Raw genomic sequence first — 42,450 nt, forward strand, 5'->3', positions numbered from 1 at the left:
CGTCGGCGTCCGGCTGGGCGAACATCCGGGCTTTGGCCGGATCGTCTTCGACTGGGCGGCCGCGCCCCGCTACAGCGTCGAGCAGCAGGGCGACCGCGTGCTGCTGCGCTTTCCGAACCAGGACGCGATCGACCTCGGCGGCGCGCGTCGCCTGACGCGCAATCTGCTCGCGGTCAGCAGGGTCGAGGGTGCGATCGAGCTGACCTTGCGGCAGGGGACGCGCATCCGGCACTTCCGCAACGGCCCGAAGGTCGCGCTGGACATCCTGGATCCGGCCGAGACTGCCGCGGCCCAGCCCCCCATCCGCCAGGCCACCACTCGGCAGCGCGACGACGCAACCTCGACGGATCGACGGACGGCATCGGACGGGGCAACCGCGACGCCGCCTCTCGCATTGCCCACGCCAGCTGTGGCGGAAGCGCCGCCCAGCCCCGTGATTCCGACCGAGACGCGACGCGGTCCGACGGCTGCCGCGCCCCCGGATGCATCCGAACCCATTGCCGCCCCCGGCCCCCGACCCTTGCTGGAGGCGATGCCGCCTGTCCCCGCGCCGCCCTCGCCGGCGACGGGCTCGCCCTCGCTGGCCAGTCTGGCCGGACCGCAGCCGGTCCGCGCGCGCCTCATCGACGAGCCGGGGCAGGGTCCAACCATGCGGCTGCCTTTGGGCGCTGGCATCGGCGCGGCAGCCCTGCGGCGCGGCGATCAACTCCTGCTCATCCTGGACACCGAGCGCCCGATCGAATTCGGCGCCCTGCTGCGCGATCCGAGCTTCCGCGGCATCCAGGCACAGCGGCTGGCCGGCGCGACGGTCGTCACCTGGAGCCTGCCGCCCGACCGCCAACTCGTCCTGCGCCAGGAGGGGACCGACTGGTTCGTGCGGCCCATTCCCCTGGCCAGTTCCGAAACACCCACCGCGCCGGCGCTGCGCGTGGAACTGGAGGGCGATCGCGCCAGCCTGGCCGTGGCCAGCCCCTCTCGCGTCGTGACGCTGGCCGATCCTCTAACGGGCCTGCCGCTCCTCATCGGTACCTTGACCGGGGCCCAGGCGCGCCAGGCCGCGGCGCGCAGCCTGGCCGAATTCGATCTGCTGGAGACCTTCCTCGGCGTGGCCGTACTGGCCCGGGCCGATCGGGTGGCGCTGCGGACGGGGACCGCGCGCTTTCTCCTCTCCATCGACGGTGGCGCCCTGGCCCTGGCCGGCCCGGCGCTCGAAGGCGGCTCCGTGGAGACCGGCCTGACGCGCAGCTTCGACCTTCCGCAACAGCCGGTTCCGGCGCTGCAGGAACGGCTGCGGTCGCAACAGGCCAGCATCGGGACGGTTGCGCCCTTGCTGCGCGCGGAACCACGGATCGCCGCCGCGCAGACACTTCTGGCCCTCGGTCTGCCGCAGGAGGCGCAGGCGATGCTCCGCCTCGCCGTTCAGGAAAGCCCCAAGGCCGGGGAGGAGGCCCGGCCGAACTTTCTGTCGGGCATGGCGGCCCTCCTGGCCGGGCGGTCCGCCGAGGCGAGCGGGCTGGACGCGGAGCTTCCCGCATCGGACGAGGTCCTCCTCTGGCGCGCGCTGCGCGTGGCGGTGCAGGGCGAGGCCGCCGCGGCCGCCCAGGGCCTGGCCGCGACCCTGCCGCTGCTCCTGTCCTATCCCGATGGCCTGCGGCGGCGGCTGCTGCCGATCGCGGCCGAGGCCCTGGCCGAGGGCGGCCAGCCGTCTGCCGCTCGCCGACTCATCGAGGCGGCGGGCGAGGAGCCCTCGCTGCTCCTGGCCCAGGCCTTGCTGGAGGAAGCCGAAGGGCAGTCCGACAGCGCCCTGAGATCCTATGAGGCGGCGGCCGCCAGCCGCGACCGGCTGATGCGGTCCCGCGCTCAGCGACGGGCCATCGAGCTTCGCCTGAGAACCGGCCGCCTGGACGCCTCCGGCGCGGCGCGGCATCTGGAACAGACGCTCTTCGCCTGGCGCGGCGATGCCCAGGAGATCCACACCCGCGAGCGCCTGGCCGCGCTTCGCCGCGAGGCGGGCGACCCCCGCGCGGCCCTGGCGCTCCTCCGCGAGACCGAGGCGCTCTTCCCCGAGCGCGCGCTCGCCTTGCGCGATCCGATCCAGCAGGCCTTCGTGCAGGCATTGGAGGCGGAGCCGCCGATCGGCGCCGTGGCCCTCTATGACGCCCATCCGGAGCTTCTGCCGGGCGGCGCGGCCGGCGAGGCTGTGGTCGCCCTGCTGGCCGATCGCCTGACCGCGCTCGACCTTCCCGATCGCGCCGGCGGGCTGTTGCACAGGGCCATGGAACGCCTGCCGGCCGGGGAGGACCGGGCGGCGCTCGGAGCCCGGCTGGCGGCCCAGCGCCTGCGGGAGCGCGATGCGGAAGGCGCGCTGGAGGCGCTGGCCATCAGTTCCGCGCCACGCCTGCCTTCCCCCTTGTCGGAACGCCGAAGCCTGATCGCCGCCCAGGCCGAAGCCCGCCGGGGCAACCGCGATCTGGCCATGGAGGCGCTCAGGACGCTGGGCCCGGCCGGCGACGAGGCGCTGTCGGACCTGCTCACCGAGGCCCGGGATTTTTCCGGCGCCGCCAGGGCCCTTTCGCAGCATCTGGCGGCCAGCGCGCCGGCTCAGCCTGCGCCATTGCCCGAAGCCCTCCAGCATCTGGTGCTCCGCAACGCCGCTCTTCTTGCCATGGCCGGCGACGAGTCAGGGCTGGCGGAGCTCAGGCGGCGCTACGCGACCCGACTGGTCCACCCCGAGCTTTCCTCGGCTTTCGACGCCCTGACGGCCGATCCCGTGAAGGGCCTCGCGGATCTGCCGCGTCTGGCACGCGAACTGAATCTCTTTCGGCGTTTTCCCCAAACGCTGGAGCCATTGCGGACCGCACAACGCACGGCAGGATGAGTCGTGCGTGAGGTGGGGGGGAGGTCCGCGATTTTTACGGGACCCAGGATGTATTTTCATTTGACCCTCCGCCCCCCAGGCCCCATATCCCCCGCCGCTGACCTGATCGAACCGACGGCCGCTGTGGCCGCACAGCCGATACACCTGGTCATCTACTGGTGGGAAAGGGGAACCCGATTTTGGACTCTCTCGTCCGACTGGGGATGGACTCGGATCTTCTTCCGAGCGACGCCCAGACGACTCATGCTTCGGCTGACAACGGTCCGGTGGAGCAAAAGGACTATTTCGTGGAGCGTAACGGGGTCCGTTACGCCGGCACGCATCTGATCATCGACCTCTGGGGCGCGACCAATCTGGACGACCCCGGCCATATCGATGCGGTGCTGCGCGAAGGGGCCCTGGCCTCCGGCGCGACCATCCTGCACGGGCACTTCCACCACTTCTCGCCCAATGGCGGCGTGTCGGGCGTGCTGGTGCTGGCTGAGAGCCATGTCTCCATTCACACCTGGCCCGAGCGGGACTACGCGGCGCTGGACATCTTCGTCTGCGGCGACTGCGATCCCTACAAGGCGATCCCGGTGCTGAAGCGCGGCTTCCTGCCCGCGAATGTTCAGCTCGCTGAGCACAAGCGCGGCCTGATCGGCTGACAGTTATCCAAACGGGATACGAACGGGGCCGGGCGGCAACGTCCGGCCCTTTTTCTTTCTGAAGAGGTGAGACCATGACCGATTCCTGGGTGAACGAGAGCCTTTACGCCGAATGGGGCCAGCGCTTCGCGGTGAAGCGCGAGCTGGCCCGCGTGAAGAGCGACTTTCAGGACATCATGATCTTCGAGAGCTTCACGCATGGCCGCGTGATGATGCTGGACGGCGTCGTGCAGATCACCGAGCGCGACGAGTTCGTCTATCAGGAGATGCTGACCCATTTGCCGCTGCTGGCGCATGGCGCGGCGAAGCGCGTGCTCATCATCGGCGCGGGTGACGGCGGCGTGCTGCGCCGCGTGCTCCAGCACAGCACCGTCGAGAAGGCCGTCATGGTCGAGATCGACGGCGAGGTGATCCGCCTGTGCAAGGAGTTCCTCCCCAACATCGCCGGCGACGCCTGGACCAATCCGCGCGCCGAGGTGATCGTGGGCGACGGCATCGACTACGTTCGCAAGGCCGAGGCCGGTTCCTTCGACGTCGTCATCGTCGACAGCACCGATCCGATCGGCGTGGGCGAGGTGCTCTTCACCGACGAGTTCTACCAGAACGCGGCCCGCCTGCTCTCGGCGAACGGCGTGATCGTGAACCAGTGCGGCGTGCCCTTCATGCAGGCCGACGAGCTGCGCGAGACCTCCGAGCGCCGTGGAAAGTTCTTCACGGACATCTCGGCCTATGTCGCGGCCGTCCCCACCTATGTGGGCGGCTACATGACGCTGGGCTGGGCGGCCAAGACCAAGGGCCTGCGCGCGGCGACGGCCGCCGAGATCCGCCAGCGCGCCGAGGCCGCGGGCATTCTCGGCAAGACCCGGTACTGGACGCCGGAGATCCACGTGGGCGCCTTCCAGCTCCCGCCCTATATCGCGGAAAACCTCCCCGCCTAAAGCATCACCCGATCAGACGGAATCGTCTGGTCGGGTAAAGATACTCGTAAAAACAAAGAGCTAGAGACTTCGAAGTGAGCCCTTGCGAACGAAGAAGACTCTAGAGCCGATCCCGATCAGGCCGCGTGTCTGATCGGGGCGAGTTCCGGCCGCCGCCGCGCATCGTGCGCGTGTCCGCGGCGAGGTCCCTGTCCGTGGCGCGATCCTGTCGCGCCACGGTCCCGCCACCCGATGGCGCGGCCTGCGAGCCGCACCCCCGGGGCGCTTCCCCTCGGTCGAGGGGCGTTGCGGAAAGATCTCGCCTGGGCGTCATGCCCGCTCACGTCACGGCCGGTGGCGGCCGGTAATGAATTCGGTTTCCGGCCGTCACCGGGTCTCGCGCGTGTTTGCGGCAACTTCCCTGTCCGGCTCAGGCCGGTCCCGCCACCATCCCCCACGACCCGCGGGCCGTTGAGGTTGGGTGCACCCCTCGATGGAGGGGCGTCGCGGACGGAAGTCGCCTGGGGGGACGCTCGTCCCACCCGTTCACGTCGGGGCCGGTGACGGCCGGTATTGCCCTTATTCCTCCTCGAGCACCGGCGGCCCGGCCAGCACGCCGCCGTCGATGACCATGCTCTGCCCGGTCATGAAGCCCGAGGCCGCGCTGGCCAGGAACACGGCCGCGCCCGCGATCTCGTCGGGCTCGCCGATGCGCAGCAGCGGCGTGTCGCGCGTGCGCTTCTTCAGGTTCACCGGATCCTCCCAGAGCGCGCGGGCGAAATCGGTCTTCACCAGGCCCGGCGCGATGGCGTTCACGCGCACGCCCTTCGGCCCCCATTCGACCGCGAGCGCGCGGGCGAGCTGCATGTCGGCGGCCTTGGACACGCCGTAGATGCCCAGGCGCGCCGAGCCCCGGAAGCCGCCGATCGAGCTCACGATGATCACCGAGCCCGCGCCGCGCCCGGCCATGGCGGGGATCGCCATCTGGCAGAGCCACAGATTCGAGCGGACGTTGGAATTCATGATCCGGTCGTAGGACTCGTCGGGGATGTCCTGCGTCGGGCCGAAATAGGGGTTCACCGCCGCGTTGCAGACCAGGATATCGACCTGGCCATACGCCGCGACCGTCTGGTCGACGAGCGCCTGGAGCTCCGGCTTGCGGCCGATGTTGCAGGCGATCGCCATCGCCGTGCCGCCCGCGCCCGTGATCGAATCGACCACCTCCTGGCAGGCGTCCAGCTTGCGCGAGGAGACGACGACCTTGGCGCCATGCTCCGCCAGCCGCTCGCAGATGGCGCGGCCGATGCCGCGGCTGCCGCCGGTGACGATGGCGACCTTGCCGGTCAGGTCGAAGAGATTCTTCAAGGGGCTTCCTCCAGGAGCAATTTCCGGAAGCCTAGACGCGTTATCCCGCGCGATGAAGGGGCGCGGGTGCGCCTCGGAGTCAGACCGGCGGGGGCAATTCTTCCCCGGCGGCCGTCAGGATTCGCGCCAGCGCCTCGTCCCGGCCCAGGGCGAAGAGCGTGAGGTCGATCGGCGGGCTCATCGTGCTGCCGGTCAGGGCCAAGCGCAGCGGCTGCGCGATGTCCTTCAGCTTCACTTCCTTCACATCGGCATAATCGCGCAGCCATTGCTCCAGATCGGCCCGCTCCCAGGGCGCGCCCGAGAGGAACTGCGCGAGATCCGACAGGCGCCCCTTGGCCTCGGGCGTCAGCATCGCGGCCGTCTTCTCGTCCATCTCCGGCGCGCCCTCGGCGACCACGAAGGCGGCGCTCTCGGCGAGATCGACAAGGCTCTTCGCCCGCTCCTGCAATGCGGGCAGGAGAAGCTTCAGCTTGGCGATCTTGTCCGCCCCGAAGCCCTCGCCATTGGCGGTGAGGCGGCGCAGCACCTCGGGCAGCAGCGAATCCGGCGAGGCCTGGCGCAGATAGACGCCGTTCACATGGCCGAGCTTCTTGTAGTCCATGCGCGAGGCGGCACGGCCCACATCGGAGATGTCGAAGATCTTCTCGGCGCGCTCGCGCGAGATGATCTCCTCGTCGCCATGGCCCCAGCCGAGCCGCAGCAGATAGTTGCACACCGCCTCGGGCAGCATGCCCTGATCGCGCAGGTCCAGCACCGAGACGGCGCCGTGGCGCTTGGACAGCTTGGCCCCGTCCGCGCCATGGATCAGCGGGATGTGGCCGAAGCGCGGGCGGGTCCAGCCCATCGCGTCGAAGACCATGCACTGGCGGAAGGTGTTGGTGAGGTGGTCGTCGCCACGGATGACGTGGGTGATCGCCATGTCATGGTCGTCCACCACCACCGCATGCAGATAGGTCGGCGTGCCGTCCGAGCGCAGGATGATCATGTCGTCCAGCTCGGTATTGGCGACGCGGACGGTGCCCTGAACCTCGTCGTTGATGACCGTCTCGCCCTCGCGCGGGGCGCGCAGGCGGATGGCGAAGGGCTTGCCCTCCTGCTCGGGGCCGGGCTCCCGGTCGCGCCAGACGCCCTCGTAGCGGGGCGGGCGCTTCTCGGCCATGGCGCGCTCGCGCATGGCGGCGAGCTCCTCGGGCGTCTCATAGGCGCGATAGGCCTTGCCCTGGGCCAGCAGCTCGCGCGCGACCTCCGCATGACGGGCCTCGCGCGAGGACTGGAAGACCGGCTCCTCATCGGGGCTGAGGCCGAGCCAGGCGAGGCTTTCCAGGATCTGGTCGACCGCCGCCTGGGTGCTCCGGGCCTTGTCGGTGTCCTCGATGCGCAGGAGATACGCGCCGCCATGCCGGCGGGCGAAGAGCGCGTTGAACAGCGCCGTGCGGGCGCCGCCGATATGGAGGAAGCCGGTGGGCGAGGGGGCGAAGCGGGTGCGGACGGTCATGGTTCACCCTAACACGAAGCTTGCCCGCGGTTGAGGGGTGCGGCACGTCTGACTGCAAATGCAGCCAACCGCGCAGCCCTGGATGTGGTTCCGTACCGTCGCCCCGGCGCATGCGGTCGGCTCTTCGGCATCCGGACCGCTCGCAGGCCTCCTCGCCGCCGAGCATGGACGGCTCGCGCTGTGGATACCGGTTGCGATGGCGGTGGGGATTCTCCTTTATTTTCAGCTGCGTTTCGAGCCGCCGGCCGAATGGCGGCCCCTCGCGCTCGCCCCCTTCGCCCTGGCGCTGTGGGTGCGAACCCGCGCCCCGCTGAGGGCCTGGGGCCTGGCCCTGCTCGGCATGGCCGGGCTGGGCTTCGCCCTTGCCTCCTGGCATGCCTCGCGCGCCGCCCCGCCGCTCGATCTGCCGCGCGGCGCGATCATGCTGACGGGCACCGTGGCCGAGACGGACCTGCTGCCCGGGGGGCTGCGCATCGCGCTCACCGAGGCGCGCTGGACCCCCGACGCCGCGCCGGCCGGCCGCCTGATCCGCGTCCGGCTTCGCGCCGACGATCGCGCCCGGCCCGCGCCTGGCGACCGTGTCACCCTGCGCGCCCTGGTCCGCCCGCCCTCGCCCCCCGCCTATCCCGGCGCCTGGGACTTCCAGCGCGCCGCCTATTTCGAGGTCCTCGGCGGCTCGGGCTTCGCGCTCGGCCCGCTGGAGGTGCTGGCGCGCGGCGGTGCGGCGCCGCCCTTGTCGGGCCTGCGGTCCCGCGTCGAGGCCAGGGTGGCGGAATTGCTGCCGGGCGCCGTCGGCGCGGTGGGCGCGGCCCTGCTGACGGGAGGCCAGAGCGCGATCCCGGCGGCCGAGATGCAGGCGATGCGCGATTCCGGCCTGGCGCATCTGCTCTCGGTCTCCGGCCTGCACATCGCGATCGTGATGGGGCTGGCCTTCGCCGTGGTGCGCGCCCTCCTCGCCCTCTGGCCCGGCTTTGCCTTGCGCTGGGGCACGCGGCCCGTCGCGGCCATCGCCGCGCTGGGCATGGGGTTCTTCTTCATGCTGCTCACCGGCAGCCAGGTGCCGATGCAGCGCAGCTTCCTCATGGCCCTGCTGGTGACGCTGGCCCTGCTGGCGGGACGCCGCGCACTGAGCCCGCGCGTGCTGGCCTTCGCCGCGCTGGGCGTCCTGGCCCTGCAGCCCGCGGCGCTGCTCGGACCTTCCTTCCAGATGAGCTTCGCCGCGGTCATGGCGCTGATCGCGGGCTACGAGGCGGCGCGGCCCTGGCTCGCCCGGCGCGGATCGCCACGGCCCTGGTGGTGGCGGCCGATGCTGCTGCTGGCCGGCAGCATCGCGACCTCCGTGATCGCGGGGGCCGCCACGACGCCCTTCGGGCTGCATCACTTCGGGCGTCTGCAGCTCTATGGCGTCGTCGCCAATGCTCTCGCCGTGCCCCTGACCTCGCTGCTGGTCATGCCCGCGGGGATGGCCGCGCTGGTCCTGCTGCCGCTGGGCCTGGAGGACTGGCCGCTCCGCGTGATGGGCTGGGGAATCGAGGGCATCCTGGCCGTGGCGCGCGCGGTTGCCTCCTGGCCCGGCGCGGCGGTCTCCACGGCGCCGCTGCCGGCCATGGGCCTGGCGGTCCTGAGCCTCGGCCTGTGCTGGCTCTGCCTGTGGCGGAGGCACTGGCGCTGGCTCGGCCTCGTGGCGATCGGCGGAGCCCTTGCCCTCTGGCCCTTCACGCGGCTGCCCGACGCCATGGCCTCGGCGGACGGACGGCTCTTCGCGCTGCAGGTGGAAGGGCGGGCCTTCCTGGAGCGCCGGGCGGGCGCCTCGCGCTTCATTGGCGACGCCTGGCTGCGCGGCTTCGGCGAAGCACAGGCCACGCCGCTCCCGACCGAGGGCGACGTGGCGAGCGGGCGCATCCATTGCTCGGCGGACGCCTGCGCGATGGCCGGGCTGGATGGCGCGCCGGGCCTGATCCTGCTCCGCCCGCCCGTGCCGCCGCGCGGGCAGCGCGCGCCCTTCGAACGCGGTCCCCATCCGGCCTGCGGGCGCGCGTCTGTGATCGTCTCGCCCGAACCGCTGCGTGGCGGCTGCGCGGGCAGCGCCGTGGTGGACCGCTTCGCCGTCTGGCGTGACGGTGCGCATGCCGTCTGGCTCGATCGGTCCGGCGCGCGCGTCGTCTCGGATCGCGCCTGGCGCGGCGATCGCCCCTGGGTGCCGCCTCGTCCCTTGCCGCGCTCGCGCACGGAGGAGCCGCCGGCCGAGATGGAGTGACCTCATGGCAAGGCGAAGCCCTGCACGAGGCTCGAGGAGAGCAGTGCCCAGCCATCCACCAGCACGAAGAAGATCAGCTTGAAGGGCAGGGCCACGATCGAGGGCGGCAGCATCATCATGCCCAGCGACATGAGGATCGAGGCCACCACCATGTCGATCACCAGGAACGGCAGGAACAGCAGGAAGCCGATCTCGAAGGCGCGCTTCAGCTCGGTGACGAGGAAGGCCGGCATCAGGCCGCGGAACGGGGCCTGCTCGGGCGTGCTCGCCGGCAAGCGCGCGAGGTCGAGGAAGAGATTGAGGTCGGCCTCGCGCACATTGGCCGCCATGAATTTCCGGAACGGCTCGGCGATCGCGACGAGCCCGTCCAGGTCGCCGAGGCGGCCCTCGTTCATGGGCACGACACCCAGCCTCCAGGCCTCCTCCAGCACCGGCTGCATCACGAAGAGCGAGAGGAACAGCGCGAGTCCGATCAGCACGGGATTGGGCGGCACGCCCTGCGCGCCGATGGCCGAGCGCAGCAAAGCCAGCACGATCACGATGCGCGTGAAGGCCGTCGTCATGATGAGCAGGGAGGGCGCCAGCGAGAGCAGCCCGATCAGCGCCGTCAGCTGTACGAGGCGCGACGTGGCGCCCGCCTGGCCGGCGGCGCCGAGATCGATCGAGACGGACTGCGCGGCCGCGTGCCCCGCCAGCAGCAGGAAGGCCGGGAGGAGAAGCGCGACCCTCATGCGCCGGGCAGCCAGCCGAGGAATTGATCGCCCGCCGGGCCGGTGAGCAGCAGGCCCTCGCGTCCGTCGCAGGCGATGAGGACGAGCCGGCGGCGTGGATCCACGGCGCAGACGGAGCTGACGCCGAGCCGGCCGCCCGTCCTCGCCGATGGATGGCGGCGGGCCAGGCGCGAGGCGCCCCAGATCAGCAGCAGCACGACGCCGAGCGCGGCGACCATCTGGGTCAGCGAGGATGGGTCGAGGAAGGACATGGCGCGGCCTCCTGCCGGCGCTGGGGGTGGGCTTTCAGGGGTGGGGCATGACCACCGTCAGCAGGTCGATTTCACGCGTCAGCGCGTGGAGGGAAGCGAGCAGGACCTGGCCGGAATCCTCCGGCAGGCAGGCGACCGCCGCGCAAAGCCGCGCGGCTTCGCGATCGAGCCCCGCGAGGTCGATATCGCGGCCTGAAACGACCAGAGCGCGCGCCATGGAGAGCGTGCCATGCAGACTCTCGACGGCCGCCAGCGTGGCGGCGACCTCGAAGGTTGAATGCGGTTGGTTCTCGAACATAGTCGGAACATTGAGGGGCGAAGTCTTAACGAATCCTCAACGCGGTGCTTCACGCATTCTTAACCTGCGCCGGTGTCTACGGGGTCCATGGACCTGACCCGCAATGGCCCCATCGCCCTCGCCGAAAACCGGCTCGCCTGGCTGGATACACGGCAGCGCATCCTGGCGCGCAACGTCGCCAATGCCGACACGCCCGGCTTCCGCCCGAGCGATGCCGTCCCCTTCCAGGAGGTCCTGCAGCGCCGCGGCACGGCAGCCCCGATGGCGACGACGAATGCGCGCCACATCGCGCTCCAGGCCAGCGCGGCCCTTGCGGTTCAGGATCGCGCCGTGGCGGAGCGCAGCCGCAACGGCAATGCCGTCTCGCTGGATGACGAAGCGGTGCGCATCGCCGAGACGGACCAGGCGCATGCGCTCGCGATGGGGCTGCACCGGAAATATCTCGGCCTGTTCCGCTCGGCCCTCGGCCGCAACTGAAGCAAGGAAACCGCCCATGGATCTCGATCGCGCGCTTTCGATCTCCGCCGCCGGCATGGCCGCGCAATCCACGCGCCTGCGCGTGGTGGCGGAAAACATCGCCAATCGCGACAGCACCGGCCAGTTGCCCGGCGCGGAGCCCTATCGCCGCAAGACCGTGACCTTCGCGAGCCGGATGGACCGGGCGCTGGGCGCGGAAACCGTGCGCGTCGCGCGGGTCGGGCGCGATGCGCGCGATTTTCCCGAACGCTTCGAGCCTGGACATCCCGCGGCCGATGCGCGCGGCTATGTGCGGACCCCCAATGTCGACAGCATGGTCGAGAACATGGACATGCGCGAGGCGAACCGCAGCTACGCCGCCAATCTCGCGGTGCTCGAGACCACGCGCGGCATGCTTTTGCGCGCGATCGAGACGCTGCGCTGATGGCTCTTCCGGCGCTTGGCGCCGCCGGCGCGGCCGCGGCCTATCGCGCGGTGCAGGGCGCGGGCGAGGCGATTTCGCAGGGCGCGGGCTTCGGCGAGACGCTGCAGCGGGCCGTGCAGGGGGCGATCGATATCGGCCGCAGCGCCGACGCAGCCTCGACCCACGCGCTGACCGGCCAGGGCAGCGTGACGGATGTGGTGCTCGCCGTCTCGCGCGCGGAGCTCGCGCTGCAGACGGCGACCGCCGTGCGGGACCGCGTGGTGACGGCCTATCAGGATGTGATGCGCATGCCGATCTGACCGATCGGTGGCGCTGCCGCAGGAGGCGGATGGCATGGTGGAACAACCCGTCGCGATGGCGATGCGCGAGGCGCTCTGGGTGTGCCTGCAACTGGCGGGGCCGGCGCTGGTCGTCGTGCTGGCCATCGGCCTCGTCGTCTCGCTGATGCAGGCGCTGACGCAGATCCAGGAGGTGACGCTCGCCTTCCTGCCCAAGGTCGCCGCGATCGGCGGGCTCCTCCTGCTGACCGGGCCCTCGATGGCGGGTGTGCTCCAGGCCTGGGCGGGGCGGCTTTTCGACCAGGTCGTCGCGGTCGGCGGAATGCCGTGATGGCGGCGGCGGATGCCGCGCTGCTGGCGGCCTTGCCGGGCCTGGCCTTTCACGCCGCGCTGATCCTCTGTCGCATGGGCGCGGCCGTCATGCTGCTGCCTGGCATTGGCGAGGCGGAGATCCCGCCGATGCTGCGCATGGCCCTGGCCGTGGGATTGGTCTTCGCGCTGTTGCCGGCCCTTTCGCCCAGCCTCCCGGAACTCCCCCCGGAGGTGTCGGGCCTGCTGGCCCTCGTCGCCGGCGAGGTGCTGACCGGTGCCTGGATCGGGCTGCTGGCGCGGATCCTGACCCTGGCGCTGGCGCTGGCGGGGCAGGTGGTGTCGCTGATGGTGGGCCTGGCCTCGCCGCTTCAGGGCGACCTCGTGCTCGGCAGCAGCGCGACGGCGCTCGCGCGCATGCTCTCCCTCGCCACCGCCGCGCTTATGCTCGCGACCGGGCTCTACGAGGTCCCGTTGCGCGCTTTGGCCGACAGCTATGGCGTTCTGCCGCCGGGTGGCGCCTGGCCCGGCGGGGCGGTGGCCGAGGCCGTGGCCCGCAAGGCCTCCGACAGCCTGATGCTGGCGATGCAGCTCGCGGCGCCCTTTCTTCTGGCGGCGATCTTCTTCAATGCCGCGCTCGGCCTCATCGCGCGCCTCGCCTCGCATGCGCAGGTCTTCGTCCTGGCGGCACCGGCGCAGATTCTGGGTGGGCTGACGCTGCTGTTGTTGCTGCTGCCGAACATGCTCGACCTCTGGGCGCGGGGCATGGCGAGCGGGTTCCGTCTCCTGCCGGGTGCGGACTGAGGCATGGCCGAGGAGGAGGGCGACGGCGAAGAGGGCGAGGAGCGCACGGAAGCCCCATCCCCCAAGCGGCTGCAGAAGGCCTGGGAATCCGGCCAGGTTGCCCTGTCGCGCGAGGCGGTGGGCTTCGTCACGCTGATGGCTTCGGCGTTGGGCGCGGCGCTGCTCATTCCGGGCCAGATCCGCGTCATGGCCGCCTCGATGCGCGGAACCTTCTCGCGCGCCCACGACATGGAAACGGCGCGCGCCGCCGCCGAATGGCTCGTATTGTTCCTGACCCTCGCTTGGCCGGTCGCGGCCGCGGCGATCGTCGGCGCTGCCATCGCGACGCTGGCCCAGACGCGCGGCGCGATCTCGGCGCAGCAGCTCGCACCAAATCTGTCCAAGCTCTCGCCGGCGACGGGGCTGAAGCGGATCATCGGTGGCGACGCCCTGCTGGAATTCCTGCGGACGGTGCTGAAGATCGGCGCCGTCGCCGCGGCCCTGTGGTTCGTCGCGGCGGACCTGCCCGGCCTCTCCGCGATGCTGGAGACGCCGCCTTCGGAAATCTTCGCTGCCGCCGGGCGGGGCGTGACGCGCCTCGTTCTGACGACGCTGGCGGCCTTCGGCCTGCTCGCCGGGCTCGACGTGCTCCTGGTGCGCCATCGCCATCGCGAGCGTCTGCGCATGTCGCGCCACGACCTGAAGGAGGAGACGAAGGAGAGCGAGGGCGACCCGCAGATCAAGGGCCGCATGCGCCAGCTCCGCGAGACGATGGGGCGGCGGCGCATGCTCGCCGCGGTACCCAGGGCCACCGTGGTCATCACCAATCCGACGCATTACGCTATCGCCTTGTCCTACGAAGCCGGACAGGCTGCGGCGCCCAGGCTGGTGGCCAAGGGGGTCGATGCGATGGCGGCGCGGATCCGCGAGGCGGCCCGGGAGGCGGGAGTGCCGATCGTGCCCGATCCGCCACTGGCGCGTGCCCTGTATCGCCTGGAAGTGGAGGCCGAGATTCCGACCGAGCATTGGGAGGCGGTCGCGAAGATCATCGCCTATGTGATGCGTCTGCGGGGGCGGGCCTGATGGCTCAGGCGGGCTTCCTGGCCGGCGTCGAGGCGGTGGTCGAGCTGCTGCCCAGGCCGGCTCTTCTGGTCGATGCGGTCGGGCGGATCGTGGCGATGAATCGCGCGCTTCGGCAGGGAATGGAGGGCGGTCTGCTCATCCGGGTCGGCGACGAGGCGGGCCGCGTGTTTCCGGCCGCCGCCGTCGCCATCGAGACGGCCCTGCGCGATTCGACACCGGTGGCGGTTGTCCTGGAGAACCAGGGCGTTCTGCGCGTCCTGCCGCTGCGGGGTGCGGGTGCGGTGCTGCTGCTGGAAGCCGCGGCCGGCGGCGGGGCGGGGCGCCTGGAGCTACTGGGCCGGCTGGCCGGCGGCATCGCGCATGACTTCAACAATCTCCTCGGCGTGGTGATCGGCGCTTCCGCCGCCTTGCGACACATCGCCCCGCAGCCGCAGGCCTGTGAGGAACTCGGCGCGATCGAGGATGCGGCGCGGCGCGGGGAAGCGCTGGTGCGGCAATTGCTCGCCTTCGCGCGCCAGCAGGTGATGGCGCCGCGCACCGTCGCTCTGAACGAAACCCTCCGGCAGATCGCCGTCCTGTTTCCACGCCTGCTCGGATCGGGAATCGCCGTCGATCTGGAACTGGAGGAGCCGTCGCGGCACATCCGCGTCGATCCCTCGCAATGGGACCAGGTGCTGCTGAACCTCGTGGTGAATGCGCGCGACGCCATGGAGGGGAAGGGCCGCCTGCGGCTCTCGACGGGGCGGCGGCTGGTGCTCGCCGGCGAGGCGCTGGCGCCCGGCCGGTATGCCGTCGTCGAGGTCGCGGATGACGGGCCGGGCATGACGCCGGAGGTGCGGGCGCGCATCTTCGAGCCCTTCTTCACCACCAGGCTCGAACAGGGCGGGACCGGGCTCGGCCTCGCCACGGTCCAGGGCATCGTCGGGCAGTTCGGCGGGCAGATGGAGGTGGAAAGCCGGCCCGGCGCGGGCACGACCTTTCGCATCCTGCTGCCCCGCCACGACGGGCCCGTGGAGGCCGAGGCGCCCCCATCTGTGGCGGCCGGCCGCATCGAGGGGCCGGTGCTCCTGGTCGAGGACGAGCCGACGCTTCTTCGCGTGGCGCGGTTCGGGCTGCAGCAGGCCGGCTTCGACGTCGAGGTGGCGGGCGATGCGGAGGAGGCGATCGACCGGATCGCGGCGGGGCTCGCCCCCAGCCTGGTCGCCACGGACGTCGCCATGCCGGGCATGGATGGGCTGGCCTTGGCGCGCGCGCTGCGCGAACGCTTTCCCGGCCTGCCGATCCTGTTGCTCTCGGGCTATTCCGTCTCGACCGTCCAGTTGGATCCGGCGGGGGAGGGGATGCATTTCCTCGCCAAGCCCTACACGCCCGATTCGCTTCTGGCGGCGGTGAAAAAAGCTCTGGGGAGGGGCTGAATGGGCCTTGCAGCATGCCCGAGAAAAGAACATAAACAGAACAGAGGCGCTGCTTCGGTTTCGGCTACCGGTGAGCTCCGGGCCTAGCCTATCAGCGTGTGTCGGCGGCGATTCGCTGCCTTTTGGTTGTGGCCTTGAGGGGATTTCCAGGATGGAAAAGGGAAAGGCGCTCGACGCCGCGCTGAGCCAGATCGAGCGGGCCTTCGGCAAGGGCTCGATCATGCGCATGGGCTCCAAGAGCGCCCTTGAGGGGGTCGAGGTCATCTCCAGCGGGTCGCTGGGTCTTGATATCGCCCTGGGCATCGGCGGCCTGCCCAAGGGCCGCATCATGGAGATCTACGGTCCCGAATCCTCGGGCAAGACGACGCTGGCCCTGCACGCCATCGCCGAGGCGCAGAAGAACGGCGGCACCTGCGCCTTCATCGATGCCGAGCATGCGCTGGACCCCGGCTATGCCCGCAAGCTCGGCGTGGATGTCGAGAACCTGCTGATCAGCCAGCCCGATGGCGGCGAGCAGGCGCTGGAGATCGCCGACACCCTGGTGCGCTCGGGCGCCATCGACGTGCTGGTGGTGGACAGCGTGGCCGCGCTCGTCCCCAAGGCGGAGCTCGAGGGCGAGATGGGCGACACCCATGTCGGCCTGCATGCGCGCCTCATGTCCCAGGCGCTGCGCAAGCTGACCGGCACGGTGAGCCGTTCGAACTGCCTGCTCATCTTCCTGAACCAGATCCGCCTGAAGATCGGCGTGATGTTCGGCAATCCCGAGACGACGACGGGCGGCAACGCGCTGAAGTTCTACTCCTCCGTCCGGCTCGAGATTCGCCGCATCGGCGCGATCAAGGAGCGTGACGAGGTGGTCGGCAACCAGACCCGCGTGAAGGTGGTGAAGAACAAGATGGCGCCGCCGTTCAAGCAGGTCGAGTTCGACATCATGTATGGCGAGGGCATCTCCAAGGTCGGCGAGCTCATCGATCTCGGCGTGAAGGCCGGGGTGGTGGAGAAGTCCGGCGCCTGGTTCAGCTGTGACGGCCAGCGCGTGGGGCAGGGGCGTGAGAACGCGAAGCAGTACCTGCGCGACAACCCGGCCATGGCGGACAGCATCGAGAAGCGCATCCGCGGCCAGGGCGCGGCAGTGGCCAATACCATGCTGGCCGCGCCGGAAGCCAATGCGGACGGCGAAGACGAGGCCTGACCCCCTCGCCAGGGCGCCGCGTCCCGGTCAAGCTGACCGCCTGACCGGTCGGAGCGCCTTGGTATGTCCTCGCCTTTTGTCCCTGGAACCTCGGTCCGGATCGAGGGACGCGCGGGCGGTCCCCTTGCGGGCCTGACCTTCGCGGCGAAGGACCTCTTCGATGTCGCCGGCCATCCGACGGGGGGCGGAAATCCCGACTGGGCGCGGCAGAATCCGCTGCCCGCGCGCCATGCCTGGGCGGTCCAGGCGCTGCTGGACGCCGGTGCTGCGCTGATCGGCAAGACCATCACCGACGAGGTGTCCCTCGGCATCCTGGGCGAGAACGCCTTCGAGGGCACGCCGCTCAATCCCGCCGCGCCGGGCCATGTGCCCGGCGGTTCCTCCTCCGGCTCGGCGAGCGCGGTGGCGCAGGGCCTTTGCGACACGGCGCTGGGCACGGATACCGGCGGCTCCGTCCGCGTGCCTTCCAGCTTCTGCGGGCTCTACGGCATCCGCCCCACCCATGGTCGGCTCGACCTCACCGGCATGCTGCCCCAGGCGCCCAGTTCGGACACCACGGGCTGGTTCGCGCGCGACGGCGAGACCTTCGCCCGCGTGTCCGAGGTCCTGCTCTCCGAGGCCATCGGCGAGGGCCGGCCGACCAGGCTCCTCATCGCGACCGACGCCTTCGGCTTCGCGGAACCGGCCGTGGCCGAGGCCCTGCAGCCCATGCTCGCCCGGCTGAAGAAACTCATTCCCGCCGTCGAGGAGGTGGTGATGGCGCCGCCCGGCCTTTCCGTCTGGGGCCGCGCCCAGCGCGTCCTCCAGCCCGTCGAGGCCTGGGAGACCTTCCGCGAATGGGTCGAGCGCGACAATCCGCGCTTCGCCTTCTCCGTGGCCAAGGGCCTGGTCCTCGGCGCCCTATCGAGCGAGGCCGAGCGCGGCTGGGCCGAGCTCATGCGGCGCGAGGTGCGCGGGCGGCTGCGCCACCTGCTCACGCCTGGCACCATCCTCGCCATGCCGACCACGCCCTTCCCGGCGCCGAAGACCGGCCTGCCACTGGGCGCGCTGACGCCGTTGCGCGACCAGATCCTCTGCCTCTGCGCCCAGGGCGGGCTGGCGGGCCATCCGCAGGTGAACCTGCCCGGCGCCACCGTCGAGGGACGGCCGGTGGGCCTGTCCCTCCTTTCCGCGCGCGGCGCCGACACGCTGCTCGTCCGCACCGCACTCGCCATGGAGAAGCTCGCATGACCCCCAACATCCCCGAGGTTGTCGAGGAAATCCGACAGAAACTGGAGCGCTACGAGCAGGCGCTGATCGACAAGGACGTCGCGGTCCTGGACGACACCTTCTGGAACTCGCCCCACACCATCCGCCTCGCCATCCACGAGAACGGTTATGGCTTCGACGAGATTCACGCCCATCGCGTCCGCCGCCCGCCCGGCCCCGGCATCAAGCTGGAGCGGCTGCGGCTGGAGATCCTGACCCTCGGCCGCGACCTCGCCACCGTGAATCTGATCTTCAAGATGCGCGGCCGTGGCGACGCCCCGGCGCGGCAGACGCAGACCTGGGTCCGCTTCCCGGATCTCGGCTGGAAGGTCGTCTCCGCCCATGTCTCCGTGACCGAGACCAGCCCCGCCTATTGAGGGGCATCCCCGGCCAGGGTAATTCCAGCCTTCAGGTTTTTCAGAGCACCCCCCGATGAGCAGCAGCAACGACATCCGCGCCACTTTCCAGGGCTATTTCGCGCGCAATGGGCACCGGATCGTGGAGAGCAGCCCGCTCGTTCCCCGTAACGATCCGACGCTGATGTTCGCCAATTCGGGCATGGTGCAGTTCAAGAACGTCTTCACCGGCGCCGAGCGTCGCGACTATTCGACCGCGACCACGGCCCAGAAGTGCGTGCGCGCCGGCGGCAAGCACAACGACCTGGACAATGTCGGCTACACGGCGCGGCATCACACCTTCTTCGAGATGCTCGGGAATTTCTCCTTCGGGGATTACTTCAAGGAGCAGGCGATCACGCATGCCTGGGAGCTGCTGACCAAGGATTTCGGTCTGGCCAAGGACAAGCTCCTGGTCACCGTCTATTCCGAGGACGAGGACGCCGCCGCGCTCTGGCGCAAGATCGCCGGCCTGCCGGACAGCAAAATCATCCGCATCGCGACCGCCGACAACTTCTGGCGCATGGGCGATACCGGCCCCTGCGGCCCCTGCTCGGAAATTTTCTACGACCACGGCGACAAGATTCCCGGCGGCCCCCCCGGCAGCCCCGATGAGGACGGCGACCGCTTCATCGAGATCTGGAATCTCGTCTTCATGCAGTACCTCGAGGAGCCTGCCGGCACGCGCAACCCGCTGCCCCGCCCCTCGATCGACACGGGCATGGGCCTGGAGCGCTTCGCCGCCATCCTCCAGGGCAAGCACGACAACTACGACACCGACACCTTCCGCGCGATCATCCTGGAATCCGCCCATCTGACGGGCCAGGAGCCCGACGGCCCCTTCCGCGCCTCGCACCGCGTGGTGGCCGACCACCTGCGCGCCGGCTCCTTCCTGCTGGCCGACGGCGTGCTGCCCTCCAATGAGGGACGCGGCTACGTGCTGCGCCGCATCCTCCGCCGCGCCATGCGCCACGCCCATATGATGGGCACCAAGGAGCCCTTGCTGCACCGCCTCTTCCCGGTGCTGGAGCGGCAGATGGCCGCGGCCTATCCGGAGCTTTCGCGCGCCGCGGCCCTCATCACCGAGACCTTCAAGCTCGAGGAGAACCGCTTCCGCACGCTGCTGGATCGCGGCCTGGGCCTGCTGGAGGCCGAGAAGGCCAAGCTCGGCGACAAGGAGCCGCTGCCCGGTGACGTCGCCTTCCGCCTCTACGACACCTTCGGCTTCCCGCTCGACCTGACGCAGGACGCGCTGCGCGCCGAGGGCCGCGCCGTGGACGTGGCCGGCTTCGACGTCGCCATGGCCGAGCAGAAGAAGCGCGCCCGCGCCGCCTGGGCCGGCACCGGCGAGGCGGCGACCGAGACGCTCTGGTTCGACCTCAAGGAGAAGCTCGGGGCGAGCGAGTTCCTCGGCTATTCGACCGAATCCGCTGAGGGCACCATCGCGGCCATCGTGGCCGACGGCGCCTCGGTGAACAGCGTGGCCGCCGGACGCGACGTCGCGATCCTGCTCAACCAGACGCCCTTCTACGCCGAGAGCGGCGGCCAGCAGGGCGATGCGGGCGTGATCCGCGCGGGCAATGCCGTCATCCGCATCCGCGACACGCAGAAGAAGCTCGGCGACCTCTTCGTCCATCTCGGCAAGGTCGAGAGCGGCGACATCGAGGTCGGCCAGGCCGTGGTGACCGAGGTGGATCATGCGCGCCGCTCGGCCATCCGCTCGCACCACTCCGCGACCCATCTGCTGCACGAGGCGCTGCGCCGCCGGCTGGGGACGCATGTCGCGCAGAAGGGCTCGCTCGTCGCGCCCGACCGGCTGCGCTTCGACGTCAGCCAGCCCACCCCCATCGCCGCCGAGGACCTGGCCTGGGTCGAGGCCGAGGTGAATGCGCGCATCCGCGAGAACGCCGAGGTCACCACCCGCCTCATGACGCCCGACGCGGCCGTGGCCGAGGGCGCCATGGCGCTCTTCGGCGAGAAGTACGGCGAGGAGGTCCGCGTCGTCGCCATGGGGCATGACCCGGCCGCGACCGACCGGAAGGGCAACTACTCGATCGAGCTCTGCGGCGGCACGCATGTGAAGCGCACGGGCGATATCGGCATGTTCCGCCTCGTGGGCGAGGGCGCGGTCAGCGCCGGCGTCCGCCGCATCGAGGCGGTGACGGGCGAGACGGCCTATGCCGCGATGGAGGCCGAGAGCCGCCTGCTGCGCGAGGCCGCCGCCGTGATGAAGGTGGCCGCGGCCGACCTGCCGGCCCGCATCGCCATCCTCATCGAGGAGCGCCGCAAGCTGGAGCGCGACCTCTCCGAGACCCGCAAGAAGCTCGCCACCGGCGGCGCGGCGGCCGAGATCGAGACCATCGCCGGTCTGCGCCTGGCGCTGCGCGATCTCGGTGACATGCCGGGCAAGGAGCTCAAGGGCATCGCCGAGGCCATCCTGAAGGAGGGCTCGGCCGATGTGGTCGGGCTGGTCTCCTCGGCCGAGGGCAAGGCGAGCATCGTGGTCGGCGTGGGCGAGGTGGCCAAGGGCCGCGCCGATGCCGTGGCGCTGGTGCGCGCGGGCGCGGCGGCGGTCGGCGGCAAGGGCGGCGGCGGGCGGCCCGAGATGGCCCAGGCCGGCGGCCCCGACGGCGACAAGTCCGCCGAGGCGCTCGCGGCCATCCGGATCGCGCTCGCAACCGCCGGTTGAGCTTACGCGGCGAGTCCGTAAGCTAGGAGCCAGGTATGATCCGCCTGGCCCTCCTCCTCACCGGCGCGCAGGCGCTGCGTTCGCGCTGGCCCGCCCTCACCGGGGCGGGGATTCTGGCCTGCGCGCTTGGCCTGCTCATCCTGCTGGACACGAGCGACGGCGCCACGGTCGTGGCCACCCACGTCTTCGGCTATATCCTGGTGCTGAGCGGCGCGCTGGGGCTCTTCGGCATGCTCAGCCCCGAGATCCGCGCCAACCGGATGATCCTGATCCGGGCCAGCGGCATGCTCGCGCTGGGGCTGCTCATCGTCGACTTCCCCTGGGACAATCAGATCGGCAACAGTCTGCTCTTCGGGCTGGCCTTCCTGCTCGATGCGGTGCTGCGGATCGCCGGCGCCTGGGTGCTGCGCTTCCGCCGCTGGCCGCTGGCCATCGCGGGCGGGCTGGCGGAGCTGGCCCTGGCGGGGCTGGCCTTCGCCAATTGGCCCATCAGCTACCGCCTCACCGTGCCCTTCGGCATCGCGCTGCTGTTGCTGATGAACGGGACCACTCTGGCGCGGATGGGTCTCGCCCTGCGGCGGCTGCGGCCGGGCGCGTCGATCCTCGCCATCCCAGGCTTCGGGCCGCCCGGCTGGTACGAGCATCTGGGCGAGGCCCACGCGGCCGAACCGCCGGAGATGGCGGAGCGCCCGCCGCTGGTCGTGCGCATCTGGACTCCTACGGGCTCGGCCGAGATCGAGACGCGCCGCCCGGTGGTGGACCGCTACATCGCCGCGGTGGACAAGACGGGGAAGATCTCCAGCGGCCACGCCGTGCTGGATTTCGCGCCCCATCTCTATGTCAGCCACTACCCGGCCGAGGAGGTGGAGCGCCCGGCGAGCAGCTTCCTCAGCCAGCTGCGCGCCACCGCCGAGAACGACGTGCCCGGCCGCTTCCTGGAAAGCTACCGCTACGAGGTGGACACCTGGTTCCCCGCCGACGCACATATCGCCTTCCGCCGCTTCAATGCCGCGCAGCTCCTGCTCCACTGGCGGCATTACCGCCAGGACGACACCTACAACTTCACCCGCCGCAACTGCTCGGTGGCCGTGGCCGTGGCGTTGGATGCCGCGCTGGAGGGCATGGGCGCGGCCCGGCTGCCGCTCTGGCGGCGGCTGCCGGCGCTGCTGCTGAATCCCGACCTCTGGGTCGCGGCGACGCTGCGCCGGCGCGCCGAGGCGCTCACCTGGACCCCCATGCTGGTCTATGACTACGCCCGCGCGCTGCGCCGGGTCGTCGAGCCGCACCCGATGGGATGGACGGACCGGCTGCGGGGGGCCTGGGCCCGCTGGCAGCACCATCGCAAGGCCGAAAGCACCCCGTGAACCCTCCCTCCGGCTCCCTCCTGGCCCGCGCCGCCGTCATCGCGGTCGCGGCCATCTTCGGGCTGACTTACAGCCTGACCGCCCCGCTCATCGCGCTCGACCTCGCCGAGCGCGGGCTGGGCGAGACGGCGATCGGGCTCAACGCGGCGATGCATGCCATCGGCGTGCTGATCACGGCGCCGCTCCTGCCGCGCCTCGTGGCGCGCTTCGGCGCGAGATCGATGGTGATCGGCGCGCTGCTGCTCTCGGCGGTGGTGGTGGCGCTTTTCCCCGCGATGCCGCTGATCTGGCTGTGGTTCCCGCTGCGCCTGCTGCTGGGCTGCGCGGCCGAGACGCTCTTCGTGCTTTCCGAGACCTGGATCAACCATCTCTCCGCCGAGGAGAGCCGGGCGCGCGCCATGGCGACCTATACGGCCGCGCTCTCGCTGGGCTTCGCGGCGGGGCCGCTGATCCTCGCCGTGACCGGCACGCAGGGGGCGCTGCCCTATGTGATCGGCGCGGCGCTGGTGCTCTGCGCCATCCCGCTGGTGGCGACGAAGCGCGTCGCCGCGCCGCATTTCGGCGAGGCGCCGACGGCGAGCCCGCTCACCTATCTGCGCCTCGCCCCCGTCGCCATCGCGGCCACGGTGCTGAATGCGGGCGTGGAGACGGCGGGAATGTCCTTCCTCGCCCTCTACGCCATGGGCGCGGGCTGGCCGGAGGCCGAGGCGCCCACGCTCATCACGGCGCTGATGGTGGGCGCGATCCTGCTGCAGCTCCCCATCGGCTGGCTCGGCGACCGGATGGACCGGCAGCGGCTGGTGCTGGGCCTCGCCGCGGTGGCCGCCCTGGGGGCGCTGGCCTGGCCCTTCGTGCTGCACGACCCGATCCTGGCCTATGCGACGCTCTTCATCTGGGGCGGGGCCTTCGTGGGCATCTACACCATCATGCTGACGCTGGTGGGCAGCCGGTTCCGGGGGACGGATCTGGTCGGCATCTATGCGGTGATGGGGCTGGCCTGGGGCGTAGGCGCGCTGCTCGGCCCGACGATGGCGGGCGCGGCGATGGGCGTCACGACGCATGGCCTGCCCATCTTCGCGGCCCTGGCCTGCGCGGCCTTCTGCGGCTTCCTGGTGCTGCGGCCGAAAAGCGAGGTCTAAAGCCGCGCCAGATCGGTGGGCTGAACCCGCGGCGCGGACGGCGCCTCGGGGCGGATCGCTTCGAGCAGCGCCGTCATCGGCTCGTCGAATCGCGCGCCGGAGACGAGGTTCGCGGTGAGGGCGATTCCCATCACCAGGATGATGGCGGCCAGAGTGTCCCAACGCATGTCGATCTCCCTCGCTGTCGCGCGAGATGATGCAACGCCCAAGTCTCTTGGGAATCACGACTCAGAAAAGCCGGATTTTGTAAGGCTGGTACTGGTGCGTCGGCGAGGGGAGCGATGAACCCGGCGGAGCATACGGCGAAGGCCGGTAACCGAGCACGTAGCCAGGCCGGAGCAGGCCGCATTGGGCTTTCTGACCCCAGATCCCGTCCTCGCGAGGGCGGGAGCTTTTGCATTCTAGCGAGGCATACTGCAGGCTCTTTGCAATCATGAAACTCCTCCCGTTGGCGCGGAGTGCGTCCATTATTTCCGTGAGCCTGCTGCTGACCGGCTGCTCGGACTGCAACATTCTCTCGTCGAGAATGCCGACTCATTGTCAGGTGGGCCTCGGTGCCGCGGCCATCCTGACGGCGCCCGTCACGATTCCGTACGTCCTGGCCGAAGAGGCCTTGTCGCGGCCGGTCGCCCCGACACGCCCGGCCGCGTCGGGGAGCTCCGGGGACCGAAAATTGAGGATGAATCGAGTGAAGCCGCTTCACTAATCGCGCCCGTCCTCCTCGCGAGGGCGGGCGTTTTTCGTTGTGGGTAGAGCCGGTATCAAGCCCGGCCTCTCAGCTCTTCCCCGACCATCCAGGCGGCGAGCACACCTTCGCGTGGAAATGATCCCGCTCGCCCATGGCGACCTCCGCGAACCCGTCGATCGCGCGCATGACCTCCCCGGCGGCGGACATCCTGACGCAGGCGTCTCGGGCTCGACGGAGATACGCCATCGCGGCGGCTACGGTGGAGGCGGGGAGGATGCGCCTGCGGTGGACCATGGCCCAGCATGCGACGGGAACGGACTAAGGAATGAGATGAACGGATTTTGCACGGAATGGGCCGCAAGTTCACGATTCAAACTGGGCGGCGGCGTCCGGCTGGCCGGCCCCAAAAGGGGAAATTATTGGGGAGAATCAAGGGAACCGGTGGTGGGCGCTACAGGGATTGAACCTGTGACCCCTTCCGTGTCAGGGAAGTGCTCTCCCGCTGAGCTAAGCGCCCGCCGGTTCGCGACCATCTAGCGAAGTCACGCAGGTGCCACAAGCCCACCCCCGCCACCTTTGATCATCCTTGCACGAGACCCGCCCGGTGCATGAGCGCCGTGATCTTCTCGCGCTCGCTGCGCCAGAGCGCTTCGGCCTCCTCGGGCCCGGCGCTGACGGGATCGTTGCCGCTCTCCTCGATGCGCTCGCGCAGGCGCGGATCGACGATCGCGGCCGCGAAAGCCTGGGACAGCCGGCGGCGGATGGGCATGGGCGTGCCCGGTGGCGAGAAGATCATGATCCAGGTCGAGAGCTCGTAGCCCGGCACGATCTCGCCGAGGGTGGGCACGCCGGGCAGGTTGGGGCGGCGGGCGGCGCCGGTCGTCGCGATCACCCGGCCGCGCTCGCCGCGTAGCACGGGCGAGAAGCTGCTCTCGCTGATGATGCAGGAATCGATTCTCCCTCCCGCCACCTCGCGCGCCGCATCGGCCCCGCCGCGGAAGGGCACGTGCTCCAGCCGCACATCGGCGAGGGATTGCAGCATCTCGCCCATCAGATGCGCGACATGGGCGACGCCGGGCGTGCCGAAGGTCACCTCGCCCGGGCGGCGTCTCGCCTCGGCGAGATAGGCGCGCAGGTCGTCGCCGGGAAAGCCCGCCTTGATGCCGAGGATATAGGGGGCGGCCGTGATCTGCGCGCAGATGGGCATGGCGGCGTAGTCGAAGGTCAGGCTGCGATTGGCCAGCGGGCCGGTGATGGAGGTCGCGCCCTCCAGCAGCAAAGTGTGCCCGTCGGGCGCGGCCTGGGCGACGAAGCTGGCGCCGATCGAGCCCGCCGCGCCGGTGCGGTTCTCGATGATGAAGGGTTGGCCGAGATTCTCGGTCACCCTCTGCTGCAGGATGCGCGCCACCGTGTCGGCCACGCCGCCGGCGGAGTAGGGGACGATGAGCCGCACCGGACGGTCCTGCAGGCTCTGGGCGGAGACGATGGCGGGCGCCCAAAGGGGCGCGGCGAGCAGGGCGCGGCGAAGCATGGCCATTCCTCCTTGTATCGTTTTCGCCAGGAGAGCGCCGGCGCGCGGCCCTGTCCAGCCTCGGCGCGGCGGCGGGCCCGCCCTGTCCTTCGGCATGCCAGAATGATTGCGGGGAGTTGCCGTTCCGTAATATGGAACGGCGGTCGGAGGGGCGGCAAAACGCGGCCCCATGACGAGTATTGCGATCTCCTCCCTTGACCTGAGTCCCTACGGGCCAGGAAACTTGCTCTTCGACCGCCATGAGGATGTATTTCCGATGAAACGCCGTGACCTCTTCGCGGGCGCTGCCGCCGCGAGCCTGGCTGGCCCCGCGCTCGCCCAGCCGACGCAGAACCGCGTGCTCAAATTCGTCCCGCAGGCGAATCTGACCAGCTTGGACCCGATCTGGACGACGGCGAACGTCACCCGCAACCACGGGCACATGATCTACGACACGCTCTACGGCGTGAATTCCCGCTTCGAGACCTCGCCGCAGATGGCGGCCGGGCATGTGCTGGAGGATGGCGGCAAGATCGTCATCATCACGCTGCGCGACGGGCTGAAGTTCCATGACGGCGAGGCCGTGCGCGCGCAGGACGTGGTGCCCAGCCTCGCGCGCTGGATGCGCCGCAACCCGATGGGCCAGAAGCTGGGCAGCCTAGTGGACGCGCTCGAGGTCGTGGACGACAAGCGCCTGCGCTTCAAGCTCAAGCGGCCTTTCCCGCTGCTGTTCATGGCGCTGGCTCAGGTCTCCAACAGCCCGGCCTTCATCATGCCCGAGCGGGTGGCGCGCACGGACGCCTTCACCCAGATCCGCGAGACGATCGGCAGCGGTCCCTTCGCCTTCAAGGCCGATGAATTCAACTCCGGCAGCCGCGTCGTCTACACGCGCTTCGCCGATTACGTGCCCACCTCCGGCGGCACGACGAGCCTGACGGCCGGCCCCAAGGTCGCGAATTTCGACCGCGTGGAGTGGAACATCATCACCGATGCGGCGACCTCCGCTGCGGCGCTGCAGACCGGCGAGATCGACTGGTACGAGCAGCCGCCGCCGGAGATCCAGCAGCTCCTGCGGCGCAACCGCAACGTCAAGATCGAGGCGATCGATCCGCTGCCGCTGTCGGGCATCCTGCGCTTCAACCACCTGCATCCGCCCTTCAACGACAAGAAGCTGCGCCAGGCGATCCTGCCCGCCATCGTCCAGGCCGACTTCATGGCCGCCGTGGTGGGCGACGAGCCGCAGAACTACGACGCGAATGCCGGCATCTTCACGCCCGGCACGCCGCTGGCCTCGGATGCCGGCATGTCCGTGCTGAGCGGTCCGCGCAGCCTCGACCGCGCGAAGGAGCTCATGCGCGCGGCCGGCTATACCAACCAGCCCATGCGCCTGATCGGCCCGACCGACATCCTGGCGCCTTCCGCCATGACGCAGGTGGGCGCCGATCTGGTGCGCCGCCTCGGCTTCAACGCCGACATCGTGCTGACCGACTGGGGCACCACCGTTCAGCGCCGGACCTCGCGCGAGCCGGTGGAGCGGGGCGGGTGGAGCATGCTCCTCACCTCCTTCTCGTCCTTCGACTTCGTCAATCCGGCGGCGCATTTCCCGCTGCGCGGAAACGGCACGGACGCCTGGTTCGGCTGGCCGAGCGTGCCGCGGCTGGAGGAACTGCGCGACAGCTGGTTCGAGGCCCCCGACCTCGCCACCGAGCAGAGCATCGCGCGCGAGATGCAGACGGTCGCGCTCGACGAACTGCCCTATATTCCCGTGGGCGCGTACAAGTCCCTGACGGCGCTGCGCTCGAACCTGGTGGATCGCGTGTCCGGCCTCGCCCTGTTCTGGGGCCTCCGGCGCGGGTGAGCCGAGGGGGGGCTTCCGTCCCCCGAGCTTCGCGCCGCAAGGTGGTTCTGACGGCCAGGAGGCGTAAGCCTCCTGGCGCACCGACAAGGGGCGCCAGCCCCTCATTTCGATTGGAAGAAAAGATGTTCCCACGGCGCGGCGTATTGGCGGCAACAGCGGCGGGCGTGAGCGCCCCCAGCGTCGTGGGCGCGCAGGGCAGTGTCGCCCGAACGCTGCGCGTGATCCCGCAGTCCAACCTCACCAGCCTCGACCCGGTCTGGACCACGGCCGTCGTCACGCGCAACCACGCCTTCCTGGTCTTCGACCAGATCTGCGCGCAGGACGCCAAGGGCGAGATCAAGCCGCAGATGGCGGAGGGCTGGCTGCTCTCCGACGACCGCCTGACGCTCACCTTCACCCTGCGCGAGGGCCTCGTCTTCCATGACGGCCAGAAGGTCACGTCCAAGGACGTGGTCGCCTCCATCAAGCGCTGGGCGCGCCGCGATCCCTTCATGCAGGTGCTCCAGCCCGCCGTCGCCGAGGTCGAGGCGATGGACGATCGCCGCTTCCGCTTCCGCCTGCATCGCCCCGTGCCGCTGCTGCTCCAGGCGCTCGGCCAGACGCAGTTCCCCTGCTTCGTCATGCCCGAGCGCATCGCGAGCACCGACGCCTTCACCCAGATTCGCGAGGCCGTCGGCAGCGGCCCGTTCCGCTTCGTCGCCAATGAATGGAATCCGGGACAGAGCGCGATCTGGGCCAAGCATGACGGCTACGTGCCGCGGCAGGAGCCGGTGGACGGCCTCGCCGGCGGTCGCGCCCCGCGCATCGACCGCGTGCAGTGGACCATCATCTCCGATCCCGCGACCAGCGCCAGCGCCATGACCCAGGGCGAGCAGGATTACTGGGAATACCCGCTGCACGACCTGCTGCCGGTCCTGCGCCGCTCGCGCGACCTGGTGGTCGAGCAGCGCCTGCTGGAAGGCACCTATGGCGTCGCGCGCTTCAACACGCTGCAGCCGCCCTTCAACAACCCCGCCATCCGCCGCGCCGTCGCCATGGCGGTGGACCAGCGCGACTATCTGACCGCCGTCGCCGGGACCGATCCGCGCGGCTGGGGCGTGTGCGAGGGCGTCTTCACCTGCGACACGCCGCTGGCCAACGAGGTCGGCAGCGAGATCCTCAAGACGCACAGCATCGAGCGCGCCAGGGCCGCGCTGCGCGAGGCCGGCTACGCCAATGAGAAGGTCGTGCTGATCACGCCCAGCGACTATCCGCAGATCAACGCGCTCTCGCTGGTGACGGCCGACCTGCTGCAGCGCATCGGCATGAACGTCGAGGTCATCTCGGCCGATTGGGGCACGCTGATCCAGCGCCGCGCCAGCAAGGAGCCGGTGGAGCGGGGAGGGTGGAGCGTCGTGCACACCACCTCCTCGGGCGCGTCGCTGACCATGCCGGTCTTCCACCTCTTCCTGCGCGCGAACGGCGCCAATGCCTGGTTCGGCTGGCCCGACGACGCCGAGATCGAGCGGCTGCGCGGCGCCTGGGTGGATGCGCCCGATGCCGCTGCCGGCCGCGTCGTCGCCGAGCAGCTCAATCGCCGCGCCATGGAGGTCATGTCCTACGTCCCGCTCGGCTATTACTGGCAGCCGAGCGCCTGGCGGAAGAATCTCACCGGCGTCTTCCGCGCGCCGGCGACGGTGTTCTGGAACATCGGCAAGAGCTGATCTTCCAGCCTCGGGCCGGCTGACGACTTATTGTGTCTCGCACCATTTTCGGGGAGGGCGGTCCGGTTTAGACGACCGCCTTCTGGAATTTGGTAAAGGCACTCACTGATGAAAATCTCCCGCAGGGCAACCCTGGGCGGCGCGGCGGCGATGCTCAGCGCGCCGGGCGTCGCCTCGGCGCAGGTGGCGGCACGCACGCTGCGCTTCATCCCGCAGACGAATCTCGCCAGCCTCGATCCGGTCTGGAGCACGGCGACGATCGTGCGCAACCACGGGCTGATGATCTATGATCTGCTTTACGCCCTGGGCTCCGACTATCAGGTGCGCCCGCAGATGGCGCAGGGCCAGGAGATCAGCGCCGACGGCCTGACCTGGAACATCCGCCTGCGCGAGGGCCTGAAGTTCCACGACAACGAGCCGGTCCGCGCGCGCGACTGCGTGGCCTCCATCCTGCGCTGGTCCAAGCGCGACGTGATGGGCAGCCGGCTGCAGACGCTCGCCGACGAGATCTCGGCGCCGGACGACCGCACCATCCGCATCCGCCTGAACAAGCCCTGGCCCGGCCTGTCCTGGGCGCTGGGCAAGCCCTCGGCGAATATCTGCGCGATCATGCCCGAGCGCGTGGCGCAGACCGATCCCTTCACGCAGATCACCGACCCCATCGGCAGCGGCCCCTTCCGCTTCCGCCGCGACCTGTTCCGCCCCGGCGATATCGCGGTCTATGAGCGCTTCGAGGGCTATGTCTCCCGCCAGGAGCCCACGGACTACCTGGCCGGCGGCAAGCCGGTGCATTTCGACCGCGTCGAGTGGCGCATCATGCCCGACCCCTCGACGGCCGGCGCCGCGCTGCAGAACAACGAGGCCGACTGGCTCGAGGCCCCGCTGGCCGATCTGCTGCCGCTGCTGCGCCGCCGCCGCGACATCGAGATCGGCGTCGTGAATCCGGCCGGCAATATGGGCGTGCTGCGCTTCAACTTCCTGCATGAGCCCTTCAACGACGTGGCGGTGCGCCGCTCGCTGCTGCAGGCCGTCCAGCAGCGCGACTTCATGGATGCGGCGATCGGCACGGATCCCAGCCTCTCGGTCGTGCCCACGGGCGTCTTCACCCCCGGCACGCCGCTGGCCAATGACGCGGGGCTCGAAGTCCTGTCGGGGCCGCGGAGCCTGGAGGGCGCGCGTGCCGCTCTGCGCGCCTCGTCCTATGCCGGACAGCGCGTCGCGATGATGTCGGCCAGCGATGTGCCGATCATCCAGAATCTGTCTGAGGTCGCCGCCGACCTGATGCGCCGCGTCGGCTTCAACGTCGATTTCTCGGCGATGGACTGGGGCTCGCAGATCCAGCGCCGCACCAATCGCGGAAGCGTGGATCAGGGCGGGTGGAGCGCCTTCTGCACCACCTGGGAAGGTCTCGACGTGTCGGTGCCCGGCAGCCATCAGCCCCTGCGCGGCAATGGCGCGCAGGCCTGGTCCGGCTGGCCGACCATCCCGCGCCTGGAAGCCTTGCGCGAGCAGTGGTTCGACGCGGCCGACCAGACGGCGGCGCGTGGGATCGCCCAGGAAATCCAGCGCGTGGCCTGGGAGGAGGTGCCCTTCATCCCGCTCGGTCTCGTCCGGCCGCCGCAGGCGTGGCGCAAGAGCATCACGGGCATCGTCCGGGGTGGTTCGGCGCTGTTCTGGGGCGTCCGCCGGGCCTGAGCGCCCGGACTGGCACGGCGCGTGCAATGCACGCGCCGGGTCCTTGTTGCAGCGCGGTGGCGCTGGCTTGTTGCCCAACGGTAGTGCAGGCTCAGCCCAACACGGCGGCAGGCCGGGGCAACAGGGAGATTTGCTGATGAAGCGTAGAAGCCTTTTTCAGGCGGGTATCGCGGCTACCGCGGCGGGTGCCGGGCTTGCGGGTCCCGCGCTCAGCCAAGGGGCGGCCGCGCGCACCCTGCGCTTCGTCCCGCAGGCAAATCTCGCCAATTTCGACCCGATCTGGGGCACGCAATACGTCGTGCGCAATGCCTCCGCCGCGGTGTGGGACACGCTCTACGGCGTCAACGACAAGCTCGAGCCGCATCCGCAGATGTGCGAGGGCCACAACGTCTCGCAGGACGGCCTGACCTGGAATTTCCGGCTTCGCCCTGGACTGAAGTTCCACGACGGTGAGCCGGTGCTGGCCAAGGACGTTGTCGCCTCCATCACGCGCTGGATGCCGCGCGACCCGATGGGCCAGATGATCCGGGCCATCCAGCAGGAACTCGTCGCGGTGGACGACCGCAATTTCCGCTGGGTGCTGACGGCGCCCTATCCGAAGCTGATCTACGCCCTGGGCAAGACGAACACGCCCATCCTCTTCATCATGCCCGAGCGCATCGCGCGCACCGATCCCTTCACGCAGATCACCGAATATATCGGTTCCGGCCCGATGCGCTTCGTGCGCAACGAATGGGTGCCGGGCGCCAAGGCGGTCTTCCAGAAGTTCGACCAGTACGTGCCGCGCGACGAGCCGGCGAGCTGGCTCGCCGGCGGCAAGCGCGTGATGGTCGACCGCCTCGAATGGACGGTGATGCCCGATCCGGCGACGGCCTCGGCCGCGCTCCAGAACGGCGAGGTCGATTGGTGGGAGAATCCCATCACGGACCTCATTCCCGTCCTGCGCCGCAACCGCAACATCATGGTCGATATCGCCGATCCGCTCGGCAATATCGGCTCCTTCCGGATGAACCACCTGCATCCGCCCTTCAATTCCAAGAAGGTGCGACAGGCCGTCCTCGCGGCGATGAGCCAGGAGGACTACATGCGCGCCCTGGTAGGCGACGACGCCGATCTGTGGAAGCCGCTGCCGGGCTTCTTCACGCCGGGTACGTCCGGCTATTCCGAGGCGGGCGGCGATATCCTGAAGGGGCCGCGCAACATGGATCTGGCCAAGCGGTTGCTGCAGGAAGGCGGATACCGCAACGAGCCGGTCGTCTGCGTCGTGGCGCAGGACCAGCCCATCACCAAGGCGATGGGCGACGTGACGGCGGATCTGCTGAAGCGCATGGGCATGAACGTGGATTTCGTCGCGACCGACTGGGGCACGACGGGCCAGCGGCGCGCCATGAAGAATCCGCCGAACCAGGGCGGCTGGAGCATGTTCCACAGCTGGCATGCGGGCGCCGACTGCGTGAATCCGGCCGCCTACAACGCCGTCCGCGCCAATGGCCAGGGCGCCTGGTTCGGCTGGCCGGACGTGCCTGCGGTGGAGCAGGGCGTCACCGAGTGGTTCGCCGCGCCCGATGCGACCGCGGAGAAGGCCGCCATCGACAAAATCAATCGCGAGGCCATCGACAACGTCGTTTATGCGCCAACCGGCTTCTTTCTGGGCTACCAAGCTTGGCGCCGCAATGTTAGCGGCATCGTCAAGGGCCCATTGCCCTTCTTCTGGGGTGTTTCCAAATCGTGACAGCGCTGGTTTAAGGCAGACCTATGTGGGCTTACGCAATAAGACGTGTTCTCGCGACGATTCCCGTCATGGCGATCGTTGCACTCTTTGTCTTCTCGCTCCTGTATCTCGCGCCGGGTGACCCGGCCGCGGTGATCGCGGGCGATCAGGCGACACCGGCCGATGTGGAGCGCATACGCGAATCCCTCGGGCTGGATCGTCCCTATCTCGTGCGCTTCGGCGCATGGGCATGGGACATCGCGCGGGGTGACCTGGGCACTTCCATCTTCACCAACCTGCCGGTCAGTACCATGATCCAGCAGCGCATCGAGCCGACGCTCTCGCTGATGGCCGTGACGCTGCTCCTGGCCGTTTCGATCGCCGTCCCGATGGGCGTGGTCGCGGCCTGGCGGCAGGGGACCTCGGTGGATCGCGCGGTGATGGCCTTCGCGGTGCTCGGCTTCTCCGTGCCGGTCTTCGTGGTGGGCTACCTGCTCGCCTATATCTTCGCGCTGGAACTCGATTGGCTGCCCGTGCAGGGCTACACGCCCATCAGCAACGGTCTCTTCCCCTGGCTTGAGAACCTCATCTTGCCCGCCGTCGCGCTCGGCGGCGTCTACATCGCGCTGATCGCGCGCATCACCCGCGCCTCCATGCTCGAGGTCCTGAGCCAGGATTACGTCCGCACCGCGCGCGCCAAGGGCGCGGGGCAGCCCTCGATCCTGTTCGTGCATGCCTTGAAGAACGCGGCCGTGCCCATCGTCACGATCATCGGCATCGGCTTCGCCGGGCTGATCGGCGGCGCGGTGGTGACGGAGAGCGTCTTCGCGATCCCCGGCCTCGGCCGTCTCACCGTCGATGCCATTCTCCGGCGTGACTACCCCGTCATCCAGGGCGTGATCCTCCTCTTCAGCTTCGTCTATGTCGTGGTGAACCTGTTGGTCGATCTCAGCTACACCCTCTTTGATCCGAGGATCCGGTATTGAGCGCCTCCACCCTCCCTTCAGGGATCGAGCTTCCCCCGGGCCTCGCCGTCGCTCCGACGCAGCCCGACATCCTCTCCAACGTGAAGCCGCGGCGCGGCGTCATCGGCTTCCTGCGACGCTACCCCACCATCGCGATCGGTGGCGGGCTGCTGATCGTCATGCTCTCCATCGCGATCTTCGCGCCCTTGCTGTGGACCGTGGATCCCACGGCCCTGGCGCCGGCGCGGCGCACGCGTGAGCCTTCGGCGATGTACTGGTTCGGCACGGACATGCTGGGCCGCGACGTCTATTCGCGCGTCCTCTACGGCGCGCGCGTGTCGCTGCTGGTCGGCTTCTCCGTGGCGTTCTGCGCCTCGATCGTCGGCCTGGCCATCGGCCTGCTTTCGGGCTTCAACCGCCTGGCCGACAGCATCATCATGCGCATCATGGATGGCATGATGAGCATTCCCTCGATCCTGCTGGCCATCGCGCTGATGGCGCTGACCCGCGGCTCGGTGCAGAACGTCATCCTGGCGATCACCATCGCCGAGATTCCGCGCGTCTCGCGCCTCGTGCGCGGCGTGGTGCTGAGCCTGCGCGAGCAGCCCTATGTCGAAGCGGCGGTGGCCTCCGGCACGCCGACCTTCTCCATCGTCTTCAAGCACATCCTGCCCAATACCCTGGCGCCGATCACCGTGCAGGCGACCTTCATCTGCGCGGCGGCGATGATCACCGAGGCCATCCTCTCCTTCATCGGAGCGGGCACGCCGCCGATCATCCCCTCCTGGGGCAACATCATGGCCGAGGGCCGCGCCCTCTGGCAGGTGAAGCCCTATATCGTGTTTTTCCCGGCGATTTTCCTCTCGATCACGGTGCTTGCGGTCAACCTGCTGGGTGACGGCCTTCGCGACGCCATCGATCCCCGACTGGCGAAGAAGCTCTGATGGACAACCGGGAAATCCTCCTGGAGGTGGACAACCTCCAGACGCACTTCCGTACCATGGACGGCGTCAACCGCGCGGTGGATGGCGTGTCGTTCCATGTCCGTTCGGGCGAGACGCTGGCCATCGTGGGCGAGAGCGGTTGCGGCAAGTCCGTCACCGCCATGTCCATCCTGCGCCTCATCCCCGAGCCTCCGGGCAAGATGGCCGGCGCCATCCGCTTCCAGGGCCGCGATCTGCTGAAGCTCTCCGACAAGGAGATGCGGCGCATCCGCGGCAACGAGATCAGCATGATCTTCCAGGAGCCGATGACCTCGCTCAACCCGGTGCTCACCAACGGGCGCCAGATCGGCGAGACGCTGCGGCTGCACCAGGGCCTGTCCAAGCAGAAAGCCGAGGAGCGCGCGGTGGAGATGCTGCGCCTCGTGGGCATCCCCGAGCCGGGGCGGCGCGTGCGCGAATATCCGCACCAGCTCTCGGGCGGCATGCGCCAGCGCGTGATGATCGCCATCGCGCTTGCCTGCAATCCGAAGCTGCTCATCGCCGACGAGCCGACCACCGCGCTCGACGTGACGATCCAGGCGCAGATCCTGGATTTGATGCGCGACCTCAAGAACACCGTGGGCGCGGCCATCGTGCTCATCACCCATGATCTCGGCGTCGTGGCCGAGGTCGCGGAGCGGGTGGTCGTGATGTATGCGGGCCGCAAGGTGGAGGAGGCGCCCGTCGCCGATCTCTTCCGCAACCCGCGCCATCCCTACACCCAGGGCTTGCTGGGCTCGGTGCCGACGCTCGGGTCCTCGCTGACCGGGCAGACCACCCGCCTGGTCGAGATCCCCGGCCTCGTGCCGAGCCTCAAGCAGAAGATCCCGGGCTGCGTCTTCGCGACGCGCTGCCCGAAGGTCACCGATGTCTGCCGCGCCTATGCTCCGGCGCTGCAGGAGAAGGCGCCGGCGCATATCGCCGCCTGCCATTACGCGCCCGTCGAGCCCTCCGTCAGCGGCGCGGTGGCCGCATGACCACCGAACTGAACCGGAGCTCCCGATGAGCGGTCAGCGTATCCTCGAGGTCTCGGACCTCAAGAAGCACTTCCCCATCCGCGGCGGCCTGATGGGCGGCACGGTCGGCAATGTCTATGCGGTGGACGGCGTGTCCTTCCACATCAACAAGGGCGAGACGCTCTCCCTGGTCGGTGAGTCGGGCTGCGGCAAGTCCACCGTGGGCAAGTCGGTCCTGCGCCTCTTCCCGCTGACCTCGGGACAGGTGGTCCTGAACAACCAGCGCATCGACGACATGCCGGCCGCCTCGCTGCGTCCGATCCGCAAGCAGATCCAGGTGGTGTTCCAGGATCCCTTCTCCTCGCTCAACCCGCGCATGCGGGTGCGCGACATCCTGGCCGAACCGATCAAGAACTTCGGCCTCGCCAAGACGAGGGCGGATATCGACGAGCGCATCGGCCAGCTCATGGACAAGGTGCGGCTGCCGCGCGACGCGGTGAACCGCTGGCCGCATGAGTTCTCCGGCGGCCAGCGCCAGCGCATCTGCATCGCCCGCGCGCTCGCGGCCGAACCCGATGTGATCGTCTGCGACGAGGCGGTCTCCGCGCTCGACGTGTCGGTGAAGGCGCAGATCGTGAACCTCCTGCAGGACCTGCAGGAGGAGCTCGGCCTGGCCATGCTCTTCATCAGCCACGATCTGGCGATCGTCGAGCACATGACGCATCGCGTGGCGGTGATGTATCTCGGCAAGATCGTCGAGCTCGCGGACCGCAAGCAGCTCTTCGGCCAGCCGCGCCATCCCTATACCGAGGCGCTTCTCTCGGCCGTGCCGGTGCCCGTCCCCGGCGCGGTGCGCGAGCGCGTCGTGCTGACGGGCGACGTGCCCAGCCCGATCCGTCCGCCGCCGGGCTGCCGCTTCCACACGCGCTGCCCCTATGCCTTCGACCGCTGCCGCAAGGACGAGCCCGTCCTGCGCGACGTCGGGGAAGGGCATTTCTCGGCCTGCCATCTGAACGACGGTGCGGTGGCGGACAACCCGCTGCTGAACAAGCTGCCGCCGACGGCGTTCCGCACGGAAGCGGCCTGAGGCGCCGATGTCCGGGCAACGCGTGACCTTTGTTGCCCGGGCGCCGCGCGGCGCCTTCGGGCGCTTCTGCAAATGGCTCTTCATCGGCTTCAACCTGCTGATGCTGACCCTGGCGCTCGCCAATTGCGCCGTCGTCTTCCCTTATGTCGGGTCCGAGGACCCGGATGTGGCGATGGGGGCGGGCATGTTCGGCGCGCTCCTGGCCTTCGGGATCTGGAGCATCTGGCCGATCGGGGCGCTGGTGCTCGGCATCCTCGCCCTCGTCACGCGGGGGCGGCGGCTGACCATGGAGCAGGTGCTTCCGCCTTCATAATGGCCGCCTTCGTAATGCCCGCCTTCGCAATGCTTGACGACGGGAGCCCGGGGCGCGACCCTTGAGGCACACGGTTGAAAAACACGGGGAGTAGTGCGCGATGCCGCAAGTGACGCTGAGTGTGAACGGGAAGTCGCACACCGTCGACATCGAGGGGCGCACCCTCCTGGTCGAATTGCTGCGCGAGAAGCTTCGCCTGACCGGCACCCATGTGGGCTGCGACACCAGCCAGTGCGGCGCCTGCGTGGTGCATATCGACGGCGAGAGCGTGAAGTCCTGCACCACCCTGGCGGTGATGTGCGAGGGGGCGTCGGTGACCACCATCGAGGGGCTGGCCAAGTCCGACGGCACGCTGCATCCGATGCAGGAGGCCTTCCGCGAATATCATGCGCTCCAGTGCGGTTTCTGCACGCCGGGCATGGTGATGTCGGCGGTGGACCTGGTGCAGAAGCATCCCGAGGGGCTGACCGAGGCGGAAATCCGCGAGGGCCTCGAGGGCAATCTCTGCCGCTGCACGGGCTATCACAACATCGTGAAGGCGATCGCCGCCGCTGCCGATGTGATGCACGGCAAGCGCGAAACGATCGCCGCCGCGGCGCAGTAAGCGGTCAGGGGGCGAGCCCCCTGGACCCTTCGCTCGTCGGAGATGCAGGAACCTGAGGTTCTTGCCGGGTTGCTCGGGGGGGCAAGACCCCTCGAAGAACAAGTGGCGCAAAGTCACGTTCTACAGGGGAAGAAAGCCATGAACGCAGTCCTGCCGTTCGAAGGCATCGGCGCCAGCGTGAAGCGCAAGGAGGACCTGCGCTTCCTTTCCGGCCGCGGCCAATATGTCGACGACATCAACCGCCCCGGCCAGGCCCATGCCTGGATCCTCCGCAGCCAGTATGCGCATGCGCGCATCAAGGCGATCGATACCGCCGCGGCGTCGAAGATGCCCGGCGTCGTCGCGATCTATACCAGCGCCGACATGACGGCGCTCGGCGGCATTCCCTGCGGCTGGCAGATCCACAACAAGGACGGCACGCCCATGGCGGAGCCGAAGCATCCGGTCCTCGCCGAAGGCAAGGTGCGTCATGTGGGCGACCCCATCGCCGTCATCATCGCCGAGACGCGCAGCCAGGCGCGCGATGCCGGCGAGGCGATCGTGCTGGACGTGGAGGCGCTGCCCGCCGTGACCGGCACCACCGCCGCGCTGGCCGGCGCCGCGCCGCGCGTGCATGACGATGTGGCCGGCAACCTCTGCTACGACTGGCATATCGGCGACAAGGCCGTGACCGACGCCGCCTTCGCCCAGGCCGCGCATCACGTGGTCTTCGAAACGACGAACAATCGCCTCGTCCCGAACGCCATGGAGCCGCGCAGCGCGGTCGGCGATTACGACACGACGACGGGCGAGCACACGCTCTTCACCACCAGCCAGAACCCGCACGTCATCCGCCTGCTGATGGGCGCCTTCGTGCTGAACATCCCCGAGAGCAAGCTGCGCGTGGTGGCGCCCGATGTGGGCGGCGGCTTCGGCAGCAAGATCTATCACTATGCCGAGGAGGCCATCGTCACCTGGGCCGCCGCGAAGCTGGGCCGCGCGGTGAAGTGGACGGCCGATCGCACCGAGGCCTTCATGTCCGACGCCCATGGTCGCGACCATGTCTCTCGCGCGGAGCTGGCGCTGGACAAGGACGGCACCTTCCTCGGCCTGCGCGTGCACACCCAGGCCAATATGGGCGCCTATCTCTCGACCTTCGCGCCCTGCGTGCCGACCTATCTCTACGCGACGCTGCTGGCCGGCGTGTATGCGACGCCCGCCATCTATGCCGAGGTGAAGGCCGTCTTCACCCACACGGTGCCGGTGGATGCCTATCGCGGGGCAGGGCGCCCGGAGGCGACCTATCTGCTGGAGCGGCTGGTCGATGTCGCGGCCAGGCAGTGCGGCTTCGACAAGGTGGAACTGCGCCGGCGCAACTTCATCGCCACCGACGCCTTCCCCTACCAGACGCCGGTCGCGCTGGAATATGACAGCGGCGACTACTTCTCCACGCTCAACCAGGCGCTGGAAACCTCGGGCTGGGCCGGCTTCGAGGCGCGGCGCGCGGAATCGGCAAGCCGGGGAAAGCTGCGCGGCATCGGCATCTCGACCTATCTGGAGGCCTGCGGCATCGCGCCCTCGGCCGTGGTCGGCTCGCTCGGGGCGCGGGCGGGGCTCTACGAGGTCGGCACCATCCGCGTGCATCCCACCGGCAGCATCACGGTGCTCACCGGCTCGCACAGCCACGGGCAGGGGCATGAGACCACCTTCGCCCAGCTCGTCTGCGACAAGCTCGGCGTGCCGGTCGCGCAGGTGGACATCGTGCATGGCGACACGGCCAAGGTGCCCTTCGGCATGGGCACCTATGGCAGCCGCTCGCTGGCCGTCGGCGGCTCGGCCATGGACAAGGCGATGGACAAGATCATCGCCAAGGGCAAGCGCATCGCGGCCCATCTGATGGAAGCCTCCGTCGACGACATCGAGTTCGAGCGCGGCACCTTCCGCGTGGCCGGAACCGACAAGACCAAGGCCCTGGCCGAGATCAGCCTCGCCGCCTACGTCCCGCACAACTTCCCGCATGACGAGCTGGAGCCGGGGCTGGAGGAGACCGCCTTCTACGATCCCAAGAACTTCACCTATCCCGGCGGCTGCCACATCGCCGAGGTGGAGATCGAGAAGGAGACGGGCAAGGTCACCCTGCTCAACTTCACCGCCGTGGACGACGTGGGCCGGGTGGTGAATCCCATGATCGTCGAGGGCCAGGTCCAGGGCGGCGTGGCCCAGGGCGTGGGCCAGGCGCTGCTCGAGAACTGCGTCTATGACGATGCGGGCCAGCTCATCAGCGCCTCGATGATGGACTACACCATGCCCCGCGCCGACGACCTCGCCCCGGTCAGCGTCGCGACCCATACCACGCTCTGCACGCACAACCCGCTGGGCGTGAAGGGCTGCGGCGAGGTGGGCGCCATCGGCTCGCCGCCGGCCGTCATCAACGCCGTCGTGGACGCGCTGCGCGATTACGGCGTGGAACATGTCGAGATGCCGGCGACAGCGCCCAAGATCTGGTCCATCATCCACGGCAGCACGCACTGAGGAGCTCTCAGCATGTACGACTTCACCTACGCCAAGCCCTCCTCCGTCGCCGATGCCGCCAAGATCCTGGCGGCCGACCCGGATGCGAAGTTCATCTCCGGCGGGCAGACCCTGCTGCCCGCGCTCAAGCACCGGCTGAACAAGCCCACGACCGTCGTCGACGTCTCCGGCATTGCCGAGATGCGCGGCATCCGCCGCGAGGGGAACACCCTTGTGATCGGCGCGCTCATGAAGCATGTCGAGGTCGAGAACAGCGCCGAGGTGAAGGCCGCCATCCCGGCCCTGGCCGAGATGGCCGCCAATATCGGCGACACCCAGGTGCGCAACCGCGGCACGCTCGGCGGTTCCGTCTCGAACAACGATCCGGCGGCGGATTACCCGGCGGCGGTGCTCGCGCTGGGCGCCACCATCGTGACCAGCAAGCGCGAGATCGCGGCCGACGACTTCTTCCAGGGCATGTTCACCACGGCGCTCGAGGTCGACGAGCTTCTGGTGGCGATCAAGTTCCCGATCCCCGAGAAGGCCGGCTACGCCAAGATGCGCAATCCGGCGAGCCGCTACGTCATGGCCGGCGCCTTCGTCGCCAAGGGGCCGATGGGCCTGCGCGTCGCGATCAACGGCGCGGGGCCCTGCGTCTTCCGTCAGGAGGCGATGGAGGCGGCGCTGTCGTCGAACTGGTCGGTCGAGGCGGTGGGCGGCGTGAAGCAGGATGCCGGCGGCATGAACGGCGACATCCACGGCAGCGCCGAATATCGCGCCCATCTCGTGACCGTGATGGCCAAGCGCGCGGTCGCCGCCGCGGGCTAACGCCCCGGCGCGTCGCGCAGCAGCGCCTCGGCGCGGTCGCGCAGGTCGGTCTGGATCTCGCGGTTGCAGGCGATCGCGTCGTGATCGGCGGCGCGCGCCGTGGCCCCGAGCCAGTAGCCATGCCAGATGGCGATGCGCTGCATCTCGGCCTCGGGCCGGCGAAGATCGCGCTGCTGGCTCGCCATGCGGCCGAAATACCCCTCCCAGCGCAGGCCGCAGTGGCGCAGCATTCCGTTCACCTCGGCCATGGCGCGGATCCGCTGGGCCTCCTCGGCACCCAGGCTCTGGGCCAGCGGTATGGCGAGCACGGCCCGCGTGTCCGGCTCGCTGGCCGGCGCGGCCGCCCGGCGGGTCGAGCATCCGGCCAGAAGCACGACTGCCAGAAGTGGGACGGCCAGAAGTGGGACGGGGAGGGCCGTGAGGATTTTCCGCATGCGCGATGCTTGCGCGCCGGTGAAACCGCGGCAAGCATCCGGCCCATGGAACTCGATCACCCCGGCGTCATCGCCGAAGCCCGCGCCGTTTTCGACCGCTATGAAGAGGCGCTGATGAACAACCGCCCCGAGGTGCTCGACAGCATCTTCTGGGGCGACGCGCGCACCGTGCGCTTCGGAATCACGGAGATTCTCTACGGCATCGACGCCATCCGCGCCTTTCGCGGCAGCGTGAAGGCCTATGCCCAACGGACGCAGCGCAAGGTGCACATCACCTCCTTCGGGCAGGACTTCGCCTGCACCCATCTGGAATACGAGCGAATCGGCACCGGGCTGATCGGCCGCGAGACGAAGATCATGGCGCGCCTGCCGGAGCTCGGCTGGCGGGTGGTCTCGGCGCATGTCTCGCTTCTCGCCGGCCAGGATCCGGGCCGCACATGAGCGCGCAGGACATGGCCTCCCAGGTTTCCACCTCCGGCGAGCGCAAGCGGCTCGCCATCATCGGCGGTGGCGTCGTGGGGCCTGCGTGGCCCTCGCGGCCCAGCGCGACGGCTTCGACGTCACCCTCATCGAGCCGGAGACGCCGGGCGGCGAGCAGGCGGCCAGCTACGGCAATGGCTGCTGGTTCAGCCCTTCCAGCACGGTTCCGCCGGCCCTGCCGGGACTGTGGAAGAAGGTGCCGAAATTCCTGATGGACCCCCTGGGTCCGCTGGCGATCCGCTGGTCCTATTTCCCCAAGGTCGCGCCCTGGCTGGTGCGCTATCTTCTCTCGGGCTGGACCGAGGAGAAGGTGCTCAAGACCGGCCACGCCCTGCGCGCCCTGGTCGCCGGCGCGCCGGAGCTGCATGCGGCCCTCGCCGAGGAGGCCGGCGTCGGCCATCTCGTGGAGCGGCGCGGCCTGCTCTACGTCTTCCCCAGCCGGGCCAATTTCGAGGCCGAGGCGCTCGCCTGGCGAATCCGCGCCAAGACCGGCGTGAAGTGGCTGGAGAT

39 protein-coding genes and 1 tRNA gene (1 of these 40 running past the window's edge) are annotated in these 42,450 nt (G+C 69.5%); 31 read left to right on the top strand and 9 right to left on the bottom strand.

The features are described 5' to 3' along the window. From ACO057_RS14165 to speE, 3 genes are all read left to right on the top strand, one after another. A protein-coding gene (locus ACO057_RS14165; protein WP_421992789.1) for a hypothetical protein crosses the window boundary here: on the top strand, nucleotides 1-2,878 show its 3' portion. Its footprint begins 65 nt before the window's first position; only the last 2,878 of its 2,943 coding nucleotides appear in the window; its start codon lies beyond the left edge, outside the window; it ends in the stop codon at nucleotides 2,876-2,878. A gap of 179 nt (nucleotides 2,879-3,057) precedes the next feature. Next, nucleotides 3,058-3,525, top strand: coding sequence for an adenosylmethionine decarboxylase (gene speD / locus ACO057_RS14170; protein WP_421992791.1), 468 nt, complete (start codon nucleotides 3,058-3,060; stop codon nucleotides 3,523-3,525). Nucleotides 3,526-3,599: 74 nt separating this feature from the next. Then, a complete protein-coding gene (gene speE / locus ACO057_RS14175) occupies nucleotides 3,600-4,463 on the top strand; it encodes a polyamine aminopropyltransferase (protein WP_421992793.1) in 864 nt (287 codons plus the stop codon). Between the two features lie 558 nt (nucleotides 4,464-5,021). Here speE and ACO057_RS14180 read toward each other — a convergent pair. Both ACO057_RS14180 and gltX read right to left on the bottom strand, forming a co-directional pair. Continuing rightward, on the bottom strand, nucleotides 5,022-5,807 hold the full coding sequence (locus ACO057_RS14180) for an SDR family NAD(P)-dependent oxidoreductase (protein WP_421992795.1): 786 nt from the start codon (nucleotides 5,805-5,807) through the stop codon (nucleotides 5,022-5,024). 79 nt (nucleotides 5,808-5,886) lie between these two features. Continuing rightward, complete coding sequence (gltX, locus tag ACO057_RS14185) at nucleotides 5,887-7,302, bottom strand: glutamate--tRNA ligase (RefSeq protein ID WP_421992797.1); 1,416 nt, start codon at nucleotides 7,300-7,302, stop codon at nucleotides 5,887-5,889. Between the two features lie 58 nt (nucleotides 7,303-7,360). Here gltX and ACO057_RS14190 point away from each other — a divergent pair, with 58 nt between their 5' ends. After that, nucleotides 7,361-9,559, top strand: a complete 2,199-nt coding sequence (locus ACO057_RS14190) for a ComEC/Rec2 family competence protein (protein WP_421992799.1) — start codon at nucleotides 7,361-7,363, stop codon at nucleotides 9,557-9,559. 2 nt (nucleotides 9,560-9,561) lie between these two features. Here the strand turns inward: ACO057_RS14190 and fliP are convergent, their stop codons facing one another. The 3 genes from fliP to ACO057_RS14205 are packed head-to-tail and all read right to left on the bottom strand — an operon-like array spanning nucleotide 9,562 to nucleotide 10,839. After that, entirely contained in the window at nucleotides 9,562-10,290 is a 729-nt protein-coding gene (gene fliP, locus ACO057_RS14195; protein ID WP_421992801.1) for a flagellar type III secretion system pore protein FliP, read from the bottom strand. Next, nucleotides 10,287-10,541 carry a hypothetical protein gene (locus ACO057_RS14200; protein WP_421992803.1) on the bottom strand — a complete coding sequence of 85 codons (255 nt, stop codon included), beginning with the start codon at nucleotides 10,539-10,541 and terminating at the stop codon, nucleotides 10,287-10,289. Before ACO057_RS14200 ends, fliP begins: the two co-directional genes overlap by 4 nt. 34 nt (nucleotides 10,542-10,575) lie before the next feature. Further along, nucleotides 10,576-10,839 (bottom strand): hypothetical protein, encoded by a 264-nt coding sequence (locus tag ACO057_RS14205; protein ID WP_421992805.1) that lies wholly within the window; start codon nucleotides 10,837-10,839, stop codon nucleotides 10,576-10,578. A gap of 87 nt (nucleotides 10,840-10,926) precedes the next feature. Here ACO057_RS14205 and ACO057_RS14210 point away from each other — a divergent pair, with 87 nt between their 5' ends. From ACO057_RS14210 to ACO057_RS14270, 13 genes are all read left to right on the top strand, one after another. After that, nucleotides 10,927-11,316 carry a flagellar basal body rod protein FlgB gene (locus ACO057_RS14210; protein ID WP_421992807.1) on the top strand — a complete coding sequence of 130 codons (390 nt, stop codon included), beginning with the start codon at nucleotides 10,927-10,929 and terminating at the stop codon, nucleotides 11,314-11,316. Nucleotides 11,317-11,332: 16 nt separating this feature from the next. Next, nucleotides 11,333-11,740, top strand: a complete 408-nt coding sequence (gene flgC / locus ACO057_RS14215) for a flagellar basal body rod protein FlgC (RefSeq protein WP_421992809.1) — start codon at nucleotides 11,333-11,335, stop codon at nucleotides 11,738-11,740. Next, nucleotides 11,740-12,039 carry a flagellar hook-basal body complex protein FliE gene (locus tag ACO057_RS14220; RefSeq protein WP_421992811.1) on the top strand — a complete coding sequence of 100 codons (300 nt, stop codon included), beginning with the start codon at nucleotides 11,740-11,742 and terminating at the stop codon, nucleotides 12,037-12,039. Before flgC ends, ACO057_RS14220 begins: the two co-directional genes overlap by 1 nt. Before the next feature lie 7 nt (nucleotides 12,040-12,046). Next, complete coding sequence (locus ACO057_RS14225) at nucleotides 12,047-12,349, top strand: flagellar biosynthetic protein FliQ (RefSeq protein WP_421992813.1); 303 nt, start codon at nucleotides 12,047-12,049, stop codon at nucleotides 12,347-12,349. After that, entirely contained in the window at nucleotides 12,349-13,131 is a 783-nt protein-coding gene (locus tag ACO057_RS14230; protein WP_421992815.1) for a flagellar biosynthetic protein FliR, read from the top strand. The genes ACO057_RS14225 and ACO057_RS14230 overlap by 1 nt, the downstream gene beginning before the upstream one ends. A gap of 3 nt (nucleotides 13,132-13,134) precedes the next feature. Further along, complete coding sequence (locus tag ACO057_RS14235) at nucleotides 13,135-14,193, top strand: EscU/YscU/HrcU family type III secretion system export apparatus switch protein (RefSeq protein ID WP_421992817.1); 1,059 nt, start codon at nucleotides 13,135-13,137, stop codon at nucleotides 14,191-14,193. After that, nucleotides 14,193-15,608, top strand: a complete 1,416-nt coding sequence (locus ACO057_RS14240) for an ATP-binding protein (RefSeq protein WP_421992819.1) — start codon at nucleotides 14,193-14,195, stop codon at nucleotides 15,606-15,608. Before ACO057_RS14235 ends, ACO057_RS14240 begins: the two co-directional genes overlap by 1 nt. Nucleotides 15,609-15,759: 151 nt before the next feature. Next, entirely contained in the window at nucleotides 15,760-16,800 is a 1,041-nt protein-coding gene (gene recA / locus ACO057_RS14245) for a recombinase RecA (RefSeq protein WP_421992821.1), read from the top strand. A 63-nt stretch (nucleotides 16,801-16,863) separates the two neighbouring features. Beyond that, the gene (locus ACO057_RS14250; RefSeq protein WP_421992823.1) at nucleotides 16,864-18,030 is read left to right on the top strand and encodes an amidase; all 1,167 of its coding nucleotides are present in this window, start codon (nucleotides 16,864-16,866) and stop codon (nucleotides 18,028-18,030) included. Beyond that, complete coding sequence (locus ACO057_RS14255; RefSeq protein ID WP_421992825.1) at nucleotides 18,027-18,425, top strand: AtzH-like domain-containing protein; 399 nt, start codon at nucleotides 18,027-18,029, stop codon at nucleotides 18,423-18,425. Before ACO057_RS14250 ends, ACO057_RS14255 begins: the two co-directional genes overlap by 4 nt. A 55-nt stretch (nucleotides 18,426-18,480) precedes the next feature. Then, the gene (gene alaS, locus ACO057_RS14260; protein ID WP_421992827.1) at nucleotides 18,481-21,132 is read left to right on the top strand and encodes an alanine--tRNA ligase; all 2,652 of its coding nucleotides are present in this window, start codon (nucleotides 18,481-18,483) and stop codon (nucleotides 21,130-21,132) included. A gap of 35 nt (nucleotides 21,133-21,167) precedes the next feature. Beyond that, nucleotides 21,168-22,496: an HdeD family acid-resistance protein gene (locus tag ACO057_RS14265; protein ID WP_421992829.1), complete on the top strand. Its 1,329-nt coding sequence runs from the start codon at nucleotides 21,168-21,170 to the stop codon at nucleotides 22,494-22,496. After that, nucleotides 22,493-23,635, top strand: coding sequence for an MFS transporter (locus tag ACO057_RS14270; protein ID WP_421992831.1), 1,143 nt, complete (start codon nucleotides 22,493-22,495; stop codon nucleotides 23,633-23,635). Before ACO057_RS14265 ends, ACO057_RS14270 begins: the two co-directional genes overlap by 4 nt. Here ACO057_RS14270 and ACO057_RS14275 read toward each other — a convergent pair. From ACO057_RS14275 to ACO057_RS14285, 3 genes are all read right to left on the bottom strand, one after another. Beyond that, complete coding sequence (locus tag ACO057_RS14275) at nucleotides 23,632-23,802, bottom strand: hypothetical protein (RefSeq protein ID WP_421992833.1); 171 nt, start codon at nucleotides 23,800-23,802, stop codon at nucleotides 23,632-23,634. The genes ACO057_RS14270 and ACO057_RS14275 overlap by 4 nt on opposite strands. A 963-nt stretch (nucleotides 23,803-24,765) precedes the next feature. Continuing rightward, nucleotides 24,766-24,840: transfer RNA gene (locus tag ACO057_RS14280), tRNA-Val, on the bottom strand. Between the two features lie 63 nt (nucleotides 24,841-24,903). Beyond that, the gene (locus tag ACO057_RS14285) at nucleotides 24,904-25,854 is read right to left on the bottom strand and encodes a Bug family tripartite tricarboxylate transporter substrate binding protein (RefSeq protein ID WP_421992835.1); all 951 of its coding nucleotides are present in this window, start codon (nucleotides 25,852-25,854) and stop codon (nucleotides 24,904-24,906) included. Between the two features lie 256 nt (nucleotides 25,855-26,110). On the opposite strand from ACO057_RS14285, the gene ACO057_RS14290 reads away from it, so the two are divergent. The 12 genes from ACO057_RS14290 (at nucleotide 26,111) to ACO057_RS14345 (ending at nucleotide 41,026) form a co-directional block, all read left to right on the top strand. Further along, nucleotides 26,111-27,691: an ABC transporter substrate-binding protein gene (locus tag ACO057_RS14290; protein WP_421992837.1), complete on the top strand. Its 1,581-nt coding sequence runs from the start codon at nucleotides 26,111-26,113 to the stop codon at nucleotides 27,689-27,691. Nucleotides 27,692-27,855: 164 nt separating this feature from the next. Next, on the top strand, nucleotides 27,856-29,394 hold the full coding sequence (locus tag ACO057_RS14295) for an ABC transporter substrate-binding protein (RefSeq protein ID WP_421992839.1): 1,539 nt from the start codon (nucleotides 27,856-27,858) through the stop codon (nucleotides 29,392-29,394). Nucleotides 29,395-29,508: 114 nt separating this feature from the next. Continuing rightward, nucleotides 29,509-31,089, top strand: a complete 1,581-nt coding sequence (locus ACO057_RS14300; RefSeq protein WP_421992877.1) for an ABC transporter substrate-binding protein — start codon at nucleotides 29,509-29,511, stop codon at nucleotides 31,087-31,089. Between the two features lie 136 nt (nucleotides 31,090-31,225). Continuing rightward, entirely contained in the window at nucleotides 31,226-32,821 is a 1,596-nt protein-coding gene (locus ACO057_RS14305; protein WP_421992841.1) for an ABC transporter substrate-binding protein, read from the top strand. A 23-nt stretch (nucleotides 32,822-32,844) separates the two neighbouring features. Then, nucleotides 32,845-33,786: an ABC transporter permease gene (locus ACO057_RS14310; RefSeq protein WP_421992843.1), complete on the top strand. Its 942-nt coding sequence runs from the start codon at nucleotides 32,845-32,847 to the stop codon at nucleotides 33,784-33,786. Then, on the top strand, nucleotides 33,783-34,709 hold the full coding sequence (locus ACO057_RS14315; protein WP_421992845.1) for an ABC transporter permease: 927 nt from the start codon (nucleotides 33,783-33,785) through the stop codon (nucleotides 34,707-34,709). Before ACO057_RS14310 ends, ACO057_RS14315 begins: the two co-directional genes overlap by 4 nt. Beyond that, the gene (locus ACO057_RS14320) at nucleotides 34,709-35,725 is read left to right on the top strand and encodes an ABC transporter ATP-binding protein (protein WP_421992847.1); all 1,017 of its coding nucleotides are present in this window, start codon (nucleotides 34,709-34,711) and stop codon (nucleotides 35,723-35,725) included. The genes ACO057_RS14315 and ACO057_RS14320 overlap by 1 nt, the downstream gene beginning before the upstream one ends. Before the next feature lie 25 nt (nucleotides 35,726-35,750). Further along, entirely contained in the window at nucleotides 35,751-36,791 is a 1,041-nt protein-coding gene (locus ACO057_RS14325; RefSeq protein WP_421992849.1) for an ABC transporter ATP-binding protein, read from the top strand. 22 nt (nucleotides 36,792-36,813) lie between these two features. Beyond that, on the top strand, nucleotides 36,814-37,104 hold the full coding sequence (locus ACO057_RS14330; RefSeq protein ID WP_421992851.1) for a hypothetical protein: 291 nt from the start codon (nucleotides 36,814-36,816) through the stop codon (nucleotides 37,102-37,104). Between the two features lie 100 nt (nucleotides 37,105-37,204). Next, nucleotides 37,205-37,708, top strand: a complete 504-nt coding sequence (locus tag ACO057_RS14335; protein WP_421992853.1) for a (2Fe-2S)-binding protein — start codon at nucleotides 37,205-37,207, stop codon at nucleotides 37,706-37,708. Nucleotides 37,709-37,846: 138 nt separating this feature from the next. Next, nucleotides 37,847-40,219 carry a xanthine dehydrogenase family protein molybdopterin-binding subunit gene (locus ACO057_RS14340; RefSeq protein ID WP_421992855.1) on the top strand — a complete coding sequence of 791 codons (2,373 nt, stop codon included), beginning with the start codon at nucleotides 37,847-37,849 and terminating at the stop codon, nucleotides 40,217-40,219. A gap of 12 nt (nucleotides 40,220-40,231) precedes the next feature. Next, a complete protein-coding gene (locus ACO057_RS14345; RefSeq protein ID WP_421992857.1) occupies nucleotides 40,232-41,026 on the top strand; it encodes an FAD binding domain-containing protein in 795 nt (264 codons plus the stop codon). Here ACO057_RS14345 and ACO057_RS14350 read toward each other — a convergent pair. After that, the gene (locus tag ACO057_RS14350) at nucleotides 41,023-41,460 is read right to left on the bottom strand and encodes a hypothetical protein (protein WP_421992859.1); all 438 of its coding nucleotides are present in this window, start codon (nucleotides 41,458-41,460) and stop codon (nucleotides 41,023-41,025) included. The two genes, ACO057_RS14345 and ACO057_RS14350, sit on opposite strands and share 4 nt — an antisense overlap. A 45-nt stretch (nucleotides 41,461-41,505) precedes the next feature. Between ACO057_RS14350 and ACO057_RS14355 the strand changes: the two genes are divergently transcribed. Together ACO057_RS14355 and ACO057_RS14360 are read left to right on the top strand one after the other, a co-directional pair. Then, nucleotides 41,506-41,901: an AtzH-like domain-containing protein gene (locus tag ACO057_RS14355; protein ID WP_421992861.1), complete on the top strand. Its 396-nt coding sequence runs from the start codon at nucleotides 41,506-41,508 to the stop codon at nucleotides 41,899-41,901. A gap of 85 nt (nucleotides 41,902-41,986) precedes the next feature. Beyond that, on the top strand, nucleotides 41,987-42,450 hold a 464-nt coding region (locus ACO057_RS14360; RefSeq protein ID WP_421992863.1), incomplete at its 3' end, for an FAD-dependent oxidoreductase.

This window comes from Roseococcus sp. (assembly GCF_965227005.1).
Lineage (GTDB): Bacteria > Pseudomonadota > Alphaproteobacteria > Acetobacterales > Acetobacteraceae > Roseococcus.

Coding starts and splice junctions, on each gene's coding strand:
- ACO057_RS14340 (WP_421992855.1), top strand. CDS start 37,847: ATGAACGCAGTCCTGCCGTTCGAAGGCATCGGCGCCAGCGTGAAGCGC.
- alaS (WP_421992827.1), top strand. CDS start 18,481: ATGAGCAGCAGCAACGACATCCGCGCCACTTTCCAGGGCTATTTCGCG.
- ACO057_RS14205 (WP_421992805.1), bottom strand. CDS start 10,839: ATGTTCGAGAACCAACCGCATTCAACCTTCGAGGTCGCCGCCACGCTG.
- ACO057_RS14305 (WP_421992841.1), top strand. CDS start 31,226: ATGAAGCGTAGAAGCCTTTTTCAGGCGGGTATCGCGGCTACCGCGGCG.
- ACO057_RS14230 (WP_421992815.1), top strand. CDS start 12,349: ATGGCGGCGGCGGATGCCGCGCTGCTGGCGGCCTTGCCGGGCCTGGCC.
- ACO057_RS14290 (WP_421992837.1), top strand. CDS start 26,111: ATGAAACGCCGTGACCTCTTCGCGGGCGCTGCCGCCGCGAGCCTGGCT.
- ACO057_RS14235 (WP_421992817.1), top strand. CDS start 13,135: ATGGCCGAGGAGGAGGGCGACGGCGAAGAGGGCGAGGAGCGCACGGAA.
- ACO057_RS14240 (WP_421992819.1), top strand. CDS start 14,193: ATGGCTCAGGCGGGCTTCCTGGCCGGCGTCGAGGCGGTGGTCGAGCTG.
- ACO057_RS14350 (WP_421992859.1), bottom strand. CDS start 41,460: ATGCGGAAAATCCTCACGGCCCTCCCCGTCCCACTTCTGGCCGTCCCA.
- ACO057_RS14255 (WP_421992825.1), top strand. CDS start 18,027: ATGACCCCCAACATCCCCGAGGTTGTCGAGGAAATCCGACAGAAACTG.
- ACO057_RS14190 (WP_421992799.1), top strand. CDS start 7,361: ATGCAGCCAACCGCGCAGCCCTGGATGTGGTTCCGTACCGTCGCCCCG.
- ACO057_RS14325 (WP_421992849.1), top strand. CDS start 35,751: ATGAGCGGTCAGCGTATCCTCGAGGTCTCGGACCTCAAGAAGCACTTC.
- flgC (WP_421992809.1), top strand. CDS start 11,333: ATGGATCTCGATCGCGCGCTTTCGATCTCCGCCGCCGGCATGGCCGCG.
- ACO057_RS14310 (WP_421992843.1), top strand. CDS start 32,845: ATGTGGGCTTACGCAATAAGACGTGTTCTCGCGACGATTCCCGTCATG.
- ACO057_RS14285 (WP_421992835.1), bottom strand. CDS start 25,854: ATGCTTCGCCGCGCCCTGCTCGCCGCGCCCCTTTGGGCGCCCGCCATC.
- ACO057_RS14345 (WP_421992857.1), top strand. CDS start 40,232: ATGTACGACTTCACCTACGCCAAGCCCTCCTCCGTCGCCGATGCCGCC.
- recA (WP_421992821.1), top strand. CDS start 15,760: ATGGAAAAGGGAAAGGCGCTCGACGCCGCGCTGAGCCAGATCGAGCGG.
- ACO057_RS14335 (WP_421992853.1), top strand. CDS start 37,205: ATGCCGCAAGTGACGCTGAGTGTGAACGGGAAGTCGCACACCGTCGAC.
- gltX (WP_421992797.1), bottom strand. CDS start 7,302: ATGACCGTCCGCACCCGCTTCGCCCCCTCGCCCACCGGCTTCCTCCAT.
- fliP (WP_421992801.1), bottom strand. CDS start 10,290: ATGAGGGTCGCGCTTCTCCTCCCGGCCTTCCTGCTGCTGGCGGGGCAC.
- ACO057_RS14250 (WP_421992823.1), top strand. CDS start 16,864: ATGTCCTCGCCTTTTGTCCCTGGAACCTCGGTCCGGATCGAGGGACGC.
- ACO057_RS14355 (WP_421992861.1), top strand. CDS start 41,506: ATGGAACTCGATCACCCCGGCGTCATCGCCGAAGCCCGCGCCGTTTTC.
- ACO057_RS14275 (WP_421992833.1), bottom strand. CDS start 23,802: ATGCGTTGGGACACTCTGGCCGCCATCATCCTGGTGATGGGAATCGCC.
- ACO057_RS14220 (WP_421992811.1), top strand. CDS start 11,740: ATGGCTCTTCCGGCGCTTGGCGCCGCCGGCGCGGCCGCGGCCTATCGC.
- ACO057_RS14265 (WP_421992829.1), top strand. CDS start 21,168: ATGATCCGCCTGGCCCTCCTCCTCACCGGCGCGCAGGCGCTGCGTTCG.
- ACO057_RS14210 (WP_421992807.1), top strand. CDS start 10,927: ATGGACCTGACCCGCAATGGCCCCATCGCCCTCGCCGAAAACCGGCTC.
- ACO057_RS14200 (WP_421992803.1), bottom strand. CDS start 10,541: ATGTCCTTCCTCGACCCATCCTCGCTGACCCAGATGGTCGCCGCGCTC.
- ACO057_RS14320 (WP_421992847.1), top strand. CDS start 34,709: ATGGACAACCGGGAAATCCTCCTGGAGGTGGACAACCTCCAGACGCAC.
- speE (WP_421992793.1), top strand. CDS start 3,600: ATGACCGATTCCTGGGTGAACGAGAGCCTTTACGCCGAATGGGGCCAG.